Source organism: Burkholderia sp. YHN3-13, from assembly GCF_055810675.1.
Window position 1 is genome coordinate 1 of the sequence record NZ_JBVVNQ010000027.1, and the last position, 57,038, is coordinate 57,038.

At 65.8% G+C, this 57,038-nt stretch carries 52 protein-coding genes, 1 tRNA gene, 1 rRNA gene and 1 pseudogene (1 of these 55 running past the window's edge); 32 read left to right on the top strand and 23 right to left on the bottom strand.

Going from position 1 to position 57,038, the window contains the following annotated elements; translation table 11 throughout:
- The 4 genes from rrf to AC0KUR_RS34520 form a co-directional block, all read left to right on the top strand.
- Positions 1-87 (top strand): 5S ribosomal RNA (gene rrf, locus AC0KUR_RS34505); the annotation flags it as partial.
- A gap of 248 nt (positions 88-335) precedes the next feature.
- A complete protein-coding gene (cueR, locus tag AC0KUR_RS34510) occupies positions 336-740 on the top strand; it encodes a Cu(I)-responsive transcriptional regulator (RefSeq protein WP_034191148.1) in 405 nt (134 codons plus the stop codon).
- Between the two features lie 215 nt (positions 741-955).
- Positions 956-1,102: a DUF3563 family protein gene (locus AC0KUR_RS34515; protein ID WP_006478295.1), complete on the top strand. Its 147-nt coding sequence runs from the start codon at positions 956-958 to the stop codon at positions 1,100-1,102.
- Between the two features lie 114 nt (positions 1,103-1,216).
- Entirely contained in the window at positions 1,217-1,585 is a 369-nt protein-coding gene (locus AC0KUR_RS34520; RefSeq protein ID WP_049032286.1) for a hypothetical protein, read from the top strand.
- 15 nt (positions 1,586-1,600) lie between these two features.
- Here the strand turns inward: AC0KUR_RS34520 and AC0KUR_RS34525 are convergent, their stop codons facing one another.
- Positions 1,601-2,446 carry a 23S rRNA (adenine(2030)-N(6))-methyltransferase RlmJ gene (locus tag AC0KUR_RS34525; protein WP_034191150.1) on the bottom strand — a complete coding sequence of 282 codons (846 nt, stop codon included), beginning with the start codon at positions 2,444-2,446 and terminating at the stop codon, positions 1,601-1,603.
- A 111-nt stretch (positions 2,447-2,557) separates the two neighbouring features.
- A complete protein-coding gene (locus tag AC0KUR_RS34530; protein WP_049033328.1) occupies positions 2,558-3,529 on the bottom strand; it encodes an aldo/keto reductase in 972 nt (323 codons plus the stop codon).
- 164 nt (positions 3,530-3,693) lie between these two features.
- Between AC0KUR_RS34530 and AC0KUR_RS34535 the strand changes: the two genes are divergently transcribed.
- Entirely contained in the window at positions 3,694-4,482 is a 789-nt protein-coding gene (locus tag AC0KUR_RS34535) for a 3-hydroxybutyrate dehydrogenase (protein WP_069245676.1), read from the top strand.
- A gap of 118 nt (positions 4,483-4,600) precedes the next feature.
- Here AC0KUR_RS34535 and AC0KUR_RS34540 read toward each other — a convergent pair whose 3' ends face one another.
- Positions 4,601-5,800: an amino acid aminotransferase gene (locus tag AC0KUR_RS34540; protein WP_034190348.1), complete on the bottom strand. Its 1,200-nt coding sequence runs from the start codon at positions 5,798-5,800 to the stop codon at positions 4,601-4,603.
- Between the two features lie 260 nt (positions 5,801-6,060).
- Here AC0KUR_RS34540 and uvrB point away from each other — a divergent pair, with 260 nt between their 5' ends.
- The 5 genes from uvrB to AC0KUR_RS34565 all read left to right on the top strand — a co-directional run bounded on the left by uvrB (position 6,061) and on the right by AC0KUR_RS34565 (position 11,613).
- Positions 6,061-8,151: an excinuclease ABC subunit UvrB gene (gene uvrB / locus AC0KUR_RS34545; RefSeq protein WP_034190349.1), complete on the top strand. Its 2,091-nt coding sequence runs from the start codon at positions 6,061-6,063 to the stop codon at positions 8,149-8,151.
- A gap of 227 nt (positions 8,152-8,378) precedes the next feature.
- Positions 8,379-8,930 (top strand): iron transporter, encoded by a 552-nt coding sequence (locus AC0KUR_RS34550; RefSeq protein WP_034190350.1) that lies wholly within the window; start codon positions 8,379-8,381, stop codon positions 8,928-8,930.
- Between the two features lie 55 nt (positions 8,931-8,985).
- On the top strand, positions 8,986-9,318 hold the full coding sequence (locus tag AC0KUR_RS34555; protein WP_034190351.1) for a cupredoxin domain-containing protein: 333 nt from the start codon (positions 8,986-8,988) through the stop codon (positions 9,316-9,318).
- A 58-nt stretch (positions 9,319-9,376) separates the two neighbouring features.
- Positions 9,377-10,219: an FTR1 family iron permease gene (locus tag AC0KUR_RS34560; protein WP_034190352.1), complete on the top strand. Its 843-nt coding sequence runs from the start codon at positions 9,377-9,379 to the stop codon at positions 10,217-10,219.
- Positions 10,216-11,613: a 4Fe-4S binding protein gene (locus tag AC0KUR_RS34565; RefSeq protein WP_034190353.1), complete on the top strand. Its 1,398-nt coding sequence runs from the start codon at positions 10,216-10,218 to the stop codon at positions 11,611-11,613. Before AC0KUR_RS34560 ends, AC0KUR_RS34565 begins: the two co-directional genes overlap by 4 nt.
- Before the next feature lie 271 nt (positions 11,614-11,884).
- On the opposite strand, the gene hemP is transcribed toward AC0KUR_RS34565, so the two are convergent.
- From hemP to AC0KUR_RS34580, 3 genes are all read right to left on the bottom strand, one after another.
- Positions 11,885-12,130, bottom strand: a complete 246-nt coding sequence (hemP, locus tag AC0KUR_RS34570) for a hemin uptake protein HemP (RefSeq protein WP_034190354.1) — start codon at positions 12,128-12,130, stop codon at positions 11,885-11,887.
- Positions 12,131-12,268: 138 nt separating this feature from the next.
- Positions 12,269-12,751 carry an SRPBCC family protein gene (locus AC0KUR_RS34575; protein ID WP_034190392.1) on the bottom strand — a complete coding sequence of 161 codons (483 nt, stop codon included), beginning with the start codon at positions 12,749-12,751 and terminating at the stop codon, positions 12,269-12,271.
- A 100-nt stretch (positions 12,752-12,851) separates the two neighbouring features.
- The gene (locus AC0KUR_RS34580; protein WP_034190355.1) at positions 12,852-13,724 is read right to left on the bottom strand and encodes a pirin family protein; all 873 of its coding nucleotides are present in this window, start codon (positions 13,722-13,724) and stop codon (positions 12,852-12,854) included.
- Positions 13,725-13,846: 122 nt separating this feature from the next.
- On the opposite strand from AC0KUR_RS34580, the gene AC0KUR_RS34585 reads away from it, so the two are divergent.
- Positions 13,847-14,821, top strand: coding sequence for a LysR family transcriptional regulator (locus AC0KUR_RS34585; RefSeq protein ID WP_473377138.1), 975 nt, complete (start codon positions 13,847-13,849; stop codon positions 14,819-14,821).
- Positions 14,822-15,222: 401 nt separating this feature from the next.
- Here the strand turns inward: AC0KUR_RS34585 and AC0KUR_RS34590 are convergent, their stop codons facing one another.
- From AC0KUR_RS34590 to AC0KUR_RS34630, 9 genes are all read right to left on the bottom strand, one after another.
- Positions 15,223-15,651, bottom strand: a complete 429-nt coding sequence (locus AC0KUR_RS34590; RefSeq protein WP_006478310.1) for an ExbD/TolR family protein — start codon at positions 15,649-15,651, stop codon at positions 15,223-15,225.
- 13 nt (positions 15,652-15,664) lie between these two features.
- Positions 15,665-16,396, bottom strand: a complete 732-nt coding sequence (locus AC0KUR_RS34595; RefSeq protein ID WP_034190357.1) for a MotA/TolQ/ExbB proton channel family protein — start codon at positions 16,394-16,396, stop codon at positions 15,665-15,667.
- A gap of 36 nt (positions 16,397-16,432) precedes the next feature.
- Positions 16,433-17,164, bottom strand: a complete 732-nt coding sequence (locus AC0KUR_RS34600; RefSeq protein WP_034190358.1) for an energy transducer TonB — start codon at positions 17,162-17,164, stop codon at positions 16,433-16,435.
- A 218-nt stretch (positions 17,165-17,382) separates the two neighbouring features.
- The gene (locus tag AC0KUR_RS34605) at positions 17,383-17,619 is read right to left on the bottom strand and encodes a (2Fe-2S)-binding protein (RefSeq protein WP_034190359.1); all 237 of its coding nucleotides are present in this window, start codon (positions 17,617-17,619) and stop codon (positions 17,383-17,385) included.
- 150 nt (positions 17,620-17,769) lie between these two features.
- Positions 17,770-18,633, bottom strand: coding sequence for a glutamate racemase (murI, locus tag AC0KUR_RS34610; protein WP_376698818.1), 864 nt, complete (start codon positions 18,631-18,633; stop codon positions 17,770-17,772).
- A 28-nt stretch (positions 18,634-18,661) separates the two neighbouring features.
- Positions 18,662-19,138: a bacterioferritin gene (bfr, locus tag AC0KUR_RS34615; protein ID WP_006478315.1), complete on the bottom strand. Its 477-nt coding sequence runs from the start codon at positions 19,136-19,138 to the stop codon at positions 18,662-18,664.
- A 193-nt stretch (positions 19,139-19,331) separates the two neighbouring features.
- A complete protein-coding gene (locus AC0KUR_RS34620) occupies positions 19,332-20,855 on the bottom strand; it encodes a fumarate hydratase (protein ID WP_006478316.1) in 1,524 nt (507 codons plus the stop codon).
- A 34-nt stretch (positions 20,856-20,889) separates the two neighbouring features.
- Positions 20,890-21,507 (bottom strand): TIGR00645 family protein, encoded by a 618-nt coding sequence (locus tag AC0KUR_RS34625; RefSeq protein ID WP_034190360.1) that lies wholly within the window; start codon positions 21,505-21,507, stop codon positions 20,890-20,892.
- 113 nt (positions 21,508-21,620) lie between these two features.
- Complete coding sequence (locus AC0KUR_RS34630; RefSeq protein ID WP_034190361.1) at positions 21,621-22,529, bottom strand: DMT family transporter; 909 nt, start codon at positions 22,527-22,529, stop codon at positions 21,621-21,623.
- A gap of 316 nt (positions 22,530-22,845) precedes the next feature.
- Between AC0KUR_RS34630 and acs the strand changes: the two genes are divergently transcribed.
- The 3 genes from acs (at position 22,846) to AC0KUR_RS34645 (ending at position 27,278) form a co-directional block, all read left to right on the top strand.
- The gene (acs, locus tag AC0KUR_RS34635) at positions 22,846-24,828 is read left to right on the top strand and encodes an acetate--CoA ligase (protein ID WP_059560137.1); all 1,983 of its coding nucleotides are present in this window, start codon (positions 22,846-22,848) and stop codon (positions 24,826-24,828) included.
- Positions 24,829-24,911: 83 nt separating this feature from the next.
- A complete protein-coding gene (locus AC0KUR_RS34640) occupies positions 24,912-25,259 on the top strand; it encodes a DUF4212 domain-containing protein (RefSeq protein ID WP_059560139.1) in 348 nt (115 codons plus the stop codon).
- A gap of 3 nt (positions 25,260-25,262) precedes the next feature.
- Positions 25,263-27,278: a sodium:solute symporter family protein gene (locus AC0KUR_RS34645; RefSeq protein ID WP_034190364.1), complete on the top strand. Its 2,016-nt coding sequence runs from the start codon at positions 25,263-25,265 to the stop codon at positions 27,276-27,278.
- A 193-nt stretch (positions 27,279-27,471) separates the two neighbouring features.
- Here AC0KUR_RS34645 and AC0KUR_RS34650 read toward each other — a convergent pair.
- Positions 27,472-27,562, bottom strand: a tRNA-Ser gene (locus tag AC0KUR_RS34650).
- 350 nt (positions 27,563-27,912) lie between these two features.
- Between AC0KUR_RS34650 and AC0KUR_RS34655 the strand changes: the two genes are divergently transcribed.
- The 11 genes and pseudogenes from AC0KUR_RS34655 to AC0KUR_RS34705 all read left to right on the top strand — a co-directional run bounded on the left by AC0KUR_RS34655 (position 27,913) and on the right by AC0KUR_RS34705 (position 41,863).
- On the top strand, positions 27,913-30,690 hold the full coding sequence (locus AC0KUR_RS34655) for a type VI secretion system Vgr family protein (RefSeq protein WP_034190365.1): 2,778 nt from the start codon (positions 27,913-27,915) through the stop codon (positions 30,688-30,690).
- Positions 30,691-30,713: 23 nt separating this feature from the next.
- A complete protein-coding gene (locus tag AC0KUR_RS34660; RefSeq protein WP_473377139.1) occupies positions 30,714-32,975 on the top strand; it encodes a T6SS effector phospholipase Tle3 domain-containing protein in 2,262 nt (753 codons plus the stop codon).
- Positions 32,972-34,453 (top strand): virulence factor, encoded by a 1,482-nt coding sequence (locus AC0KUR_RS34665; protein WP_473377140.1) that lies wholly within the window; start codon positions 32,972-32,974, stop codon positions 34,451-34,453. Before AC0KUR_RS34660 ends, AC0KUR_RS34665 begins: the two co-directional genes overlap by 4 nt.
- A 9-nt stretch (positions 34,454-34,462) precedes the next feature.
- Positions 34,463-34,726: a PAAR domain-containing protein gene (locus AC0KUR_RS34670; RefSeq protein ID WP_027784933.1), complete on the top strand. Its 264-nt coding sequence runs from the start codon at positions 34,463-34,465 to the stop codon at positions 34,724-34,726.
- Between the two features lie 47 nt (positions 34,727-34,773).
- Positions 34,774-36,099, top strand: a pseudogene (locus AC0KUR_RS34675) (virulence factor).
- A gap of 422 nt (positions 36,100-36,521) precedes the next feature.
- Positions 36,522-37,607, top strand: a complete 1,086-nt coding sequence (locus AC0KUR_RS34680; RefSeq protein WP_059560147.1) for a toxic anion resistance protein — start codon at positions 36,522-36,524, stop codon at positions 37,605-37,607.
- A gap of 20 nt (positions 37,608-37,627) precedes the next feature.
- A complete protein-coding gene (locus tag AC0KUR_RS34685; protein WP_059560150.1) occupies positions 37,628-38,368 on the top strand; it encodes a VWA domain-containing protein in 741 nt (246 codons plus the stop codon).
- Between the two features lie 44 nt (positions 38,369-38,412).
- Positions 38,413-39,429, top strand: a complete 1,017-nt coding sequence (locus tag AC0KUR_RS34690; protein ID WP_034190369.1) for a DUF475 domain-containing protein — start codon at positions 38,413-38,415, stop codon at positions 39,427-39,429.
- 100 nt (positions 39,430-39,529) lie between these two features.
- Positions 39,530-40,186, top strand: a complete 657-nt coding sequence (locus AC0KUR_RS34695; protein ID WP_034190370.1) for a TerD family protein — start codon at positions 39,530-39,532, stop codon at positions 40,184-40,186.
- Positions 40,187-40,237: 51 nt separating this feature from the next.
- Positions 40,238-41,104 carry a hypothetical protein gene (locus AC0KUR_RS34700; RefSeq protein WP_473377141.1) on the top strand — a complete coding sequence of 289 codons (867 nt, stop codon included), beginning with the start codon at positions 40,238-40,240 and terminating at the stop codon, positions 41,102-41,104.
- A 138-nt stretch (positions 41,105-41,242) separates the two neighbouring features.
- Complete coding sequence (locus AC0KUR_RS34705) at positions 41,243-41,863, top strand: HAD family hydrolase (protein WP_124610079.1); 621 nt, start codon at positions 41,243-41,245, stop codon at positions 41,861-41,863.
- 18 nt (positions 41,864-41,881) lie between these two features.
- On the opposite strand, the gene AC0KUR_RS34710 is transcribed toward AC0KUR_RS34705, so the two are convergent.
- Entirely contained in the window at positions 41,882-42,991 is a 1,110-nt protein-coding gene (locus AC0KUR_RS34710) for a fatty acid desaturase (RefSeq protein ID WP_473377142.1), read from the bottom strand.
- Between the two features lie 200 nt (positions 42,992-43,191).
- Here AC0KUR_RS34710 and AC0KUR_RS34715 point away from each other — a divergent pair, with 200 nt between their 5' ends.
- Complete coding sequence (locus tag AC0KUR_RS34715) at positions 43,192-44,229, top strand: AraC family transcriptional regulator (RefSeq protein ID WP_034190374.1); 1,038 nt, start codon at positions 43,192-43,194, stop codon at positions 44,227-44,229.
- Positions 44,230-44,250: 21 nt separating this feature from the next.
- On the opposite strand, the gene AC0KUR_RS34720 is transcribed toward AC0KUR_RS34715, so the two are convergent.
- A complete protein-coding gene (locus AC0KUR_RS34720) occupies positions 44,251-45,297 on the bottom strand; it encodes a lactonase family protein (protein WP_473377143.1) in 1,047 nt (348 codons plus the stop codon).
- On the bottom strand, positions 45,284-46,651 hold the full coding sequence (locus AC0KUR_RS34725; protein ID WP_473377144.1) for an MFS transporter: 1,368 nt from the start codon (positions 46,649-46,651) through the stop codon (positions 45,284-45,286). Before AC0KUR_RS34725 ends, AC0KUR_RS34720 begins: the two co-directional genes overlap by 14 nt.
- Positions 46,652-47,015: 364 nt before the next feature.
- Here AC0KUR_RS34725 and AC0KUR_RS34730 point away from each other — a divergent pair, with 364 nt between their 5' ends.
- From AC0KUR_RS34730 to AC0KUR_RS34740, 3 genes are all read left to right on the top strand, one after another.
- A complete protein-coding gene (locus AC0KUR_RS34730; protein WP_226103845.1) occupies positions 47,016-47,138 on the top strand; it encodes an SDR family oxidoreductase in 123 nt (40 codons plus the stop codon).
- A 17-nt stretch (positions 47,139-47,155) separates the two neighbouring features.
- Entirely contained in the window at positions 47,156-48,136 is a 981-nt protein-coding gene (locus AC0KUR_RS34735; RefSeq protein WP_473377145.1) for a DHH family phosphoesterase, read from the top strand.
- A 299-nt stretch (positions 48,137-48,435) separates the two neighbouring features.
- Positions 48,436-49,914, top strand: a complete 1,479-nt coding sequence (locus AC0KUR_RS34740) for a cryptochrome/photolyase family protein (protein ID WP_049034131.1) — start codon at positions 48,436-48,438, stop codon at positions 49,912-49,914.
- Positions 49,915-49,944: 30 nt separating this feature from the next.
- Here AC0KUR_RS34740 and AC0KUR_RS34745 read toward each other — a convergent pair whose 3' ends face one another.
- The 3 genes from AC0KUR_RS34745 to AC0KUR_RS34755 form a co-directional block, all read right to left on the bottom strand.
- Positions 49,945-50,067, bottom strand: coding sequence for a hypothetical protein (locus AC0KUR_RS34745; protein ID WP_034190377.1), 123 nt, complete (start codon positions 50,065-50,067; stop codon positions 49,945-49,947).
- Positions 50,058-51,290 (bottom strand): MFS transporter, encoded by a 1,233-nt coding sequence (locus AC0KUR_RS34750; protein ID WP_034190378.1) that lies wholly within the window; start codon positions 51,288-51,290, stop codon positions 50,058-50,060. Before AC0KUR_RS34750 ends, AC0KUR_RS34745 begins: the two co-directional genes overlap by 10 nt.
- 156 nt (positions 51,291-51,446) lie before the next feature.
- Positions 51,447-52,391: a LysR substrate-binding domain-containing protein gene (locus AC0KUR_RS34755; protein WP_226228274.1), complete on the bottom strand. Its 945-nt coding sequence runs from the start codon at positions 52,389-52,391 to the stop codon at positions 51,447-51,449.
- 349 nt (positions 52,392-52,740) lie between these two features.
- Between AC0KUR_RS34755 and AC0KUR_RS34760 the strand changes: the two genes are divergently transcribed.
- Positions 52,741-53,781, top strand: coding sequence for an alpha/beta hydrolase family protein (locus AC0KUR_RS34760; protein WP_473377146.1), 1,041 nt, complete (start codon positions 52,741-52,743; stop codon positions 53,779-53,781).
- 122 nt (positions 53,782-53,903) lie between these two features.
- A complete protein-coding gene (locus AC0KUR_RS34765; protein ID WP_034190381.1) occupies positions 53,904-54,659 on the top strand; it encodes a 4'-phosphopantetheinyl transferase family protein in 756 nt (251 codons plus the stop codon).
- Positions 54,660-54,680: 21 nt separating this feature from the next.
- Here AC0KUR_RS34765 and AC0KUR_RS34770 read toward each other — a convergent pair whose 3' ends face one another.
- Entirely contained in the window at positions 54,681-55,601 is a 921-nt protein-coding gene (locus tag AC0KUR_RS34770) for a glutamate/aspartate ABC transporter substrate-binding protein (RefSeq protein ID WP_069706948.1), read from the bottom strand.
- A 214-nt stretch (positions 55,602-55,815) separates the two neighbouring features.
- Between AC0KUR_RS34770 and hutH the strand changes: the two genes are divergently transcribed.
- A protein-coding gene (gene hutH / locus AC0KUR_RS34775) for a histidine ammonia-lyase (protein WP_034190383.1) crosses the window boundary here: on the top strand, positions 55,816-57,038 show its 5' portion. The gene runs 301 nt beyond the window's last position; the window shows 1,223 of its 1,524 coding nt (coding positions 1-1,223); its start codon is at positions 55,816-55,818; the stop codon falls past the right edge of the window.

A 57,038-nucleotide genomic window follows, 5' to 3' on the forward strand; every position in this document is an offset into this window, starting at 1 on the left:
ACCCCTTCCCATCCCGAACAGGACCGTGAAACGACTCTACGCCGATGATAGTGCGGATTCCCGTGTGAAAGTAGGTAATCGTCAGGCTCCCTAAGCCAGAAACCCCCGCCCGAAAGGCGGGGGTTTTTGCATTTCGGCGGCGAAAATGCGCGTCGGCGCAGAAAACTCATCGCGTCCCGTCACTGCTCGCCAGATCCACCGCTATCCAGCTGCCAGCCCCCGATCGCGGAACGAAACCGCGTGATTTGATACGATCGACATGTCGTCAACGATTGCAACGATTGCATTCGTCGACGTTCACGGTCGAAACCGGGGCTTGATGGAGAGGGCGGGGAATGAATATCGGCGATGCGTCACGCGAATCCGGAGTCAGCGCAAAGATGATCCGGTACTACGAACAGGTTGGCCTCCTTGCACCGAGCAAGCGTACCGACGCCGGCTACCGGATTTACGGTGCGGACGAAATCCATATCCTGCGATTCATCCGTCAGGCCCGGCGGCTTGGCTTTCTCGTCGAGGACATCCGCAAACTGCTGATGCTCTGGCAGGATCGCTCCCGTGCGAGTGCCGAAGTGAAGTCGATCGCCCTTGAGCACGTGGCCGAGCTCGACAAACGTATCGCGGAGCTGAGCGACATGCGCAACACGCTGGCCGATCTCGCCGCGCACTGCCATGGTGACGGTCGGCCGGAATGCCCGATTTTGGCGCGCCTTGCCGACCCGGTCGGTGAACCAAATTAGTGCGCGCGCTCGAGTCGCAAAACGCGCCCGAATTCAATATCTATAAAAATCAACGAGTTAGGTTTGTTTTGCGATCAGCCATTCCGATTTGGAATGGTCTCCATGCAAGTATTTCACTGGCATCTTGGTGCGGCATCGCTATAATTCGGGATAACCCTATACGGGAAATCCCTGAATCTCGATTCACCAGGGGTCCCTCTTCCTTGGAGAATGTCATGATCGCCTACATCGTCGAAAAGCTAAGCAACTGGTTCGAATCCGCAGAACGTGAACGCCGTGAGGCTTACCTCGCCACGTCGTCGGACATCGTCCAGCTCGAGAGCCGTATCCGCTCGCTCGAAACCAACGGCTACTCGCTGTAATCGGAGTTACCGTCAGGTGCCGTGTGGCACCGAACGATTAGCAAGCCCCGTATTGACGGGGCTTTGTTTTTTTGTGCACCGGATCTGGCGAAATCGTCAGTGCAGCGCTATGGTATGGGCCTGCTTTTCATCCTGAAGGACACGATCATGCGTTTGCGTCTCGATGTGCGTCGCAGTGCTCGCGCGCGTCTCGTTCTGGGCGCGGCGGTGCTTGTCCATGGCCTTGCGGCCAGTGCCGCAACGTCGTCCAAACCGCTGGTTCTCGATACGCAACGCGGTATCCAGGACGGCAAGGGCGGATTGGTCTTGCAGACAGCACCGCTGTCTGCGGAGCCGATCGTCGAGCCGGCGGGCATGCGCGCCCCGGCCGGGCAGGCGCCGAACACGTCGGTTCCGCTGTTCGTCGCGCCTTATATCAACGTTCCCACGTGGGGCGGGCAGCCAGTCAATCAGCCGCGGCTCGCGCCGAGGCCGCAGCCGTAACGGCCGGTCGCCGGATCAGTTGCCGCGGTGCTCGATCTGACAGCGGGCGCCGCTATCCTGTCCCAGCTTCTCGACCAGATAGGGCAGGGTTTCTTTCATGCTCTGCGCGAGCGTGTACGGCGGATTCAGGATGAACATCCCGCTGCCGTAGAGGCCCAGGCCGTCCGTCGGCGGATTCGATACCGTCAGCGTCAGGTGCAACCAGTTGTTCGGCTGCAGGCGCTTCAACTGCTCGGGAAAGCGCTGCGACTCCAGCCGCGTGACCTGCGGGTACCAGATCGCATAGCAGCCCGTCGCGAATCGCTTCAGGCATTCCGTCACGCAACTCACCGTGCGCGCGTAGTCCTTCTTGTCCTCGTAGGACGGGTCGATTAGCACGAGTGCGCGTCGCGGCGGCGGCGGCAGCAGCGCCTTGATCCCTTCGAAGCCGTCGCCGGCGAAGATCATCGCGCGTCGCCCCGCGTCGCGGAAATTGTGGCGCAGCACGTCGATTTCGGTCGTGTGCATTTCGAACAGGCGCATGCGGTCCTGTTCGCGCATCGATCGCCAGGCGATGTACGGCGAACCGGGATAGAAGCGCAGTTCGCCATCGTCGTTCAGCGCGCGGACTTCGTCGACATACTCGCCCAGCGCTTCCGGCAGGTTCTTTTCGTCCCACAGCCGGCCGATGCCGGTGTCGAATTCCGACGTTTTTGCCGCATAGCCGTCGCGCAACGAGTACACGCCGGCACCCGCATGTGTGTCGATGTACCAGTACGACTTGTCCTTCTTGTTCAGGTAGCGCAGCAGCTGGACGACGACGGCGTGCTTGAGCACGTCCGCGTGGTTGCCTGCGTGAAAACCGTGACGATAACTGAGCATGGCGGGCTGCCTGAAACGAAAGGTGAATCGATGAAAGCGGTCGATCGCGCGCGGCCGTCGGGCCGGGCGCCGATGCGGCCGCGTATTGTACGCGAGTGGCCGTGCATCGCCTTATTCATATGCGTCGCCGACCACCTCCTCGATGCGTTGCTTCACGTCCGGCGTCAGCTTCGCCGCCACGTCGAGCGCGCGCATGTTGTCGCCGATCTGCTCGATCCGCGACGCGCCCGTGATGACCGAACTGACGTGCGGATTCGCGAGTGCCCACGCGATCGCGAGCTGGCCCGTGCTGCAGCCGAGCTCGGCCGCGATTCCGCCGAGCCGCTCGACGATATCGTTGGCCGCCTGATCGGTCAGGCGGTCACGCATCCAGTCGTAACCCTGCAACTGCGCGCGGCTGCCGGGCGGCACGCCGTTGCGATACTTGCCGGTGAGCAGGCCCGACGCCAGCGGGCTCCAGGTCGTGAGGCCGAGACCGTAATCCTCGTAGAGCCGCGCATATTCGTGCTCGACCCGCGTGCGGTGGAACAGGTTGTACTGCGGCTGTTCGACGACGGGCTTGCGCAGGTGATGCCGTTCGGCGATCTCGCATGCGGCACGGATTTCGTCGGCGCTCCATTCCGACGTGCCCCAGTACAGCGCCTTGCCGCGCGCGATCATGTCGCTCATTGCCCAGACGGTTTCCTCGATCGGCGTGTTCGGATCGGGGCGATGGCAATAGACGAGATCGACATAGTCGAGCTGGAGCCGGCGCAGCGAGCCGTCGATGGCGTTCAACAGGTATTTCCGGTTCAGCGTGTGATACTGGTTCGGCGCCTCGGCGAGCCCCCAGAAGAACTTCGTCGACACGATGTAGCTGACGCGCGGCCAGTCGAGCGACTTGAGCGCGTGGCCCATGATCTCCTCGGATTTGCCGCCGGCGTAGACCTCGGCGTTGTCGAAGAAATTGATGCCCGCGTCGCGTGCCGCGGCGAGGCATTCGCGCGCGACCCGCTGGTCGACCTGGTTGCCGTACGTGACCCAGGAGCCGAGCGAAAGCGCGCTGATCTGCAGGCCGGAGCGGCCTAGCCGTCGATAGTGCATGTGAATCTCCCGCGTGACGGAACCGACCTTAAGCTTAGACGTTTTGCGCGCGAACGGCGGGGCCGATCGTGCACAATGACGGCTGGCCCGCCGCGTCGCACCGGCGACGAATGCCGAAGGGGCGGGCGCGTACTTTTTCGATCCGATAACGGGAGGAGACGGACATGGCAGCAGATCTGAATGGCAAGACCGCAGTCGTCACGGGCGCCGCGAGCGGCATCGGCAAGGAAATCGCCCTCGAGCTCGCCAAGGCGGGCGCGGCCGTCGCGATCGCCGACCTGAACCAGGACGGCGCGAACGCGGTCGCCGACGAGATCAACAAGGCGGGCGGCAAGGCGATCGGCGTCGCGATGGACGTGACGAACGAGGATGCCGTGAACAGCGGCATCGACAAGGTTGCCGAGGCATTCGGCTCGGTCGACATCCTCGTGTCGAACGCCGGCATCCAGATCGTCAACCCGATCGAGAACTATTCGTTCTCCGACTGGAAGAAGATGCAGGCGATCCACGTCGACGGCGCATTCCTGACGACGAAGGCCGCGCTCAAGCACATGTACAAGGACGATCGCGGCGGCGTCGTGATCTACATGGGTTCGGTGCACTCGCACGAAGCGTCGCCGCTGAAGTCGGCGTACGTGACGGCCAAGCATGGCCTGCTGGGCCTCGCCCGCGTGCTGGCGAAGGAAGGCGCGAAGCACAACGTGCGCTCGCACGTCGTGTGTCCGGGCTTCGTGCGCACGCCGCTGGTCGACAAGCAGATTCCGGAGCAGGCCAAGGAGCTCGGCATCAGCGAAGAGGAAGTGGTGAAGAAGGTGATGCTCGGCAACACGGTCGACGGCGTGTTCACGACGGTGCAGGACGTCGCGCAGACGGTGCTGTTCCTGTCGGCGTTCCCGAGCGCCGCGCTCACGGGCCAGTCGCTCGTCGTCAGCCACGGCTGGTTCATGCAGTAACGCGGGGGCGGGCGGCATGGCCGCCTGCCGGGTAGGACGGCACAAAAAAACGCGCTCCGTGGAGCGCGTTTTTCATGTCGGAGGGCGGAGCCGTTGACGGCTGTCACCCGGTGCCGCGTTACTTCAGGACGGCCGCAATCGCGTTGGCGACCGCGTCGAGGTTGCGCGTGTTCAGCGCGGCAACGCAGATCCGGCCCGTGCCGACCGCATAGATGCCGAACTCGTCGCGCAGGCGATCGACTTGCGCCGAGGTCAGGCCCGAATACGAGAACATCCCGCGCTGTGCGTTGATGAAGCTGAAATCGCGATCGACGCCGCTCGCCTTCAGGCGCTCGACGAGACCGTTACGCATCGCGCGGATCCGATCGCGCATCTCGCCGAGTTCCTGCACCCACGAGGCGTGCAGTTCCGGCGACGCGAGCACGGCTGCGACGACGGCGCCGCCATGGGTCGGCGGGTTCGAGTAGTTCGTGCGGATCACGCGCTTCAGTTGCGACAGCACGCGCGTCGCTTCTTCCTTGCTCGACGTGATGATCGACAGCGCGCCGACGCGCTCGCCGTACAGCGAGAACGACTTCGAGAACGACGACGACACGAATGCGTTCAGGTCGGCCGCGGCAAACAGACGCACGGCGGCGGCATCGGCCTCGATGTTCTCGCCGAAGCCCTGGTACGCCATGTCGAGGAACGGCACGAGATTGCGCGCCTTCACGACGTCGACGACCTGTTGCCATTGCGCTTCGGTCAGGTCCACGCCGGTCGGGTTGTGGCAGCACGCGTGCAGCACGACGACCGTGCCGGCTTCGTAGCCGTTCAGCGCCGACAGCATGCCTTCGAAGTTCACGCCGTTGGTGGCCGCGTCGTAGTACGGGTACGCGACGACTTCGAAGCCGGCGGCTTCGAACAGCGCGCGGTGGTTTTCCCAGCTCGGATCGCTGATCGCGACCTTCACGTTCGGGTTCACGGTGCGCAGGAAGTCTGCACCGATCTTCAACGCGCCCGTGCCGCCCAGTGCCTGGGCCGTGACCACGCGGCCCGCCGCGATCAGCGGCGAGTCGTTGCCGAGCAGCAGCTTCTGCACGGCCGCATCGTAGGCGGCGATCCCGTCGATCGGCAGGTAGCCGCGCGGCAGGCCGGCCTCGACACGCGCCTGCTCGGCTTCCCGAACCGCGCGCAGCAGCGGAATCTTGCCGTCTTCGTTCGTGTACACGCCGACGCCGAGGTTGACCTTGGTCGGACGCGCATCGGCGTTGAAGGCTTCGTTCAGGCCCAGGATCGGGTCGCGGGGAGCAAGCTGGACAGCGGAGAAGAGCGACATGATGATTCGGCAGTAGTGAAAAGAGGGTCAGGCTTTCAGCCGGCAGGGCGGGCGCAGCGGACCGCGCGCCAACGGCACGGCGCCGGAAAGCGCAGCAGCCTGATATTGTAGCGAATTCGCGCCGGCGGGGGCGGCGAATCCGTCGCGATTCGCCGCCGAATCGCGATTTCGGGCGGCCGTGGCGCGTCAGGAGCCGACAGCAGTTCGCGCGGCCGCGAAGCGCTAGAATGCTTTCTTTGCCCTTGCTCCGGCCGCACTCCATGTCCGAACATCATGCCGAAGTCGGCGACGCGCTCGACGAATCCAAATTCGTCACCTTCGAAGGGTCGCCGTTCCAGCTGTACCAGCCGTATCTGCCCGCCGGCGACCAGCCGACCGCGATCGAGACGCTTGTCGAAGGCGTCGGCGACGGCCTTGCCTTCCAGACGCTGCTCGGCGTGACGGGGTCGGGCAAGACCTTCACGATGGCCAACACGATCGCGCGGCTCGGCCGCCCGGCGATCGTGTTCGCGCCGAACAAGACGCTCGCGGCCCAGCTCTATGCGGAGTTCCGCGAGTTCTTCCCGCGCAACGCGGTCGAGTACTTCGTCTCGTACTACGACTACTACCAGCCTGAGGCGTATGTGCCGCAGCGCGACCTGTTCATCGAGAAGGATTCGTCGATCAACGAGCACATCGAGCAGATGCGGCTGTCGGCGACCAAGAGCCTGATGGAGCGCCGCGACGTGGTGATCGTCGCGACGGTGTCGGCGATCTACGGTATCGGCAACCCGTCCGAATACCACCAGATGATCCTGACGCTGCGCACCGGCGACAAGCTCGGCCAGCGCGACGTGATCGCGCGGCTGATCGCGATGCAGTACACGCGCAACGAGCAGGATTTCCAGCGCGGCACGTTCCGCGTGCGCGGCGACACGATCGACATCTTCCCGGCCGAACACGCGGAAATGGCCGTACGCGTCGAGCTGTTCGACGACGAGGTCGAGACGCTGCACTTGTTCGACCCGCTGACGGGGCGCGTGCGGCAGAAGATTCCGCGCTTCACCGTGTATCCGTCGTCGCACTACGTGACGCCGCGCGACACCGTGATGCGGGCCGTCGAGACGATCAAGGAAGAATTGCGCGAACGCCTCGAGTTCTTCCATCGCGAGGGCAAGCTCGTCGAGGCGCAGCGTCTCGAGCAGCGCACGCGCTTCGATCTCGAGATGCTGCAGGAGCTCGGCTTCTGCAAGGGCATCGAGAACTACTCGCGGCATTTCTCGGGAGCGGCGCCCGGCGACCCGCCGCCGACGCTCGTCGACTACCTGCCGCCCGATGCGCTGATGCTGCTCGACGAATCGCACGTGCTGATCGGCCAGTTGAACGGGATGTACAACGGCGACCGCGCGCGCAAGGAAAACCTCGTCAATTACGGGTTCCGCCTGCCGTCGGCGCTCGACAACCGGCCGCTGAAGTTCCCCGAGTTCGAGCGCAAGATGCGCCAGGTCGTGTTCGTGTCGGCCACGCCGGCCGACTACGAGAAGCGCGTGACGGGGCAGATCGCCGAGCAGGTCGTGCGGCCGACGGGCCTCGTCGATCCGGAAATCGAGGTGCGGCCCGCGAGCACGCAGGTCGACGACGTGCTGACCGAGATCAACGCGCGCGTGAAGGCCGGCGAGCGTGTGCTGATCACCGTGCTGACGAAGCGCATGGCCGAGCAGCTCACGGAATTCCTGGCCGACCACGGCGTCAAGGTGCGCTACCTGCACAGCGACATCGACACGGTCGAGCGCGTCGAGATCATCCGGGACCTGCGGCTCGGCACGTTCGACGTGCTGGTCGGGATCAACCTGCTGCGCGAGGGCCTCGACATTCCGGAAGTGTCGCTCGTCGCGATCCTCGACGCGGACAAGGAAGGCTTCCTGCGCGCCGAGCGCTCGTTGATCCAGACGATCGGCCGTGCCGCGCGGAACGTGAACGGCAAGGCGATCCTCTACGCGGACAACATGACCGATTCGATGACGCGCGCGATCGGCGAGACCGAGCGGCGCCGCGCGAAGCAGATGGCCTACAACGAAAAGATGGGCATCACGCCGCGCGGCGTCGTGAAGCGCATCAAGGACATCATCGACGGCGTCTACAACGCCGACGACGCGCGTGCGGAGCTGAAAGAAGCGCAGCAGCGCGCGAAATTCGAGGACATGTCGGAAAAGCAACTCGCGAAGGAAATCAAGCGTCTCGAGAAGCAGATGGCCGATTACGCGAAGAACCTCGAATTCGAGAAGGCCGCCGCGACGCGCGACCAGCTTGCCGTGCTGCGCGAGCGCGTGTTCGGTGCGAACGTCGGCGACCACATCAGCGGCGGCCGGTAACTCTTTCCAAGCGTCACCGAAACCTTGCGGTAAAGCGCCTGTAAGCCTTGTCGGATCAGGGGTTTACGTGGCTCTTCGTTTGTTCCGAATCGGGTTCGGTGCTAAACTTCGCCATGATTGAGAATTGTTCGCATTAACGTTCTTCGTCGCGTTAGTGTTTCCAGCGGGCGGCCCCGGCGGCGGCCCGGGTGTCGTCAAGATAGTCAGACAAATAACAAGGAGTGTCCATGTTGGGTTCTTCGTTCATCCGCACGACGGTTGCGGTAGCGGCGGCGCTTGCCGCGATGTCGGCCTCGGCTGCCGAATATCCGATCGGCAAGCAGCAGATCCAGGGCGGCATGGAAATCGGCGCGGTGTACCTGCAGCCGATCACGATGGACCCGGAAGGGATGATGCGCAAGGCGTCGGATTCCGACATCCACCTCGAGGCCGACATCCATGCGGTCAAGAACAACCCGACGGGTTTCGCGGAGGGCGACTGGATGCCGTACCTGCAGGTCACGTACAAGCTGACGAAGCAGGGCGACACGAAGTGGAAGGCTGAAGGCGACCTGATGGGCATGGTCGCGAGCGACGGCCCGCACTATGGCGACAACGTGAAGCTGAACGGCCCCGGCAAGTATCACCTGACGATGGTCGTCAAGCCGCCGATGCAGTCGGGCCACATGGCATTCGGCCGCCACGTCGACAAGGAAACGGGCGTGGGTGCATGGTTCAAGCCCATCACGCTCGAGTACGACTTCCCGTTCGCCGGTATCGGCAAGAAGGGCGGTTACTGATCGGCAGCATCACGAACGGCGCGCTTCGGCGCGCCGTCGGCGTAGAGAACCCAGAATGAAAATTCCCCAGAAAATCGTTGCCGCGGCCGCTGCGCTGTGGCTTGCCGGCGCCGCACACGCGGCCGATCTGCCGACGTTCAAGCTCGAGATGACGGACGGCAAGCTGAATCCCGCCCGCATCGAGGTGCCGGCCGGCCAGCGTTTCAAGATCGAGATCAAGAACACCGGCAAGGGCGCCGCCGAATTCGAGAGCGTGCAGTTGCGCAAGGAGAAGGTGCTTGCACCGGGCGCCGATTCGTTCGTGGTCGTCGCTCCGCTGTCGCCGGGCGAATACAAGTTTTTCGACGATTTCCACCAGCAGGCACAGGGCGTGATCGTCGCGAAGTAACGCGTTTTATCTGCGTGCGGGCGTACGAGTCCCTTGCCCCGCGCGTCAGGAGGTATCGATGGGTCAGATCTTGTTCATCGTCTGGCGGGAGAGCGTCGAAGCGCTGCTCGTCGTCGGCATTCTCTATGCATGGCTGAAAAACGGCGACGACGACGCGCGCCGCGGCCTGCCTTTCCTGTGGGCTGGCGTCGGCGTCGGCTTGCTGATGGCCGTCGGCCTCGGCGCCGCGCTCGTCGGTTTCACCGAAGTGCTGTCCGGCGACGCGCAGGACTACTTCCAGACCGCGATGGTGCTGATCGCGTGCGTGCTGATCGTGCAGATGGTGCTGTGGATGCGCCGGCACGGCCGCACGCTGAAGCGCGACATGGAGCAATCGCTGCAGCAGAGCACGCGCGATTCGAACTGGTGGGGCGTCGCCGTGCTGGTCGCACTCGCGATCGCGCGTGAAGGCAGCGAGACCGTGATCTTCCTGTACGGTCTCGGTTTCGGCCAGTCGGGTCACGTCGACGGCAACCAGATGCTCGCGGTCCTGATCGGTCTCGGCCTGGCGTTCTTCACGTTCTACCTGCTGCAGCTCGGCGGCAAGTACTTCTCGTGGCGGCATTTCTTCCGTGTCACCGAAGTGATGCTGCTGTTCCTCGGCGCGGGCCTGTTCCAGACGGGTGTCGACAAGCTGATCGACAAGGAAATCCTGCCGCTTGGCATCTCGCAGGTGTGGGATACGTCCGCGATCCTCGATGACTCGGGCACGTTCGGCTCGCTCGTCGCGACGCTGACCGGCTATCGTGCGCATCCGGCACTGACCAACCTGGTCGCCTATGCGGTGTACTGGGCCGTCGTCTGGCTGCTGATGAAGCGCGCGAGCCGCCGTCCGGCCGTCGCCGCGGGCCGCGCGGCATGAGCGTGGTCGCCGCAGTCAAGCCGGGCTGGCTCGCACAGGCCGGCCAGTGGATGCAGCGCCACGGCGCGCTGATCCGCGGCATCCAGTGGATCGTCGTCGCGGTCTACGCGTTCCTGATCATCGTCCCGGCGGTGTTGCCGCTGCCGGACGATTCCGCGCATCTGTGGAGCAACCTCACGCTGATCGCGCAGTTCGCGTTCTGGGGCATCTGGTGGCCGTTCGTGCTGCTGTCGATGGTGATGCTCGGCCGCGTGTGGTGCGGCGTGCTGTGCCCGGAAGGCGCGCTCACCGAATACGCGAGCAAGTTCGGTCGCGGCGGCCCGATTCCGCGCTGGATCCGGTGGGGTGGCTGGCCGTTCGTCGCGTTCGGGATCACGACGATCTACGGGCAGATGGTGAGCGTGTACCAGTACCCGCTCGCGGTGCTGTTCGTGCTCGGCGGCTCGACCGTCGGCGCGATCGTGATCGGCTTGCTGTATGGCCGCGAGAAGCGCGTGTGGTGCAAGTACCTGTGCCCGGTGAACGGCGTCTTCGGGCTGCTCGCGCGGCTCGCGCCGATGCGCTACAAGGTCGACGAGGATGCATGGCGCCGATCGTACAAGAACGGCGAGCACGGCCATCGCGTGATTCCGATCAACTGCGCGCCGCTCGTGCCGTTGCGCAGCATGAAGGGGGCGGCGGCGTGCCATATGTGCGGCCGCTGCAGCGGGCATCGCGACGCGATCTCGCTGTCGTTGCGCTCGCCGTCCGACGAGGTCGTGAACCTCGGTGCGCAGCAGGCGAGCGCGTGGGACACCGCACTGATCCTGTACGGCCTGCTCGGTGTCGCGATCGGCGCGTTCCACTGGACCGTCAGCCCGTGGTTCGTGCAGATCAAGCAATGGCTCGCGGGCTGGCTGATCGACCGTGACATCACGTGGCCGCTCGAAACGAATGCGCCGTGGTTCCTGCTCACGCACTATCCGGATCGCAACGACGTGTTCTCCTGGCTCGACGGCGGGCTGATCGTCAGCTACATCGTCGGCACGGGGCTCGTGTACGGCACGGCGCTGCTGATATTGCTGGGCGGCGCCACGCTGATGCTCGGCCGCTTCGATCGCGTGCGGCTGCATCATCTCGCGCAGGCACTGATCCCGATCGCGGGAGCGGGCGTGTTCCTCGGCCTGTCGGCCACGACGCTGTCGCTGTTGCGCGCCGAGCATGTGCCGCTCGGGTGGGCGACCGACGTGCGCATCGCGATCCTGGTCGGCGCCAATGCATGGAGCGCGTGGCTCGCATGGAAAGTGACGGGGCGCTATGCGGCGTGGCCGCGCCGGCTCGCGGCATTCGCGTGGTTCGCCGTCGGGTTGGCGGTCGTCGACAGTGCGTGGTGGCTGATGTTCTGGGGTTTCTGACGGGTTTTGCATGCGGCTTCGGCGGCATGCATCAGCGTATCGACGCAGGTGGACAGCATGCCTTCTGCATCGACCGCGCTAACAAAAAAGCGGCACGTCCTTCGACGTGCCGCTTTTTTTCACCCTTGTGCGAGAACCAAAAAAGTGGCTTGGCTTGCTGCAACGGCTGCTTGAGTGTGTTTGCACGAAGGGGTCTAGATCTCGCGTGCAAGCCGTTACGCTGGCTACTGCCCAACACCTCTCAGGGAGGTGGTCCCCACAATACTCTGTCTTACTTCGTCAGGATCAGTTTGCCGAGCCGCGTGGCACGCAACTGATACGTCTCTCCGTTGTGCGCGATGCTGATGTGGCTGTGGCCCTGCAACAGCGCGTCGCTATTTACGACCCGCGTGCCTGTGTCGCGGTTGCCGGCCGGTTTCGCCGGCGTGGTGACCGCTGCCGTCTTCTGGCGGCTGCTGGCTGCGGTGCCGGTCGTGCGGCGCAGGGTCAGCGTGGTCGGGCGCATGGTGTCGGTCATTCGGTTTGATCGGTGACTGTCGATACGATGGAATGAATTCTAAATGATAACTATTCCCATTTACAAAAACTCTTTATCGATCGAAACATCAGACTTGATAGCTTGAATCAAAAGGCGGCCCGCAGGCCGCCGCCGCGGTCAGTGCAGCGGATCGGGGTCCTTGCGGCCCTGCGCGTATTCGCGGATCAGGCGCACCGTGTCGATGTCCGACGTGCGGTAGGCCTCCTTGACGATCCCGTGCGTCTGCCGCGCATCTTCGCTGTCGTCGGTGACGGTCAGCGTGGTGCGGTACTCGAAACGCAGGAACAGCGCGTGGTCGTCGCGTTCCTCGATCGTCATCGTCAGCGAGCCGCCGATCTCGCCATCGGCCGCGCGGATGTCGTAGCGAACCTGCTGGTTCGGCGTGAACGTGACGTGATCGCGCACGGTCGCATGGCCGTAGTGCAACTCACGTTCGAGCGTCGTGTCCGTCCGTTCGAGGACGACGCAGCTGTCGAGGCCGAGTACGAACAGTTGCGGCTGTTCGGCGCGCAGCACGAGGCCCTCCCAGAGCTGGTCGCGGGTGAGGGTCGGCACGGCCGGATCGTCGGAATTGATCTGGATCAGGTGTTCGAAGTTCAAGGGGACGGGTTCCTTCTGGGTGGCGGGCAGCCACATGGTTCAAGAAGTTATTGTGACGCAAAACCACCGGTTTCGCGGCACCTGCCGCCCCGATCGGGCGTCATGCGTCGATGCGGCCCATGCGGCCCGTCTGGTAGTCGACGACGGCTTGCCGGATCTCTTCCTCCGTATTCATCACGAACGGGCCGTAGCGGACGATCGGCTCGTTGAGCGGCACGCCGCCGATCAGCAGCAGGTCGAGCGGCGTGTCGCCGGCGGCGAACGCGACCGTGTCGCCGTCGTCGCCGTAGACGATCATGTGCCGGGCGTCGACAGCCTGCCTGTCGGGCCCGTAGAGCCCCGTTCCGTCGATCGGATAGGCGAACACGCGATAACCGGCCGGCACGGGCTGCGTGACCGTTGCGCCGGGCTCCAGCGTGAAATGCTGGTAGAGGATCGGCGTGCGCGTCTCGATCGCCGCCTGGACGCCGAACGCTTCGCCGGCGATCACGCGTACGTGCACGCGGCCGTCCGGCGATGTCGCGGTCGGGATGCGGTCGGCCGGGATCTCCTGGTAGCGCGGCGCGATCATCTTGTCGCGGCGCGGCAGGTTGACCCACAGCTGGAAGCCGTGCGAGCGGCCGCCCGCCTGTGCGAACGCGGGATCGGGCATCTCGCTGTGCACGACGCCGGCGCCGGCCGTCATCCACTGGACGTCGCCGGGGCCGAGCGTGCCGGCGTGGCCGGACGAGTCGCGATGGCGGAAGCGGCCGTCGAGCGCATACGTCACGGTTTCGAAGCCGCGATGCGGATGGTCGGGCGCGCCCACGGCTTCGCCGGGGCCGTAGTCGACGGGGCCCATTTCATCGAGCAGCAGGAACGGATCGAAGTCCATCAGCAATCGGGTCGGGAACGGACGGTGAACCACGAACCCGCCGCCTTCGGTGGTGCGAAGCGCGGGGTAGGTACGGTCAAGCGAGCGAGCGGTCGTCATGAGGAAGCCCTCGAGATCATCGGAATAGCGTCATTTCTGAAACATAGCGCTATTATATTGGGCGCTTTACCGTTCGATTTGCGGTGGTTCGCAATGGATTGTTCTGAAATTGGAACGATGAGATGAATATCGATGCACATAACCTGAACGACCTGATGTACTTTTCCCAGGTCGTCGAACATGGCGGTTTCTCGGCCGCGGAGCGCGTGCTGGGCATCTCGAAATCGCGCTTGTCGCGGCGCCTGACCGAACTCGAGGCGGCGCTCGGCGTGCGCCTGCTGCAGCGCTCGACGCGCAAGCTCGCGCTGACCGAGGCGGGCGAGCTGTTCTACCAGCATTGCCAGGCGATGCTGGCCGAAGCGCAGGCCGCGATGAACGCGGTGCAGCAATTGCGCGCGTCGCCGCGCGGTTCGGTGCGGGTCAGCGTGCCCGTCACGCTGTCGCAGACGATGCTGTCGCGCATCCTGCCCGAATTCCTGCGCCGCTATCCCGAGGTGAAGGTGCACGTCCGCGTGACGAATCGCGTGATCGACCTGTTCGAGGATTCGATCGACGTCGCGCTGCGCGTACGCTCGGAACCGCCGCAGAACGCCAACATCGTCGTGCGGCCGCTGTGGCGCACGGAACAGATGCTGGTCGGCGCGCCGAGCCTGCTGAGCCAGAATGCGCCGCCGCTGGTGCCGGACGACCTGACCGGTTTCGAGACGCTCGATACGCCGAGCGTCGACGGGCGGCACGTGTTCAACCTGATCGCGCCGGACGGCATGCGTCACGTGCACGAGCATGACCCGCGGCTCGTGACGGCCGACCTGATGACGATCCGCGAGGCCGTGCTCGACGGCCTCGGCATCGCGGCGCTGCCGGAGATGATGTACGGCAACGCGCTGCGTGCGGGGCAGCTGTCACCCGTGATGCCGGGCTGGACGCTGCCGGTGCCGCAACTGTATGCGGTGTTCGTGTCGCGGCAGGGGATGCCGCCCGCGGTGCGCGCGTTCGTCGACTACCTGGTCGAGAAGCTCGATCATGGCGCGTACAAGGAGCCCGGCTGCCCCGAGCGCGCGAAGAAGGAAGCGGCGGCCGATGTTTCGGCGACCTGAACACAGCGTGCACGACGACGCAAATTTGTTTTGTCATTGAAGCGTCGCCTGCAATCGCAAGTTTCAATCGCTGGAACCTTGAATGCGTGCGCGTGCGGGCCTATATTGAAATCCCATTTCGTGAAGGAAGTTCTGAGCGAAATCAGGTGGCCGCATATATTGTGAGCCAGATAGGGCAGAACGCGCAGTCCGTGCAGACCACGGCAGAGTCGCATTTGCGTTGCTCGAGGCGTAACCGATACCGCCGAAGAGCCCGCCGCCCGAAGGCGCCCGCGTGCGCATGAAAAAAGGCCTTCATCTGGCGATGAAGGCCTTTTACTTTGTGGGCGGCCGGCGAGGTGTGGCCGGCTAGGTGCGGCCGGCGAGGTGCCTGCGATGCGTTATCGCGAGACGGGCGCGTGTTACTTCGCTTTCGCGCCCGGCTCCGTGACGAAGCCGAGCTTCGTCAGGCCGCCGGCCTGCGCATCCGACATCACTTCCGCGACGTGCTCGTATGCCACCTTGCGATCCGCACGCAGGTGCAACTCGGGCTGCGGCGTGCGTTTCGCGGCTTCCGCGATGCGAGCCTGCAACTGTTCGCGCGTGACCGTGTGGTCGTCCCACAGGATCGTGCCGTCGCCCTGGATCGCGACGTCGACCGTCTGCGGTTTTTCGTCGACGGGCTGGCTGCTGGCGTGCGGCAGGTCGATCTTCACCGCATGCTGCATCGCCGGGATCGTCACGAGGAAAATAATCAGGAGTACGAGCATGACGTCGACGAGCGGCGTCATGTTGATCTCGCTCATCACTGCATCGTCGTCATCGTCGCTGAAACCGGTGTTCATGGCCATGGTTCACCTCGTCTCAGCTGGCGCGCGTCGCGAGACGCAGGCCGTCGCGCGTCGACGACGATGCGAGCTTCGCGCCCGTCACGAAGTACGCGTGCAGGCCGTGCGCGAAGCGGCGCAGCTTGCTGACGACACCCTTGTTCGCGCGCGTCAGCGCGTTGTAGCCGAGCACGGCCGGGATCGCGACGAACAGGCCGAAGGCCGTCATGATCAGCGATTCGCCGACCGGGCCGGCGACCTGGTCGATCGACGTCTGGCCGGTTGCGCCGATGGCGAGCAGCGCGTGGTAGATCCCCCAGACCGTGCCGAACAGGCCGACGAACGGTGCCGTGCTGCCGACCGACGCGAGGATCGCGAGGCCGCTCTGCATGCGCGAGATGCCTTCGTCCATCGTGTCCTTCAGGCAGCGCGTGACCCAGTCCGACACGTCCATGCGATCGTGCAGGTGCGGTTGCGTCTGGTGGTGGTGGTCGGCGGCTTCCTTGCCCGACAGCGCGAGCGCGAGGAACGGGTTGTCGTTCGGCGTCGATGCGGCGAGACCGAGCTTCTTGATGCCGTCGTCGAAATTGTCCGAATGCCAGAATGCCTGTTCGGCATTCTTCGTGAGACGGTTCAGGCGGATCACGTTCCAGCCCTTGATGACGATCACGATCCACGACAGGACCGACATCACGAGCAGCGTGATCGCGATGGCGCGCGTGACGAAATCACCTTGCGCCCAGACGTGCGCGATACCGTAGCTTTGCATTTTCTTGTTTCCTTTGAATCTTCCGGATGAGGCAGGTTAGTCGGTGAGCCCGAAGCTGTAGGGCTGTGTGCGGGCGGCGCGGATCGCCTGGCCGTTCTCGATGTACGGACGGCAGGTGGTCGAGCGCATCGCGTCGAGTGCGGCGTCGTCGAGGCGCGGGTAGCCGCTGCTCTTCTGCAGGTCGATGCTTTCGATCTTGCCGGTCACGCCGACGACGAAGTGAACGTAGGCCGTACCCGATTCGCCGCGTCGGCGCGACATCGACGGGTAGTCGGGCTTCACGAAGTTGCATTGGAGCGTCGGCACGTTCTTCGGCGCGCTGACCTGCATCGTTTCGCGCGCCGGGCCGGGGGCGGCGGCCGGGGCCGCGGGGGCGGGCGCGGCCGGCGCGGGCGTCGGATCGGCGGCCGGCGCCGGGGTGGGCGACGGGGCCGGCGATTGCGCAACCGGTTGAGGTGTCGGCTTCGCCGCTTTCTGCACCGGCTTCGGCTCGACCTTCGGCTTCACGCGCGGCACGGGCTTCGGCGGCGCGGGCTGCGGGATCGATTCGGCCGCAACCTGCTGCGCGATCGGGGCAGGCGTGATGAGCTGCGCGGTGATCGTCTGGACCTCGACCGATTTCGGCGGCGGCGCGTTGCGATGGAGCCAGGCGGCCGTCAGCATGATCGCGTGTGCGGCAAGCACACCGACCGCGACGACGATCACTCGGGAATTCATACGTGGTGCAGCCGGCATGGCGCCGGCAGGAGCGAGATGCGAAGCCTGCATGTTAGCTTGAAAGAACGATGTCGCACCCGGGGCGCGGCGGGTGAATCGGCATCACTTGCGGAAGATCAGCAGCGAGATGCAAACGGTGGTCACAAATCCGATCAGCAATTCCATGACAGGCTCCTTGGCAGGTAAGCCGCTGGCTCGCGCAGACGGTGGCTTGCTGACGGTCAAAACAAAAAATGCGGCCTGGGCCGCATGTGCACGCTCGGCGCCGCTCAGGCTGCCTTGCGTTCGTAGAACGTGACCGGGATCGGGTGAGCGTGATGCTCGACACCGCACCGGCTTGCGCAGACGCCTTGCTCGGCCATGAGGTCGCGTACGGACTCCTCGCACTTGCCGCAGCACGTGGCCACGCCGAGTTCGAACTGGAGTTCATCGAAAGAGTGGACGCCCTCGGCGAGGGACGCGCGAATCTTGCGATCGGAAACAGACTTGCACACGCAGACGATCATGATGAGTTGCGATAGCTAACGTTAATGCGAATTATTATCATTAATTTTGCAGACGTTGACAAGCCTGGGTCCGGCTTTTTTTAAGGTCATCGGACCCTTGAAACGGCTGGGGCGGCGGAACTGCGGCGGGAGCGGGCCTGCGGGCCCGCGTCAGGCGGTCGCGCAGGCGCGCGCGTTCGGCGAGGAAATGGTGACGGATTCGACCGGCGCATCGAGGCCGAGCAGCGTCGACGCGAGGGCGCGCAGTTGCACGCCGTCGCTCGTCGAGCAGAAGCGGGGCGGCGCGGCCTGGGTGCCGGCCGGCGCGCGCAGGCCGCGTTCGTCGAGCACCCGGGCGAGCTGGCGCGCGATGGCGTCGCTCGTGTCGACGATCGTCAGGCGATCGCCAACAAGGTCACGAATCGTTTCCGTGAAGAACGGGTAGTGCGTGCAGCCGAGCACCAGCGTATCGGCGCCGTCGTCGAGCATCGGCTGCAGGTAACGCTCGAGCAACGCACGTAGGGCGGGTGAGTTCGTGTCGCCGCGTTCGATCGCCTCGACGAGCCCGTGGCCGGGCTGGCAGATGAAGCGGCGGCCGGCGCCGTAGCGATCCAGCAGCGCCCGGAAGCGCGGGCTGTTCAGTGTCGATTGCGTGGCGAGGACACCGGCGACGCCGGTCGCGGACAGCGCGGCGGCCGGCTTGATGCCCGGCTCGACGCCGACGAGCGGAATCGCCAGGCGTTCGCGGATGGCCGCGATCGCACGTGCGGTTGCCGTGTTGCACGCGATGACGAGCGCCTTCGCGCCTTCGCGCGCGAGCCATTCGCCGATCGCCAGCGTGCGCTCGGTAATGAACGCTTCGTCGCGCGGGCCATACGGCGCGTGATGCGAATCGGCGACGTAGACGAACGATTCCCCGGGCAGGTGCGCACGCACGGCGCGCAGCACCGACAGGCCGCCGAGCCCCGAGTCGAAGATGCCGACAGGGGCGGCGGGGCGGACCCCGGAGGCGACTGGCTGGTGCGTCATCGTCATGCGGACGGCAAGGTGGCGATGCGGCCGGTTACTCGGCCGAGCCCATCATCGTTTGCTGGTAGTTCTGCAGGCCGACCTTGCCGATCAGGTCGATCTGCGTTTCCAGCCAGTCGATGTGTTCTTCGGTGTCGTCGAGGATCTTTTCGAAGATCTCGCGCGACACGTAGTCGCGAACCGATTCGCAGTAGGCGATCGCTTCCTTGCAGGTGGACTGCGAGATCTGCTCGAGCTTCAGGTCGCACTTCAGGATCTCTTCGGTTTCCTCGCCGACGAGCAGCTTGTGCAGGTCCTGCAGGTTCGGCAGGCCGTCGAGCATGAACACGCGCTCGATCAGCCAGTCGGCGTGCTTCATCTCGCCGATCGACTCGTCGTACTCGTGCTTGCCGAGCTTGTCGAGACCCCAGTGCTTGTACATGCGGGCATGCAGGAAGTACTGGTTGATCGCCGTGAGTTCGTTCTTCAGTTGGGCGTTCAGGTATTCGATGACTTTCTTGTCGCCTTGCATGGCTGTTCCTTGTTCAGTGGGGCTTCAGAAACCGAACGATAATCGCTCGAACGAGAAAAGCCAAGCCTCGAAGCCTTATCTGGCCTGCCTTTTGCGTGTAATGAGAATCAGCCTCGAACAACCGGCCGTACACAATAATGAGAACGAGAAGCAAAAAGGCCGGACGTCCGTCCGGCCTTTCGTTCGATCGCCCTTAAGCGGTAGCGACCGGGATCTTGCCGATCTTCGCCTGCCACTCCTTCGGACCGGTCTGGTGCACCGACGTGCCCGACGAATCGACGGCGACCGTCACCGGCATGTCCTGCACGTCGAACTCGTAGATCGCTTCCATGCCGAGGTCTTCGAACGCGAGCACCTTCGCGCCGCGGATCGCCTTCGACACGAGGTAGGCCGCCCCGCCGACCGCCATCAGGTACGCAGCCTTGTGCTTCTTGATCGCATCGATCGCGACCGGGCCGCGCTCGGCCTTGCCGACCATCGAGATCAGGCCCGTCTGCGCGAGCATCGTCTCGGTGAACTTGTCCATGCGCGTGGCCGTCGTCGGGCCGGCCGGGCCGACCACTTCGTCACGCACCGGATCGACCGGGCCGACGTAGTAGATCACGCGGTTCGTGAAGTCGACCGGCAGCTTCTCGCCCTTCGCGAGCATGTCGGCGATGCGCTTGTGCGCGGCGTCGCGGCCGGTGAGCATCTTGCCCGACAGCAGCAGCGTCTGGCCCGGCGTCCAGCTCGCGACTTCTTCCGGCGTCAGCGTGTTCAGGTCGACGCGCTTGCTCGTTTCCGTGTTCGGCTCCCACTGCACCTTCGGCCAGGCGTCGAGCGACGGCGCTTCGAGCTTGGCCGGGCCCGACCCGTCGAGCACGAAGTGCGCGTGGCGCGTGGCCGCGCAGTTCGGGATCAGCGCGACCGGCTTCGAGGCCGCGTGCGTCGGTGCCGCCATGATCTTCACGTCCAGCACGGTCGCGAGACCGCCGAGGCCCTGCGCGCCGATACCGAGCGCGTTGACCTTCTCGTGCAGTTCGACGCGCAGTTCCTCGACCCAGTCCTTCGGGCCGCGCGCGATGATTTCCTGGATGTCGATCGGCTCCATCAGCGATTCCTTCGCCATCAGCATCGCCTTCTCGGCCGTGCCGCCGATGCCGATCCCGAGCATGCCCGGCGGGCACCAGCCCGCGCCCATCGTCGGGACCGTCTTCAGCACCCAGTCGACGATCGAATCGGACGGATTGAGCATCACGAACTTCGACTTGTTCTCCGAGCCGCCGCCCTTCGCCGCGACCTGCACGTCGACCTTGTCGCCCGGCACGATCTCGTAGTGGATCACGGCCGGCGTGTTGTCCTTCGTGTTCTTGCGGGCGCCTTCCGGCGGATTGACGATCGACGCGCGCAGCACGTTGTCCGGGTGCGTGTAACCGCGGCGCACGCCTTCGTTGATCATGTCGGTGAGGCCCATCGTCGCGCCGTCCCAGCGCACGTCCATGCCGACCTTCACGAAGATCGTTACGATGCCGGTGTCCTGGCAGATCGGGCGCTTGCCTTCCGCGCACATGCGGCTGTTCGTGAGGATCTGCGCGATCGCATCCTTCGCGGCCGGGCTCTCTTCCAGCTCGTACGCGCGGCCGAGGGCCTGGATGTAGTCGAGCGGGTGGTAGTAGCTGATGTACTGCAGCGAATCCGCGATGCTCTGGATCAGGTCTTCCTGTTTGATGACGGTCATGGCTGAGACTCTGTGGGGACAGTGGGGAATGCGTTTATGCGTTGGCGGCTGCTTCGGCCGGCTTGCGGGACGCGGGCACGGCGCTCGCGTGCGGCGCGTGCGTCTCGTGGAAATGGGCCGGGTGCGTGTGCGTCGTCAGGCGGTCGACCCACGCCATCACGAGCGCCGACACGAGGAACGACACGTGGATGATCACCTGCCACATGATCGCGTGCGTCGTGTGCTGGTCGGGGTTGATGAAGGTCTTCAGCAGGTGGATCGACGAAATGCTGATCAGCGCCATCGACAGCTTGACCTTCAGCACGCCCGCGTTCACGTGGTCGAGCCATTCGGGTTCGTCGGGGTGGCCCTCGATGCCGAGGCGCGACACGAACGTTTCGTATCCGCCGACGATCACCATGATCAGCAGGTTCGAGATCATCACCACGTCGATCAGGCCGAGCACCGCGAGCATCACGCTGATCTCGTCGAGACCGGCCGCATGCGACAGCAGGTGCCAGACTTCCTTCAGGAACAGGAACACGTAGACGGCCTGCGCGACGATCAGGCCGAGGTAAAGCGGAACCTGGAGCCAGCGGCTCATGAAAATCAGCGCGGGAAGCGGGCGAAGCGGGCGGCGGGCCGGGTGGCCGGGCGAATGCGGGGCGGACATGATGGAGGTACGGGCGCGGTGCGCAGGTATCGGGGGTAATCTTGAAAAGGCGCGCTATTGTAACGCGTCGGCCGGCGCGACTGCAGCGACGCGCCGGGTCTGCCGGGGACGGATCAGGACGCGGCGGCCGGCACGCGTTTCACGCGCAGGCTCGCGAGCACGATGCCGGTGACCACGCAGGCGAGCGCGACGCCGTGTGCGAGCGTCGGGCGCTCGCCGAGGAACGCGATGCCGTATGCGGCCGCGGCGATCGGCAGCACCGCGCTGAACACGCCGGCGAGGCTGCCCGGCACGTGCCGGATGCCTTTCATCCACAGCCAGAACGAGAAGATGCTGGCCGACAGGCCATACCAGACGACGAGCGCCCAGGTGCCGGCCGGCACGCTCGCGTAATCGAAATGCCACAGCGCGGTCGCGCCGAGCGGCAGCATCAGGAACAGGCCGAACAGGTGCGTGTACGCGCAGATGTCGATCGGCGCGAGCGTCTGCGTGAGCCGGCGCGACAGGATCACGTAGATCGATTCGCAGCACACGGCGCCGAGGATCAGCAGGTTGCCGGTCAGCGAGCCGGACGCGTCGCCGTGGCCGTCATGCCCGGCCGCGCCGCCGTTGGCGAGGTTGATCGTGACGACGCCGGCGATCGCGAGCGCGATCGACAAGAGCGCACGGCCGTTCGGTTTTTCACGCAGGATCAGCCATGCGAACAGCGCGACGATCGCCGGGATCGTGCTCGTGATCACGCCGGCCGCGACCGCGCTCGTGCGCTGCACGCCGTTGAGCATCAGCAGCGTAAACATGAAGGTGCCGAAGAACGCCTGCAGGAACAGGTTCAGCCATTCGCCGCGCTTGACCGCGCGCATCTTCACGGGGCTGAACAGCGGCCACAGGACGGCGATCGCGATCACGAAGCGCAGCGTGGCGAGGATCGCGACGGGAACGAATGCGACGATAGATTTACCGATACCGACGTTGCTGCCGACGAACAGCATCGACAGGATGAGGAAGAGGGCGTAGCGATTCAAGCTGGAATCCGGAAGGCGAGTTCAGTTAGGATTGTAGGGTCGCGGTTGTAACAGCGTAAAGCCGACCGTCATGCGGTGCCGCCCGGTGTGCGAAACGGCCATGCCGCGTAAGTGACGGGTAAGTTCGGGCGCTTATCGTGGAAACCGTCGGGCCGCCCGTTCACGTTCGCGTGATGTGGTGCGGTGCAGCATCGTGCGCAGCCTTCGTGGCCGCGTGCGGGTGGGTAGGAGACAGCGGCGCGCATGCGCCGGCCAAGACACGTGCGGCGCGCACGATCGCGCCGCCAGAGGATTCATGTTCACCAAGGGGTAGTCGATGTCTGCGATTGAATCGGTTCTTCACGAAACCCGTCAGTTCCCGCCGCCCGCGGCGCTCGAGAAGGCGGCGACCATTTCCGGCATGCCGGCCTATCGCGCGCTCGCCGCCGAGGCCGAGCAGGATTACGAAGGCTTCTGGGCGCGTCTCGCGCGCGAGGGCCTCACGTGGCACAAGCCGTTCTCGAAGGTGCTCGACGAGAGCAATGCGCCGTTCTACAAGTGGTTCGACGACGGCGAGCTGAACGCGTCGTACAACTGTCTCGACCGTCACGTCGAAGCCGGCAACGGCGAGCGCGTCGCGGTGATCTTCGAGGCCGACGACGGCACCGTCACGCGCGTCACCTATGCGGATCTGCTGGCGCGCGTGTCGCGCTTCGCGAATGCGCTGAAGAAACGCGGGATCGGCAAGGGCGACCGCGTCGTCATCTATATTCCGATGTCGATCGAAGGCATCGTCGCGATGCAGGCGTGCGCGCGCATCGGCGCGACGCACTCGGTCGTGTTCGGCGGCTTCTCCGCGAAATCGCTGAACGAGCGGCTCGTCGACGTCGGCGCGGTCGCGCTGATCACGGCCGACGAGCAGGCGCGCGGCGGCAAGACGCTGCCGCTCAAGAGCATTGCCGACGAGGCGCTCGCGCTGGGCGGCTGCGAAGCGGTGAAGAGCGTGATCGTCTATCGCCGCACCGGCGGCAAGATCGACTGGCATGCCGGCCGCGACCTGTGGATGCACGAACTGACCGACGGCGAGTCCGACACCTGCGAGCCGGAATGGGTCGGCGCCGAGCACCCGCTGTTCATCCTGTATACGTCGGGCTCGACCGGCAAGCCGAAGGGCGTGCAGCACAGCACGGGCGGCTACCTGCTGTGGGCCGCGCAGACGATGAAGTGGACCTTCGACTGGAAACCGACCGACGTGTTCTGGTGCACGGCCGACATCGGCTGGGTCACGGGCCACACGTACATCACGTACGGCCCGCTCGCATGCGGCGGCACGCAGGTCGTGTTCGAAGGCGTGCCGACCTACCCGGACGCCGGCCGCTTCTGGAAGATGATCGGCGATCACAAGGTCACCGTGTTCTACACCGCGCCGACCGCGATCCGTTCGCTGATCAAGGCGGCCGAAGCCGACGACAAGGTGCATCCGAAGAGCTACGACCTGTCGAGCCTGCGCATCATCGGCACGGTCGGCGAGCCGATCAATCCGGAAGCGTGGATGTGGTATCACAAGCACGTCGGCCAGGAGCGCTGCCCGATCGTCGATACGTGGTGGCAAACCGAAACCGGCGGCCACATGATCACGCCGCTGCCGGGCGCGACGCCGACCGTGCCCGGTTCGTGCACGCTGCCGCTGCCGGGCATCATGGCCGCGGTGGTCGACGAGACGGGCCAGGACGTGCCGAACGGGCAGGGCGGCATCCTCGTCGTCAAGCGCCCGTGGCCCGCGATGATCCGCACGATCTGGGGCGACCCGGAACGCTTCAAGAAGAGCTACTACCCGGAAGAACTCGGCGGCACGTTGTACCTTGCCGGCGACGGCACCGTGCGCGACAAGGACACCGGCTACTTCACGATCATGGGCCGGATCGACGACGTGCTGAACGTGTCGGGTCACCGGCTCGGCACGATGGAGATCGAATCGGCGCTGGTCTCGCACGAGCTCGTGGCCGAGGCCGCCGTGGTCGGCCGCCCGGACGACACGACGGGCGAGGCGGTCGTCGCGTTCGTCGTGCTCAAGCGTGCGCGTCCGGAAGGCGACGAAGCCGCGGCGCTCGCGAAGACGCTGCGCGACTGGGTCGGCAAGCAGATCGGGCCGATCGCGAAGCCGAAGGACATCCGCTTCGGCGACAACCTGCCGAAGACGCGTTCGGGCAAGATCATGCGGCGCCTGCTGCGCTCGCTCGCGAAGGGCGAGGCGATCACGCAGGATACGTCCACGCTCGAGAATCCGGCCATCCTCGAGCAGCTCGCCGAAGTGCGCTGATCGTACCGGCTGCGCGTCTCGCGCACGAGCCCCTGCGCGGCAATCCCGATTGCCCGCGCAGGGGCTTTTTGCTACATAACGGCATGACTGTTCCGACCCGTTCGGCGCCTGCGGCGCCACCGCCCGTTCCCGAGCCGCTCGCGCGTGCCCACGCGCGCTACTGGCGCTTCAACGTCGCGCTGATCGCGGTGCTGATGGCGATCGGTTTCGCGGTGTCGTTCATCGTGCCGTTCTTCGGGCCCGCGCTCGCCGCGGTCCGTTTCGCCGGCTTCAGCCTGCCGTTCTATGTCGGCGCGCAGGGCGCGATTCTCGTGTACCTCGTGCTGATCGTCGTCTACATCGGGCTGATGCAGCGCGCGGACCGCACGCTGCGCCGCGCGTACGACGATCATGCGGCGCGCTCCGGCATCGCGAACGGCGGCGGGCGCTGACCCATGCTGACGCATCGACTGATCCGCGCATACGCGCTCTATACGCTGGGGTTTCTCGGGTTCGTGCTGCTGATGTGGCGGATCGAGCGCGCGACCGGTTCGGGCGTCTGGATCGGCTATGTGTTCCTGTTCGTGCCGATCGCCGTGTATGCGGTGATCGGGCTGCTGTCGCGCACGTCCGATCTCGTCGAGTACTACGTGGCCGGGCGGCGCGTGCCGTCCGCGTTCAACGGGATGGCGACGGCGGCCGACTGGCTGTCGGCCGCGTCGTTCATCGGCCTGGCCGGCTCGCTCTACGCGACCGGCTACGACGCGCTCGCGTACATGATGGGCTGGACGGGCGGCTTCTGCCTCGTCGCGTTCCTGCTCGCGCCGTATGTGCGCAAGCTCGCGCGCTACACGATTCCCGATTTTCTCGGCACGCGCTTCTCGAGCACGGCCGTGCGCGCGCTCGCGGCCGGCGCGGCGATCCTGTGTTCGTTCGTGTATCTGGTCGCGCAGATCCAGGGGATCGGCCTGATCGCGACGCGCTTCATCGGCGTCGATTTCGCGATCGGGATCTTCTGCGGGCTCGCCGGCATTCTCGTGTGCTCGTTTCTCGGCGGGATGCGTGCGGTCACGTGGACGCAGGTCGCGCAGTACATCATCCTGATCAGCGCGATCCTGATCCCGGTGTCGCTGATCGCGATGAAGAACGGGCTCGGACCCGTGCCGCAATTCAATTACGGCAAGCTGATGGAGCGCGTCGCGGCGCGCGAGGCGCAGGTGCGCGAGGCGTCCGACGAGCAGCGGGTACGCGACGCGTACCGCCGGCAGGCCGCGGAGATCCAGACGCGGCTCGACCGGCTGCCGTCGTCGTATGCGGACGCGCGCCGGCATCTGGTCGACCAACTGGCCGACCTGCGACGCCATAACGGGCCGCTGCGCGAGATCAGCCTGCGCGAGCGCGAACTGGCGGACTTCCCGCGCGACCCGGCAGCGGCGCGCGTCGCGTGGACGCAGGCGCGCGACGACCTGCTGGCGCGCGCCGAGCCGCCCGTGCCGATGCACGAGCCGTTTCCGGCTGCAAGCGACGACGAACGCAAGCCGCGCGAGCGCAATTTTCTCGCGCTGCTGCTGTGCCTGTCGCTCGGCACCGCGAGCCTGCCGCACATCCTGACGCGCTACAACACGACGACCTCCGTCGCATCGGCACGACGCTCGGTCGGCTGGACGCTGTTCTTCATCGCGCTGTTCTACCTGAGCGTGCCGGTGCTCGCGGTGCTGATCAAGTACGAGATCCTTGCGAACCTCGTCGGACGGCCGTTCGCGGAATTGCCGGCGTGGGTCACGCAATGGCATCACTTCGAACCGGACCTGATCAGCGTCGTCGAGGTGATTCGCGACGGGATCGTGCACTGGTCGGAAATCCAGATGCAGCCGGACATGGTCGTGCTGGCCGCGCCGGAGATCGCGGGGTTACCGTACGTCGTGTCGGGGCTGATCGCGGCCGGTGCGCTGGCCGCGGCGCTGTCGACCGCGGACGGGCTGCTGCTGACGATCGCGAACGCGCTGTCGCACGACGTGTATTACTGCATGGTCGCACCCGATGCATCGAGCCAGCGGCGCGTGACGATCTCGAAGGTGCTGCTGCTCGGCGTCGCGCTGTTTGCGTCGTATGTCGCGTCGCTCAATACGGGGAAGATCCTGTTTCTGGTCGGCGCCGCGTTTTCGCTGGCGGCGTCGAGCTTTTTTCCGGTGCTGGTGCTCGGGGTGTTCTGGAAGCGCACGACGACGCGCGGGGCGATCGCGGGGATGGTGACGGGGTTGGCGGTGTGCGTGTACTACATCGTGTCGACGTATCCGTATTTCACGCAGTTGACCGGGTTCGCGGGGCGCACATGGTTCGGGATCGAGCCGATCAGTTCGGGCGTGTTCGGCGTGCCGGCGGGGTTTGCGGTGGCGATCGCGGTGAGTCTGTGCGACAAGCGGCCGGATGAGTATACGCGGGCGTTGGTGGATTACATTCGGCATCCGTGAGGCGGGAAGGGGGGCGATGCATGGCGTGCCGGCGCGCCAAGTTGAAAAGCCTCTGATTCCTGGGGCAATCAGGGGGCTTCGCGTATTTCTGTCGGAGAGAGGCGGATTCGCCCAGACAGCGCGGGCAAGCCGAACGATCGGCTTGCTTTTCTCCCCGGAAACGAAAATGCCCGCTGGCGCGGGCATCGAATTCTGGCGGAGAGAGGGGGATTCGAACCCCCGATAGGCGATTAACCTATACACGCTTTCCAGGCGTGCGACTTAAACCACTCATCCATCTCTCCGGAAGACCGAGAGTATAGCAAACTCTGGCGGCAGCCCGCCACTCTCTTCCGCACCCGTCAGAAATTCGTCGATCCATACCGAGCGCGCGTCGCCCGACGTCAGATCGTGACGAGCCGTACGACCTGTCGGCTACTTCGGACATGGACCGTCCCGGTTTGAAAGAATGTGAACTGTTGAGTCCGTTCGGACGCTTCGCAGAAAGGATTCTAAATCCTGTCAAAAAGCCGTCACCAATCCGACAAATTTGCTATGCTCGCCGAAAACCAGACGGGCGGCACTCCCAGGACGGACCAGCGGGCGTGATGGCTCGCCGAACAACGAAGTCAAACAAAATCCTGAGAGTCACGCTGTGAATACAGCCGAATTGCTACGCACGTTTGCGTCCGGGGTGGTCGATCAGAACAATCGGCCGGTTCGCATGAATTGGGGGCCTGCTCAGAAGACGCTCGAGCAGGTGCTTGCGCTCCAGTATGCCGATATCCGCGAAGGGTTGATGACGGGCATCGAGGGGCATCTGACCTGCGTGTCGGCACGGGCCGATCTTCCGATTCGCAGCTTCATCGGGCTGCCGGTCTCCGTCGAGATGACGACCGATCGCGGGCGTCTCCATACCATCAACGGCATTGTCACCGACGTTCGCACCGGCCAATCGGACGGTTCACTGACCTGCTACCAGCTGACGATTCGCGACGTGCTTTCCGTGATGGAGCGGCGGACCAATTCGCGGTTGTTTCGGTCGAAGAGCCTGCCCGACATCCTGGGTGTGCTGCTTCAGGAATGGCGCCAGCGCAGTTCGGCGCTCGCGGGCGCATTCGAGTTCGACTTGTCCGGCCTGCAAGCCGAGCGTTACCCCGCGCGTGAACTTACGCGGCAGGTCAACGAGTCGGACTCGCATTTCATCCGGCGGCTGTTGCGACGGGAGGGGGCGACCGTATTCGTCAAGGCGGGCAAGGCCGGCGAGCGGGCGAGCGGCAATGCGCACGACACGCCGGTTCATACACTCGTCTTTGCCGACGACTCGATGAAGTTGCCGGCGACGGCCGCCGGCACCATCCGCTACCACCGCGACGCCGCCACCGAAGCGCGCGACTCGATCACGCTGTGGGCGACGAGCCGCCGGTTGATCCCGGGCAAGATCGTCCGACCGACGTGGGACTACAAGAGCGGCCGGATGTCCCAGACCGAGCAGGCGACGATCGTCGATCAGGGCGACGGCGGCAACGACCTCGGGCATTTGCTGGCCGATGTCGTCATCGATATCCCGCACGCCGGGGATTCGTCGTCCGATCTCGACCGGATCGGCAAGGACCGGATGCTGGCGCATGAACTGCGTGCCGAATCCGTCGACGGCGTGAGCAATGTCCGTGATCTGGCCGTCGGTCACTGGTTTGCGCTCGCGGAGCATCCGCAACTCGATACGTTGCCGGCCGAACAGCGGCAGTTTGTCGTCACGTCGCTTCATCATTGCGTGCGGAACAACTTGCCGAAGGAACTGAACGAGCGCGCGCAATCGCTGTTCGCGGCAAGCCGCGTGCTGTTCGACGCGGTGCCGACCGACGTGAGTGGCAAGCCGGGCGACGAAAGCGATCGGCGCTACGAAAACACATTCTCGTGCGTGCGGCGCGGCGTGCCGCTGACGCCGGCCTACGATCCGCACGTCGACTTGCCGCCCGTGCATCCGATGACGGCCGTCGTCGTCGGCCCGGAGGGCGAGGAGGTGTTCTGCGATGAAATGGGCCGCATCCGCGTGCGGATCCAGGGACTGAGCGCGGACGATCATGCGCACGCGCAGGGCGCCGGTACGAGCGGCACGCCGTCCGACAGCGCGCCGGTGCGCGTCGCCTGCGCGCTCGCCGGGCCGAGTTTCGGCGCGAATACGTTGCCGCGCGTCGGCATGGAAGTGCTGATCGGCCATATCGGCGGCGATCCGGACCGGCTCGTCGTGATGGGCGTGCTGGCCAACGGGCCGAACATGCCGGCGACCTTCAGCCACACCGGCGCGCTGCCGGGAAACCGCTATCTTTCCGGCACGAAGACGAAGGAAATCAAAGGGCAGCGGTACAACCAGATCCGTTTCGACGATACGCCCGGACAGATCAGCAGCCAACTGGCGAGCGAGCATGCGTACAGTCAGCTGAACCTCGGCTATCTGACGCAGCCGCGCGACAACGGGCAAGGAGCGGCACGCGGCGAAGGCGCCGAATTGCGCAGCGATGCGCACGTGGCGATTCGAAGCGGCAAGGCGATGCTGATTTCGGCTTGGGAGCGGCTGCGCGCGAGTGACGGCCACCTCGCGCGGGACGAGTATCTGCAACTGATGCAGGAATGCGTCGAGCTGTTCAAGAGTCTCGGCGACTATGCGGGCCAGCATCAGGGCGTGGCGCCGGATACGCAGCCGCACGATGCACTCATGACCACGGTGAAAGGCTGGCCGAATGGCGAGGCGTCCGGCGGTGGTGAGTCGTCAGGCGCGTCGATGGCCGCGATCGGTATTACCGCGCCGGCCGGCATCAGCATGGCGACGCCGAAGACCGTGACGACCCATGCGGGCGGCAATATCGATGTCGTCGCGCAGAACCACCTGCAGTACACGAGCGGGCAGCGGATCAACCTGCAGGCCGGGCATGGCGTGGCAATGTTTGCGCACAGTGAGGGCGTGTCGGCGATCGCCAACCAGGGGAAAGTGGCGCTGCAGAGCCAGAACGACGACACGCAAATCGATTCGGCGAAGAACATCCAGATGTCGGCGGGCGGCGGCAAGCTCGCGGGCATGGCCAGCGAGCAGGTCGTGTTCGTGACGTCGGGCGGCGCGTATCTGAAGCTGCATGGCGGCGATATCGAGCTCGGATGTCCGGGGAGTTTCACCGTCAAGTCCGCGTCGCATACGTGGGCCGGGCCGGCGAGCATGAGCGCCGATTTTCCGAAGTTCGACCAGGGCTCGCTGGGGCGGGTGCCGAAGCTGGTCCGGGCCACGGACGGGCAGCCGGTCGAGGGCATGGAAGCCGAGGTGCGAAAGGCGTCGGGCGAATTGATCAAGGGGAAGACCGACGCGCAAGGCAAGCTCGCGCCGGTCAGCAGCGACCAGTTCGAACAATTGGCGGTTCGCTTCTTCAAGTCGAGAACCTGAGTTGAGTCTTCCAGAAAAACAACATGTTCAACTACAACTTTGCGCAAAGCCCGGGCGGGCAACCGTCGACGGACGAACCGTCGCAGACTTCGGTGGGCGGTGGACTGGGGACGACGCTATTCAACCGCAACGACCTCGAGTGCGTGATGCAGATGCCGCTGCCGGGCGTCGTCATTTTCGTGCACGGGGTCAATTCGGAAGGGGAATGGTTCAAGGAGGCCGAGAAGGGGCTGTGTGCCGGATTGAACCGGCGCATGGGGCGTTATGACGATCAGCTGTTCCATTGGGGGCCGGTGGCCGGGCAGATGACACCGGTCAGCTATATCGAAAGCCTGACGCCAGACGGTTTCCTGAATCCGGACATGTCGTCGAAGACGTACATCAAGCCCGATCCGTCCTTTTCGCCCGTCATCCACTTTCGGTGGGGCTATGCCGCGAATGCGGAGGAGCTGAAGGAGTATGGCGACAAGATCATGCTCAACGAAAGGAATTACTGGGGCGGTGGCCCGTTCGCGGGCGGGTGTTCGAGTCTGCCGGATCTGTGGAACGACGGATTGAACGATCGGCTTTTTCTGTGGCTGACCGTCCAGCACATGAATGGCATCGGCAATCGAAAGATCTACTCCACGCCACCGCGCACTTACGGTGTGCTTGGCGCACTGCGGCTTGCACGTCTGGTCGAGTCGATCCGCAAGCGACAGGCCGACGCGCCGGTCACGATCGTTTGCCACAGCCAAGGAAACATGATCGGCCTTGCCGCAGCGTTTCTCGGTGACCGGTTGCCAGAGGTGACGGATCAGTGGGGCAAGAAAGGGCGCTGCGTCGCCGACACCTATGTTCTCGCCAATCCCCCGTACAGTCTCGTCGAGGCCAACATGACCGACTCATGGGCCCAGCGCGGGGTGCGCGACAAGAACGGGCACGTGGGGCGCGAGACCTATGTCGCGCGCAAGGAAACGCTGAGGGAGTACTTCGATATCCTGCGTGCCCGGGCCGATCTCGAGATGCCCGCGGAGGATCTCGATCGCGCAATGGAAAACGCAAGGCCGTCGAAGAACGGGGGCAAGCCGTATAGCGCAGCCAAGGACCGGGAGGCACATGGGCTGTATCAGAAAAACACCTACGGGAGAGTGACGCTGTACTGTTGTCCGCACGATCAGGTCATTTCTGCCCTGACCGTTCAGGGAATCGGCTGGCGCGGGATGAGTGTCGACGACATCAGTGCGACGAACGCGTGGGGTGTTTTTTCGCAACGCGTGTTTGCATCGAATTTCGAGGTCGGTGGAGAGAACAAGCTCTATCGGTATTGGCAGGATGACTGGCGCAAGGACAAGAACCAGAAGGAGGGTTTCTGGTATCCGCCATCACCACCTGCGCGGTATGGTCTTGGGCGAGGCACGCATTCCAATGAAGGGTGGATCGCGAAGTTTTTCACGATTGCAACGAGCCCGGCCCTCTACCTGTTCAATTTGACGAACATGGCGGTCAATGCCGATCCACCGAAAAATTGGGAAATCCCGATTACCGCACCGATGCTCGATAAGGAAACGCGCTTCCTCCCGCAGGCGTTCCGCTATGGCAAACCATCGGGCGCTCGCGATGCGCAAGGGAAACCGATTGAGGAAGGGTGCTTCAACGAGGGTTACGATCCGCCGTCGGCTGGGCGTGACGCCACCAAGGAGAACAAGCGGGATGACGATCCATACGACACCTTCGACGCCAAGTCGGAAAAGTTCGCGACCGAGGGTGACGCGCTGAAAGCGCAGGGCGATGCCGCATCCGAAGCTGCGCAGCGATACGAGGATCATTCCATTCTCCGGATGGAAGCGAGAAGGTTGAACAAGCGCGACTGGGTTGATGAAAATGGAGTTGTTGTTGGGGAGGACCGCCCTGCGGATGCAAGCGAAGGTTACAAGAAATGGAGAAACAAAGAGATATTCGACATACTGAATGGCGGGGATAAGAATAATCCTACCAATCATTCAACTATCATGACGAATGGTGAGCATGCGGAAAAGGCTTTGGCTTACGATATTGCTATTGGGCTTTGCTATCTGACGGAGGGCGACTTTGCAGATATCAGAAAGCAGGCGGATTGGCGATTTTTGAATGGATTGGTGAGGGATGGTCAAAATGAATTATTTGCGGAATATATAAAAAAGGGAAAATATAAGGACATGTTCTTGCATAAGTGGGTTAAAAATGATCCGGTTGCAAGCATGCCCGAAAAAATCTACGACGAGCGTGATGGAGGATTTTTCCTGCGGTTGGGGAGTGTGCTATGAAGGTGATTGTTGCCACCTGGCAGCGGCGATTTGGATTGGCGATTTTCGTCATGCTGTTGGCTGCGATCGTGTTGTATGCAACGATGACGCTGCCAAGTAGTGCATCTGCCGAAAACTCAAGTGCAGGAGATCTGATGAAGAGAATGGTGCTGGTTCCTGGATTGGTGGCTGTGTTGGTATTTGTGTTTTCGACCATGTTTGCGACGTCGAGTGCCGCAGCTGCGACGCCACGCGCCGTGGGCGACGCTGAACCAAAAAGTGATTCGGTGAAGCCCTTTGTGGCACAGGTCGTTGGCCTTGAATGGCTCAACCCTCTGCAACGCCGGGATTATCCGACGGAATGGCAGTTGTTATGGACGTTGGGCCTCGTTTCTGCGAACAAGAATGATGATATGGTGCGCGCCAACCCTAAAAAGTACTCTGCCGTTCAAGCGATCTCAATCATCGCGGATGGCAGCTCTGGACGTGAATCATTTGGTGGATTTTACGAGAAATATATCGACGAGTTGCTCGTTTTGTTCCGGACCAGATATTTTGCAAATTCCAATTATTTCTACACCGTAAAGCCTGGTGATAGAAGTGGATGGCGTGAGTTGGCTGGTGTGCATGTTGAATTAGCAATTCCTGGTGGCCGTCTTGATCCCATCAAGGCAAAGACGTATTTGCGTGATCAAATAATCAGCACGTTCGAGATCGGAAATTCATCGGCAAAAGACCTGTGGAGCCACGACACACCGCCGGATGTGCACGTGACATCGGGCCAGGGAAATGCCGGTTTCACGTCGCTGAACGCGGCGCTGGACTATCTGGCCGCCCACCCCGACAAAAGCGCGTGGGTGATGAACTGGGATGCGCCCAGCTTTCCGCCGAACGACGAACAGATCAACGAGAACATGGTGGTGCTGTTCCTTGCCGGCCCCGACCTGAAGACCGAGCGTGAACCGCTAGCCTGGATCGGCAAGGCTGCACGAAGCAACGTCAAGGATTTCGAGGCGAAGCAAGGCGCGAGCCGCGCGGTGCAGGCATGGAAGTCGACGATCGATACGGCGGCGAGTAATGCAGGCGTGCCGGTGTCGTCGCTGAATTACGTCGTGCATGACGCGGGCAAGGGCAGCGATGCTGCATCGACACGTATTGCCTCACTGTCGCAGACGCTGACGGAAGTCCTGCCGGAATACGATTTCCGCACGCAGACCTTCAATACATCGGCGTTGCTCGGTGACATGGGCGCCGGCGCGGCGCTGACCGATGTGGCGCTGGCGATCGGCCGAGCGAATCACCTCGGTGGAAATGTGCTCGTAGCCGGAACGACCGACACCGAGCATCCGACGGCAGTCGTCGTCGTCGCGCCTTCGAAGCTGACGCCCATCGACGCCGGCAAGGACTGGTTCCGCGCACGCGGCGAGAACAACGCGTACTTGCCGTGGTGGGGGCGCCGTCATGACGCGCGTCCAGCATCGCAAGGCTATTCGGAATAAGGAGCGCGCATGCGCGGAATCATTCGAGTCGGCGACGCAACGAGCCACGGCGGTCAGGTCGTGACCGGCAGCGCGGTCAGCGAAGTGATGGGGCGGCCGGTCGCCCGGCTCGGTGATACGTGTGTCTGTCCGATCGCGGGCCATCAGGCCTGCTTTATCGCCGAAGGCGATCCGCAGGTCATCGTCGACGGGAAACCGGCCGCATTCGATGGTCACAAAACGTCGTGTGGCGCGACGCTGATTTCGAGTCTGGCGTCGTCCGGACGGGAATGAATTGCCAACCCGGCGCTCTGGATTGGCCGGTTCGATCGGGAGTATTCATGCGCTGCCTCACTCTTGCAAGATGCACCGGGTGCATCTCGATCGTCATGGCGACACTCTTGTCCGGCTCGCCGTTGCAGGCCGAGATTAGTACCGCACCGGCACAATCTGCCGGAGGTGCGTCCACTGCGCCGTTTGTTCCCCAGGTTGTCGGACTTAAATGGCTCAATCCGCTCCAACGCCGTGACTATCCGACAGAGTGGCAATTGCTCTGGACACTCGGGTTGGTGAAGCCGAACATCAACGACGATATGGTCCGGACGCGCCCGGAAGCGGTATCTATCGTCGCGGACGGCAACCGGGGAAGTGAGACGTTTTCCGGGTTCTATGAAAAGTACGTCGACAAACTTCTGTTCCTCTTTCGAGTGCGATATTTCACGATTGAGGACTACTTCTATACCGTCAGTGCGAGAGCGCGGCGGAAATAGAGGGAACTGGCTGGCATGCGAGTCGAGTTGGCTATTCCCAGTAGGCTGGCCCCTGAACTGGCAGCGTCATACCTGCAGGATCATGTGGTCAACATCTTCGAAATCGGCAACCCCTCCGCAAAAAATCTATGGAGCCGCGACACGCCGCCCGATGTACACGTGACGTCGGGTCAGGGCAATGCCGGCTTTACGTCGCTGAACGCCGCACTGGACTATCTGGCGGCACATCCAGACAAAAGTGCCTGGGTGATGAACTGGGACGCGCCGAACTTCCCACCGCAGGACGAACAGCTCAACGAGAATATGGTAGTGCTGTTCCTCGCCGGCCCGGATCTGAAGACCGAGCGTGAGCCGCTGGCATGGATCGGTAAAGCCGCGCGAAGCAACATCGGGGATTTCGAGGCGAAACAAGGCGCGAGCGGCGTGAGCCACACGGCACAGGCATGGAAGTCGACGATCGATGCGGCGGCGAACAATGCGGGTGTGACGATGTCGTCAGTGAATTTCATCGTGCACGACGCAGGCAAGGGCAGTGACGCTGCATCGACACGGATTGCGTCACTGTCGCAGGCATTGGCGGAAGTGCGGCCGGAATACGATTTCCGTACGCAGTCCTTCAATACGTCGGCGTTGCTCGGCGACATGGGGGCCGGCGCGGCGTTGACCGACGTGGCGCTGGCCATCGGTCGTGCGAATCATCTCGGCGGAAATGTACTCGTGGCCGGAACGACCGATACCGAGCACCCGACGGCAGTGGTCGTTGTGGCGCCTTCAAAACTTACGCCGATCGACGCGGGCAAGGACTGGTTCCGCGCGCGCGGCGGAAACAACGCGTATTTGCCTTGGTGGGGGCGTCGCCATGATGCGCGTCCGGCGTCCCAAGGCTTTTCGGGGTAAGGCCGACGCAGGACGACCGCCACAGTACGGCCGCATGTCGCCATATCGTCCGGTACACCGATTGATGAGTCCCGGCAGCGATCGCGATGATGTAAAGCATTCTGTAACAATCAGCGGAATGGTGGTGCGCAATTCTTTCAAAATACTTTCCATATTTCTGGTTATCTGCGCATCTAGAGAAATCCCGGCTGCCGTCCCATCAAGGCATCTGTCTTCACTTCACCAGAAACGTCATCGGGAATTCCATCACGTACATTACAAAATGTATTGTGATTGAAAGGATTTCGTCTCTTGACGCGCCGCACTGTCGCCATTTATTGTCCGTCTGCCGCCCGTGAGAGAGCACGACGGCAACCGCGCATGTGCACGTTGCGCGCACGACAACACGCAGCAAAAAGCAGAAAAGGAAACGTGGTAGCCACATGAAGCCGCTATTCGACGACAACCCATCCGATGCGGTCAGCGATCGTCCTTCCACTCCGTCTTCGTCACCTGCCGCCGTGCCAGCCGCAGCCATACCGGCCGCCCGCCCGGCGGAGAACGCCCGCCTGATCACCGTCGACGAGATCGACCAGCTCGGCGCGACGCAGGGCACGCGGATCGCCGCCTTCTCCCAGCAGATTCTGGCGAGCGTCCGCGCATCGGATGCCGACCGGTTCGGCGACAAACTCAACGAACTGATCGTGACCGCGAAGGGGCTCGACCCGCGCGGCGCCGACAAGGGCGGGCTGCTCACGCAGGTGACGCGGCTGTTCCGCTCGACGAAGGAAAAGCTGCTGTCGCAATACGAGTCGGTGAGCAAGCGGATGGACACGCTCGTCGTCGAGCTCGAAAACCATGCGCAGCGGCAGAAGGCCGGCATCGACGAGCTCGAGCGGATGTACAACGACAACTACGCGCTGCACCAGGAACTCGCGCAGTCGAAGGCGCACGGCGAAACGGCGCTCGCGACGCTGCGCGCGCATCTCGCGGCTGGCCAGCAGCCGGCGGACGATGCGTTCGCCGCGCAACGCCTGCTCGACGTGAAGCGCAAGGTCGATGCACTCGAAAGCAAGCTCGACGACCTCGACCGCGCGATGCTGATGTCGAAGCAGCTCGCGCCGCAGATCCGGATGGAGCAGGACCAGAAACGTACGCTGACGTCGAAGTTCATGACGATCAAGACCGTGCTGATCCCCGCGTGGACCAACGCGTTCGCGCTCTACCTCGAACAGCTCGGCACGAAGCGCGCGGCGGCGCTCGCGAACGCGACGTACGACGCGGCCGACGAGGCGATCCGCGCGCAGGCCGACCTGAACCGCCAGAACGCGCAGGAAGTCGCGAAGCTCGGCCAGCGTCCGGTGATCTCGACCGACACGTTCGAATACGCGCAGCAGCAGCTGTTCGGCGCGTTCGACGACATCACGCAGATCATCGCCGACGGCAAGCGTCAGCGCGAACAGGACGCGCCGCGCCTGCGTCAGATCGAACAGGACCTGATCACCCGATTCGCTCCGAAGCACAACTAAGAGAACTGAGAGAACACCGCATGATTACGCTTGAGAAGCGCGCGGCGAAGGTCGCGATCGTCCTTGAAAAACGCCAGATCCTGAAGCCGCCCGTCGTGCGTGTCGGCGCGGCGCTCGACATCTCGGGCTCCGCGAAGCCGCTGTACCAGTCGGGCGTGATCCAGGAGACGCACGACCGGATCCTCGGCATCGCACTGAAGTTCGACGACAACGGCGAAGTCGACACGTGGACCTTCACCGAAGGCTACGACCGCCTGCCGACCGCCACGCCGGAGAACTACGGCTCGTACATCTCCGATCACGTGCTCGACGCGCGGATCGAGAAGTGGGGCGGCACGCAGTACGCGCCGGTCATGAACGACATCGTCGATTTCTTCTTCCGTGCGCCGGAGCCGAAGCGCGAAGCAAGGCGCGGCTTCCTGAGCCGGCTGTTCGGCAGTGCAGACGAGACGTCCGCGCCGGCCGCCTCCGCCCCGGCGAACGGCCATCTGCCCGCGTGGGTGCTGTTCGTCACCGACGGCCAGAACCCGAAGAACGACCGCAAGCGCGTGCGCCAGCTGCTGGTCGAGTCGCAGCACTTCCCGCTGTACTGGTCGCTCGTCGGCGTCGGCGATCCGCGCGAATTCGACTTCCTCGCGGAAGTCGCGAACGAAATGCCGAACGTCGGCTTCCTGCATCTCGAATCGCTCGACCTCAGCGACGAACAGATCTACGAACAGCTGATCACGCAGGAATTCTGCGACTGGGTGCGCGCGAAGTAAGCGCGGCCCGCCTGCCCATTTTTTCAGAACTCGATTACCCCATCATGTTGAAAGACTTCAAGATCCCGTTGTCGCTCACGGCGCTCGCGCTGATCGCGGCCTACTTCCTCGGCGGCGTGAAGGACATGCTGATCGTCGCGGTCCTGTGCGTGCTCGAAATTTCGCTGTCGCTCGACAACGCGGTCGTCAACGCATCGGTGCTCAAGAACTGGTCGGAGAAGTGGCGCAACCGCTTCATGGTGTTCGGCCTGCCGGTCGCGGTGTTCGGCATGCGGCTCGTGTTCCCGCTGCTGATCGTCGCGGTGATCGGCCACATCGGGATGTGGGATGCGCTGACGCTCGCGATCGAGTCGCCCGAGCAGTACGCGGCGATCCTGACTTCCGCGCATCACCAGGTGTCGGCATTCGGCGGCGCGTTCCTGCTGATGGTGTTCTTCAAGTTCATGCTCGACACCGAGAAGGACGAGCACTGGATCGGCTTCCTCGAAGGCCCGATGCGCCATCTCGGCCGCATCACCGCGCTGGAAGTGGCGCTGACGCTCGCGATCGTGATCGTCGCGTCGTTCTACGTGCCGGCGGCCGAGCAGGTCAGCTTCCTGCTCGCGGGCGCGCTGGGCGTGATCAGCTTCGTGATCGCGCACGGCATCGGCGACCTGATCGGCGGCGAGGATACGGGCACGCGCGTGGTACGCGAAGGCGTCGCGGGCTTCATGTACCTGGAAGTGCTCGATTCGTCGTTCAGCTTCGACGGCGTGATCGGCGCGTTCGCGCTGTCGAACAACATCTTCCTGATCGCGCTCGGCCTGGGTGTCGGTGCAGCCTACATCCGGGAGATGACGCTGGTGCTGCTGAAGAAGGGCACGCTCGCGCAGTACCGCTATCTCGAACACGGCGCGTTCTGGGCGATCGGTGCGCTCGCCGCGATCATGTTCCTCGGCGTGAAGCTCGAGGTGCCCGAGGTCGTCACCGGCTTGATCGGTGCAGCGACGATCGCCGCCGCCGTGTGGTCGTCGATCGTCGTGCAGCGCAGGGAAGGCCGCACCGCGGTGGCGGGCAAATAAGCGCGCGTCACGCGCGACACGAACACCATCAACGAAGGGCCGCACCATGCGGCCCGACATCGCCGCCGGCGCAACGGCGGTTCCAGCAGAAGAGGTTCAGATGATCAATTTGTCGAAAGGCGGTCGCGTCAACCTGTCGAAGGAAGCGCCCGGCACGCAGAAATTCCGCATCGGTCTCGGTTGGGACGCGAACGCGACGGACACGGGCACGGATTTCGATCTCGACGTGTCGGTGTTCCTGTGCAAGTACGACGCGCAGAGCAATCCGAAGCTGATCTCGGATCGGCACTTCGTGTTTTACAACAGCGAAGTGCGCACGATGGAGCGCAAGGAAACCTTCATCCAGCCGGGCGACGATTTTCCGAAACGCGGGATGCCCGCGTCGACGTGTCTGGGCGTCGTGCATAGCGGCGACAACCGCACGGGCAGCGGCGACGGCGACGACGAGGTGATCTTCATCGACATGACGAAGCTCGCGGCCGACGTCGAGGAAATCTCGGTGGTCGTGACGATCGACCAGGCCGAAGCGCGCCGACAGAATTTCGGGCAGGTGCACAACAGCTACATCCAGATCGCCGACGAGGTGACGGGCGCGGTGATCGCGAAGTATGCGCTCGAGGAAGACTTCTCGATGGAGACGTCGGTGCAGGTCGGCAGCTTCTATCGCCGCGACGGGCACTTCATGTTCAAGGCCGTCGGCGCCGGCTACAACCGCGGCCTCGGCGATTTCGTCCGCGCGTACGGTGGCGCGGTCTGACTGGCGGCAGCCCGGCGTGCGGAACACCGCGGCGCCGGGCAGGAAGCAGCGATGACGAATCCGTCCGACGAGCCGAAGCGGCTCGAGTTCGATACGACGCCCGAGCGCACGCCCGGGCGTCTTGCGTTCGACGCGCCGCCCGGTGCGCCGGCCGCGCGCGTGCCCGAGCGGCCCGCGCCGCAGGCGCTTGACTTCGGGCCGGCAGCCGCGGCCGACAAAGGCGCGCGCGTGCCGCCCGCCGATGCGGTCGGCCGCGCGCTGTTCGGCGAAGCGAACCACCCGCAGCTCGACGCGTGCTTCCGCGCCGCGCAGGCCAGCTTCCCGAATCTCTATCCCGACTACGCGCCGCGCATCGAGCGGCACATCCGGCAACTGGTGCCGCTGAAGCTCGCGACGGTCGCGACGATCGGCGACGGCGCGCTGGAGACGGCCGGCAATCTCGTCGAAGCCGTCGCGGCGGCGACGCGCGAATTCAACGAACTCGGCGCGGCCGACATGATGGCCGGGATGCTCGCGCAGGCAACGCGCAAGGCCGGCGTGTTCGAGCGCTGGTTCGGAGCGGCATCGGGGCATGTCGATTGCCGGGCGGCGATCGGCGCGCTCAAGCAGTCGCTCGGCTTCTTCCCGCGCCGCACCGAGGCGCTCGCCGCGCAGGTCCGTCAGGCGGAGGAAAACCTCGTCGTCGTGCTCGCGGCGCTGAGCGCGGTGTCGGACGTCGTGCGCGCGCCCGACGATGCGGGCGTCGAGCGCACGCTGTTCGACCGCCGCAACATCGTCGGGCAGGCCGTCCAGCAGATCCGGATGCAGCCGGCGCAACTGCGCGGACTCGACGAGCGTGTGACCGATCTGCTGTCGCGCGCCGATCACCTGATGAACGTCGTGCTGCCGGCGGCGCTTGCCGCGCGGCCGCAGCGCTGAGCAAACGGCGCCGTGTGGCCATGTGCGTTGCGGCGCATGCGGCCGCTGCCGGGGTCGTGCTGCGTCTCGCGGTTTCGCGCACGGCGGCGCGAGTCTGCTATCTTCCCGGGCATTCGATCGCTTTCCCGCCGACTCTCCATGACTGACCGCATCGTCGCCGCATTCGATTTCGACGGCACCATCACGACTACCGACAGCTTTCGTCATTTCGTCCGCTACGCGGTCGGCACGCCGCGCTTCGCATGGGCCGGGCTGCGCGCGTTGCCGTGGATCGTCGCGATGAAGGCCGGGCTGCTGTCGCGCGGCGACGCAAAGGCGAAGTTCGCGTCGTTCGCATTCGGGCCGATCCGCGAGGGCGTGCTCGATGCGCAGGCGCGCACGTTCGTCGATACCTATCTGCCGGGCCTTGTGCGCGCGGAAATGCTCGAGCGCATCCGTGAGCATCGGGCGCGCGGACACGAAGTCGTGCTGGTCAGCGCGTCGCCGTCGCTGTATCTGGAGAAGTGGGCGAGGACGGCCGGCTTCGATGCGGTGCTCGCGACGCGGCTCGCGTTCGAGCACGGCACGTTCGCCGGGCGGCTCGACGGCGAGAACTGCTGGGGGCCGCAGAAGGTCGTGCGGCTGCGCGGGTGGTGGGGCAACCGGCCGCCGAAGCAGCTGTTCGCGTATGGCGACAGCCGCGGCGACAAGGAAATGGCCGAACTCGCGAACTGGTCGTGGATCCGCGGGCAGGGGCCGATGCCGCCGATCGGCGATTGAGGGCGCGCGCCGGCGGCGTTATGCGTCTGCCGGTGCCGGACGCGTGCCGCGCGACGGACGATAGGCGCCCCAGCGATTCGCACGCGCGAACGTACCGACGTCGTTGAAGCGCACGCCGACTTCGCGCAGCGCCGCATGCGCGGTGCGCGCGGTCAGTTGCCGGATGTAGAACGGATCGCGCACCACGAAGTGATGGATCGCGTGCGTGCTGCCGAAATTGAAGCAAAACAGCTGGAACGGCAGCATCCACCACGGATTCAGCACCTGCGTCTGCTGGATCACGTTGCGCGAATCGATGTCGCCGAAGTAGTGCATGTTCGAGCTGACGAAGTTGATGCAGAAGCTGCGCAGGAAGTTCGGTCCGAGCCACACCACCGCGAGGAAATCGACGACATTCATCACGCGCTCGACGGCGGCCGGTACCGTTGCCGTATAGCCGAACGCGTGCAGCGCGAACAGGCCGACGTGATAGACGATGAACGCGTGCCACAGCAGGTAGTACACGTGACCGACCGGCATGTACGACGACACCTGCTCGACGCGCAGCTGCAACCGTTCCGACGGATCCTGCACCGGCTGCGCGGCCACATACTGCTTCACCTTGCGGCGCATCGCGGCCGGCCGCAGCACGACGGCGAGCATGCCGTCGGCGATCATCAGCAGACGCTTCACGCCCCAGCGTTCGCCGTTCGTGATGCCGAATTCCTCGAGATCCGATTCGCCGCCCGACACCTTGTGGTGATGCAGGTGCATGCGCCGCCGCGTCCACGGGTTGATCGTGCCGGGCCGCGTGAGCCAGCACAGCGCCATCATCAGGTGATAGGCCCACGGCGTCTTCTTGAAGTACATCAGGTGGATCAGGTCGTGCTCGAGTTCGTGGATCAGCGACGTGACGAATGCGGCAAGCGGCAGCGCGACGTACCAGGCGATCGCGCCGCGCGCATACAGCCAAGCGATCGCGAGCATCGCGCTCACCGACACGACCATCACGGACGCGCCGACGAGGTTCTGGTTGTCGAGCAGCGGAAAGCGCGCGCGGATCGCGTCGCTCGCGGCGTTGACCTCGCGGCGGACGTACGCGACCTTGTCTGCATCGTGGCGAAAGACGGTTCGTGCGGGTTGGCTCATCGACCGGAATCCGTGCGGAAAGAGTGGGGCGCAATGCCGATGTGACAAGCATAGGCGCGCGCCGGAGCGCACGCGAGGGCCGCCGGTGCCAATGACGGTGTCATTTCGGGCCACCTTGGCGACCGGGCTAGAGTGCCGCCGCGGTGTCATTGCGGGCCAGCGACGCTACAATCCGCCGAAACCGCTCCGGAGTCCGCCGCATGGTCCCGTCCGTCCCGGATGCCGCGCGCCAGCTGAACAAGGCGACGGTGTCGTCCGCGTATGCGCTGTTCATGCTGATGCTGGCCGAGGAGCGCGGCATCGACGGCGGCCGCATCCTCGCCGGCTCGGGCGTCGAGCGCGAGCGGCTCGCGCAGCCCGATGCGCGCATCACGCCGCTGCAGCAGGCGGCGATCGTGTTCAACCTGCTCGATGCGACCGACGACCCGTCGATCGCGATCGAGATCGGCCTGCGCAGCAGCCTGACGAAAGCGGGGCTGATCGGCTTCGGGCTGATGAGCTGCGCGACGCTCGGCGAGGCGATCGCGCTCGGCATCCGCTACCTGCCGACGCGCGTGCCGTTTTTCTCGGTGCGGCTCGCGCAGCTCGACGGGATCGTCGACATCGACGTGCTCGAAGCGTTTCCGCTCGGCCGGCTGCGCCAGTTCGCGGTCGAGAACTTCCTGGTCGAAACGGCGATCCTGTTCAATTCGCTGCTGTATCCGACGCCGGGCCGCACGCTGCAGTCGCGTGCCGAACTCCATTTCGAATGGCCCGAGCCGCCGTGGTTCGAGCGTTATCGCGCACGGCTGCCGCGCTGCCATTTCGACGCGAGCGCGAACCGTATCCGCTGCGACGCCGCGCTGCTCGACGAGCCGATCGGCACCGCGAACGCGCAGACCGCGCAGATGATCGTCCAGCAGTGCGAGGCCGAACTCGCGCGGCTCGGTTATGCGGAGAGCATCGTCGAGCGCGTGCGCAACCTGCTGATCTGCGGCGACGACGGTTATCCGTCGGTCGACGACGTCGCGCGCGAACTCCATGTGTCGGCGCGCACGCTCAAGCGCAAGCTCGCCGAATACGGTGCGACCTATTCGGCGCTGCTCGACGAGATCCGGCTGCGCGACGCGCTGCGGCTGCTCGAAGGCACGCGGCTGCCGGTCGACGAGATCGCGGCGCGCGTCGGTTATACGGACCGCGCCAATTTCACGCGCGCGTTCAAGCGCTGGACCGGCGTCGCGCCGAGCGAGCGGCGCTGAACGCCGGCACGTGCCGCGGCTTCAGACGAGCGCGATCCAGTTCGCGCCGCGTCCGCCCGGCACGCGCGTGTGCAGCGTCAGCGCGCCGTCGTCCGGCGCGATCGCATACACGGCCACGTGTTCCGACTGTTCGCCGCAGGCGACGAGCCAGCGTCCCGACGGATCGATCGCGAAGCCGCGCGGCTGCGTCTCGGTCGCCGTCGCGTGCGCGGGTTCGAACGACCCGTCCTCGTTGCGGCGATAGCAGAGCAGGCGGCTCGACGTGCGTTCGCTGACGTACGCGAAACGTTCGTCGGGCGTCAGGTGCAGGTCGGCGGCCCACACGGACGGCTCGGCGGGCGCGGGCGGGCGCGCATGGCCGGGCGCGAGTCCGGCGACGGCCGGGTGGCGTGCGCTCACGTGTGCCTCGCCGAGCCTGCCGGTGTCGGGGTCGCGTGCGAAGGACGCGAGCGTGGCCTGGAATTCGCTGACGACGACGAGCGTGCGACCGTCATCCGCGAACCGCAGGTGACGCGGGCCGAAACCGGCCGGCACGCGCGTGTCGCCGTGTTCGACCGCACGCAGGCCGGCCGCATCCTCGACGAGCGCGAAGGCGAACACGCGGTCCGAGCCGAGCGAGCCGACGTACGCGAAACGGTTGTCCGGCGACACGATCACCGAGTGCGCGTTCGCGATGCCGGGCGCGACCTGCAGCGGCGTGCCGTCGCCGTCGCGCACGCGGGCGGCGTCGTAGAGGCTCAGCGAATTCTCGCCGTACGACGCGCCGAGCAGCCAGCGGCCGCTGCGGTCGAGCGACAGGTACGCGTGGCTCGCGTCGATCGCCGTCGTGCCGATGCGCGCAAGCGCGCCCGTGGCGGCGATGCGGAACGCGACGATCGTCGGTTGTTCGCCGCGCGTCGCGACGTAGAGCCGTGCGCGGTCGGCCTGTACTGCGATCGGCATCGCGACGTCGGCGGCCGGGTAGCGCGCGAGCGGTGCGAGCGTGCCGTCGCCGGCGAGGGAGAACGTGGCGAGGTCGCCGTCGGCGGCATTCGAGACGACGACGGTCAGGCGGTCAGTGTTCGGCATGGCGGAGCATCGAGGCGTTCGTGAAGGATTCGTCGGCCGGCAGGCCGCGCGGCGGATCGCTGCGCCGCTGCGTGCGTGCGAACAGCGCGGCGAACGCGGCGACGAGCGAAGCGATCGCGAGCGCATACAGGCCGCCCGTGATCGAACCCGTATGTTGCTTCAGATAGCCGAACGCCGTCGGCGCGACGAAGCCGCCGAGGTTGCCGACCGAGTTGATCAGCGCGATCACGGCCGCGGCCACGCGCGTGTCGAGGTATCCCTGCGGGATCGGCCAGAACAGCGACGCCGCGGCCTTGAAGCCGAGCGCGGCGAAGCAGATCGACGCGAACGACCACACCGGGTCGTGCGACGTCGACGCGAACAGCCCGCACGCGGCGAGCACGAGCGCACTGGCGAGCCAGCGCTGCGGATGCTTCCACTTCGACGACAGCACCGCGAAGCCGTACATCGCGCCGATCGCGATCATCCACGGAATCGTGTTGTACAGGCCGACCTGGAAATCGGTGAGGCCGCCCATCTTGCGGATGATCGTCGGCAGCCAGAACGTGGCCGCGTAGATCGTCAGCTGGATCGAGAAGTACAGGAAGCAGAACAGCACGATCTGCGGGTCGCGCAACAGTGCGGTCGCGCGCACCGGCACGTTCGAACGGACGTCGCGCGTCGCCCGTTCCTCGTCGAGCGCGTTCTGGAGCGCCGTGCGCTCTTCGGCGGTGAGCCACGTTGCATCGCGGATATGCGATTTCAGCAGCAGCCAGCTCGCGCCGCACAGTGCGACCGAGAACAGCCCTTCGATCAGGAACATCCATTGCCAGCCTTCGAGGCCGAAGCCGCGGATCGACAGCAGCGCGCCGGTCACGGGCCCCGAGAGCACCGACGCGAACGCGGAGCCGCCGAGGAAGATCGCCATCGCCTTGCCGCGCTCCTGCGGCGGCAGCCATTGCGACAGGTACAGCACGACGCCGGGGAAGAAGCCGGCCTCGGCCGCGCCGAGCAGGAAGCGCAGCGTATAGAACGACGTGTCGTTCCACACGAACGCCATCGCGGCCGCGACGATGCCCCACGTCGCCATGATCCGCGCGAGCCACACGCGTGCGCCGTAGCGCTGCATCAGCAGGTTCGACGGCACCTCGAACAGCGCATAGCCGACGAAGAACAGCCCGGCGCCGAGCCCGTACGCGGCCGCGCCGATGCCGATCGACGCTTCGAGGTGGCGATCGACGAAGCCGACGTTCACGCGGTCGATGTAGTTCGCGATGAACATGATCAGCACGAGCGGCAGCACGTGCCACTTCACTTTCGAGACGGCGGACGCGAGCGGGTCGCGGCTAGGCAGGGCGGGCGAGGGCGGGTTCAACGGTGTCTCCGGTCGGACGGCTGCGGACGGGGCGGCGACCCGCGTACGCGTCTGGTTGGCGGTCTATGTAGTATGTCGTCGTATGACATGGTACGCCGGAGCGTGACCGAAGACGTCGCGGGTTTACCCGGAATTAGTTCAAATATTGGGGAATCTCACGAGATTGGCGTGACGGTACTTAATGTCTGATGACGTATGACATTGGCGGAGACGCCGGCCCTACCTGACGCGCGAGGTCGGCGTGCGCGGCATCCGCGCGAACAGCATCCACATGGGCTGGAGGTGGGGCGTGCCGCCCCCGAGGAGTTTCCGGCAGGCGGCGGGATGACGGAAGAGCAGATCCTCGCGCCGATCGCGTCTAATATTGCGCTCGCGAAGCTGCCGACCGACGACGATTGCGCGCGCGGCGCTGTTTCTCGCGTCCGACCAAGCGAACGCGGTGACGGGCGCGACGCTCGACGCGGACGGCGGCGATTTCATGCCTTGACGATGGAGCAACGGATCATGCAGGACAACCCACACGCGCGGCATTTTTTCGCGTTCAACGGCGACGCGGACGGCCTGTGCGCGCTGCAGCAGCTGCGGCTCGCGGAGCGCGTGCGCGGCACGCTCGTGACCGGCGTGAAGCGCGACATCAGGCTGCTCGAGCGGATCGACGCACGCGCGAGCGACATCGTCACCGTGCTCGACGTGTCGCACGACCAGAACCGCGACGCCTGCGCGCGGCTGCTGCGCGGCGGCGCGACGATCCGCTATTTCGACCATCACTTCGCGGGCGAGTTGCCCGACGATCCGCGTTTCGACGCGCATATCGACACGGCGGCCGACGTCTGCACGAGTGTGATCGTGAACCGCCATCTCGGCGGCCGGCACGTGCGCTGGGCGATCGTCGCGGCATTCGGCGACGAACTGCCGGCGCTCGGCGACGCGCTCGCACGCGAGCACGGGATCGGCGAGGCCGAGCGCGGCACGCTCGCCGAACTCGGCCTCTACCTGAACTACAACGCGTACGGCGAGTGCGTCGGCGATCTGCACTTCGATCCGGCGGTGCTCGCCGACGCGATGTTGCCCTGCGCCGAGCCGCTCGACTTCGTGCGCGGGACCGGCGTGTTCGCCGCGTTACGCGACGGCTACCGCGACGACATGGCGCGTGCCTGCGCGCTCGCGCCGCTGCGCGAGGTGCCGGGCGCGACGCTGGTCCGGATGCCGGACCACCCGTGGGCGCGGCGCGCGACGGGGATGCTCGCGAACGAACGAATGCGCAAGGCGCCGCATGCGGCGCTCGCGGTGCTGTCGCCGCGTGCGGACGGCGGGCTGGTCGTCAGCGTGCGCGTGCCCGACGGCCGGCCGCTCGACGCCGACGAGTTCTGTCGCGGTTTCGCGACCGGCGGCGGGCGCAAGCGCGCGGGCGGCATCAACCATCTGCCGGAAGCGGAGTTCGACGCGTTCGCCGAGCGTTTCGAGGCCGCGTTCCGGCTCGATTGACGCAGCCGCCGGCCGCTCCCGGTCACGCGGCGCGCGGCATGCCGCGCTTCGGCGCGCCGCTTTCCGTCGCGTGCGCACTGATCGAAACCCTGTTTGCAGGTAGAGCCGCCCAGCGCGGCGGACCCGACATCGAGCGTGGGCCGGTGTGCGCGGCGAAGCATCGTCGGAATGGAGCAACGCGTTTCACCGGGCAACGCGTTGCGCTGGCAGCGACCGCCATCGGCGGCGGCGAGCGTCGACACCGCGCGGCACAGCCGCGACAATACGCACCTCCTTCCGCTTTCGTCATCGAGGTGCCCGTGCCCGCCCAGTCCTCCGTTGCTCCCGCGATCGTCTGGTTCCGCGACGATCTGCGCGTGACCGACCAGCCCGCGCTGACGCGCGCGGTCGAGTCGGGCCGGCCGCTCGTGTGCGTGTTCGTCGACGACACCGGCGCTGGCGCCGGGCGTCCGCTCGGCGGCGCGGCACGCTGGTGGCTGCACGGGTCGCTCGCCGGGCTCGATGCCGCGCTCGCGCGTCATGGCGGACGCCTGCTGCTGCTGCGCGGCGACGCGCCGCGCGAGATCGAACGTGTCGTGCACGATACGGGCGCGGCAGCCGTGTACTGGAACCGTCGTTATGCGCAGCCGCAGCGCGACGCCGACGCGGCGCTGAAGACGTCGCTCAAGGCGCGCGGCGTCACGGTCGAGAGCAGCAACGGCAGCTTGCTGAACGAGCCGTGGGAGGTGCTGACGGGCAGCGGCGGCCCGTACCAGGTGTTCACGGCGTACTGGCGGGCGGCGCGCCGCGATCGCACGGTCGCCGCGCCGCTGCCGGAGCCCGGGCGGATCGCGTTTCATCCGTGGCCCGAAGCCGTGCGCGACCGCGCGCTGTCGCTCGACGCGCTCGCGCTGCTGCCGGATGCGCCGGACTGGGCCGGCGGCTTGCGCGATGCATGGCCGGCACCCGACGAGGCCGGCGCGCACGCGCGGCTCGACGCATTCGTGACGACCTCGCTCGCCGGCTACGCGGACGCGCGCGACCGTCCCGATCGCCCCGCGACGAGCCGGCTGTCGCCGTTCCTGCGCTTCGGCAACGTGTCGCCGCGACAGGTATGGCATGCGGTGCAGGGCGCCGCGCATGCCGGCGGCGCGGCCTATGCCGCGGACGCCGATAAATTCCTGAGCGAACTCGGCTGGCGCGAATTCAGCTACACGCTGCTGTATCACTTCCCGGCGCTCGCGACCGACAACTTCCGCGCGCAGTTCGATGCGATGCCGTGGCGCGACGATCCCGCCGCGCTGCACGCGTGGCAGCGCGGGCTGACCGGTTATCCGCTCGTCGATGCGGGCCTGCGCGAACTGTGGGCGACCGGCTGGATGCACAACCGTGTGCGGATGGTCGTCGCCTCGTTCCTGATCAAGCATCTGCTGCTCGACTGGCGCGCGGGCGAAGCGTGGTTCTGGGACACGCTGGTCGACGCGGACCCGGCGAACAACGCGGCGAGCTGGCAGTGGGTGGCCGGCTGCGGCGCCGATGCGGCACCGTATTTCCGCATCTTCAATCCGGTCGCGCAGGGGCAGAAGTTCGATCCGGACGGCGCCTACGTGCGGCGCTGGGTGCCCGAACTCGCGGGTCTCGACAACGCGTCGATCCATGCGCCGTGGGATGCGTCGCCGCTGGAGCGCGAGGCGGCCGGCGTGCGGCTCGGCGTCGACTATCCGGAACCGCTCGTCGAGCATGCGGCCGCACGCGCCCGTGCGCTCGATGCGCTGGCCGCATTGCCGAAGCGGCGTTGACCGCGCGTTCGCGCGGCGCGGTTCGACACGTCAGTTGCAGAACGCGACGTGTTCGAGCAGCGCATACGCGACGTCCGGACCGAAGTAGGCCGCGCCGCACCACGTGACGAACGCGAGCGTGCCGGCGGCCAGCGCCGCACGGATCAGGCCCATGCCGCGTTGCCCGACGCGGGCCGCGCGACGCGCGCGTCGTTGATCGGCAGGTGCAGCAGCGCCGCGAGCACGCCGAGCGCGATCGAGCCGATCCACAGCGGCATGTACGAGTGCGTCGCGTCGTATACGACGGCCCCGAGCCAGACGCCGAAGAAGCTGCCGAGCTGGTGCCCGAAGAACACGAAGCCGAACAGCGTCGCGATGTAGCGCACACCGAACACCTGAGAGATCACGCCGTTCGTCAGCGGCACCGTGCCGAGCCACGTGAACCCCATCACCGCCGCGAAGACGTAGACGCTCGCGGGCGACAGCGGCGCGGCGACGAACACCGCCATCGCGAGCGCGCGCACGAGGTACAGCACCGACAGCACGTATTTGCGCCGCAGCAGCCCGCCGAGATGGCCGCACGCGTAGGTGCCTGCCACGTTGGTCAGTGCGATCAGCGCAAGCGCGACGCTTGCATGGCGCGCGGGCAGCCCGTGGTCGAGCAGGTACGCGGGCAGGTGCGTCGCGATGAACGCGAGCTGGAAACCGCACGCGAAGAACCCCGCGTTCAGCAGCCAGAAGCCGCGATGCGCGAATGCCTCGCGCACGGCCTCGCCGATCGACTGGCCGGGGCCGGCGGCGGCATCGGCCGTCTGCACGGGGCGGTCGCGCAGCAGCACGGCGAGCGGCGCGAGCAGCGCCGCGACGAGCGCCAGCGCGATGAACGCGTGCCGCCAGCCGATGCCGCCGATCAGCGCCTGCGCGACGGGCACCATGCAGAACTGGCCGAGCCCGCCGATCGCGCCCGCGACACCGAGCGCCCAGCCGCGCCGCTCGGGCGGAAACAGGCGGCTCAGCGCACCGTAGATCGACGCGAAGGCCGAGCCCGACAGTGCGATGCCGATCACGAGCCCGGCGCCGACCGTAAACAGGCCGGTCGTGGCCGCATGCGCCATCGTGACGAGCCCGGCCGCGTACAGGAGCATGCCGGCGACGATCACGCGCACCGAGCCGAAGCGGTCGGCGATCATTCCCGTGAACGGCTGCGCGACGCCCCAGACCAGGTTCTGCAGCGCCAGCGCGAGGCCGAACGCTTCGCGCGACCAGCCGTGGTCGAGCGAGACGGGCGCGAGGAACAGGCCTTGCACGTGGCGGATGCCGAGCGCGGCGCCCATGATCAGGCCGCCGGCGAGCACGGGCAGCCAGCGGCGTCGGACTTCCTGCTCGATCGGGGTCATGCGTGTCTCCGGATGAAGGTGCGCGGTCGAAACGGCCGCGCTCGATCCGATTAGACGATCGGGCCCGCGATCGCTCAAGCGATCATTCGGTCAGGTTGGCATGCGCATCGGGAATGCGAGGGTGCGGCGGCGCTGCCTGCAGTCGCGGGCGGCGGCTTACGCCGGTGACGCTGTGTCGTACGCGCGCATCGCCGCATCGCATTCGGCGGCCTCGGCGAGCATCCAGTCGCGCACCTCGACGACTTCGCGGCGCGGGGCCGGATCGTGCTGGAACAGCCAGTAGCCGTACGTATCCGTCAGCGCCTGCGTGTGCGGGCCGAGCACCGCGAGCCGCCCGTCCGCGAGCATCGGCGCGACGAGCGCGAGCCGGCCGAGCGCGACGCCCTGGCCCGCGATCGCGGCCTGGATCACCTGGTCGTACTGGTTGAAGCGCAGCACGCCTTTCGGGCGCGCGTCGCCCAGCCCGGCCGCATGCAGGTGCGCGTGCCACTGCAACTGCGGTTGCGGCGGTCCGTCGAATTCGAGCAGCACGTGGTCGGCGATCGCGGCCGCGCGCGTGACCGGCCGCGCGGCGAGCGCGGGATGCGCGACCGGGACGACGATCTCGTCGAACAGGCGCAGCGCGCCGGCCGGCGCGCGGTCGCGCGAACAATAGCGGATGCCGAGGTCGATGCCTTCGGTGCGCAAATCGAGTACCTTGTCGTTCGCGGCGACGCGCAGGTCGACCGCGGGCAGGCGCGCCTGCAGCCGCCCGAGCCGCGGCAACAGCCACAGCGCGGTGACGCCGATGCTGGCGGTGATCGTGACGGGCTGGCGTTCGCGCGCGGCGGCGAGCGACGCGACGGTGTCCTGCAGGCCGTGCAGCGCCGCATCCGCGACGCGGAACAGTCGCTCGCCTTCCGGCGTGAACGCGATCTTCCGGTAGCCGCGCTGCAGCAACGCGACGCCGAGATGCGCCTCGAGCGCGTGGATCTGGCGGCTGACCGCCGACTGCGTGACGCACAGGTCCTGCGCGGCGAGCGTGATGCTCATGCGGCGGCCGACCGCGACGAAACCGCGGACGAGATCGAGCGACGGAAGACGGACGAGCGGCGTTGACATGCGCGTGACTCATGCGAACGGAGCAGCAAGATTGGTTGAGAACGCGCCACGCGTCAAGTTCAATGGAGGCTTGACGAGGGGCGCGGGGCGGCCGCGAGGCAGGGGGATGGGTAGGCGCTGAAGCGCTGACTCGGGCCGACCGCGAGGCATGGGGTTCGAGTCAGCGCTAAAGCGCCAACTTGGCGCCGACCGCAGAGCATGGGGTTCGAGTCAGCGCTAAAGCGCCAACTTGGCGCCGACCGCAGAGCATGGGGTTCGAGTCAGCGCTAAAGCGCCAACTTGGCGCCGACCGCAGAGCATGGGGCCCAAGTAAGCGCTAAAGCGCTAACTTGGGCCGACAGGAGACAGGATGACGATTTCGAACGAAGGAAGCGGGGCGGCGCAGCGCAGTCGCGCGGCGGGCGCATGGCCGCCGGAGCCCGTGACGCTGCGCGCGGCCGACGGTTACGAATTGCGTGGCCATGTGTGGCGCCATCGCGGCGGCGGCGCCGTGCGGCCCGTCACGGTCGTCAATTGCGCGACGTCGGTACGCTGCGACTACTACTTCCGTTTCGCGGCCTGGCTGTTCGCGCAGGGGCGCGACGTGCTCGTCTACGACTATCGCGGGATCGGCGCTTCACGCCCCGCGCAGCTCGCGAAGCTGCACGCGACCTGGCTCGACTGGGGGCGGCTCGATTGCGAAGCCGTGCTGCAGTATGCGCGCGACGCGTTTCCCGGCCAGCCGCTCGATGTCGTCGCGCACAGCATCGGCGGCTGCCTGCTCGGGCTCGCGGCATCGAACGTACACGTGCGGCATGCGGTGACCGTCGGTGCGCAGTATGCGTACTGGCGCGACTACCTGCCGGCCGAGCGGCGCCGCATGTGGTGGAAGTGGCATGTCGCGATGCCCGCGCTCGCGGCCGTGTTCGGCTATGTGCCCGCGAAGCGGCTCGGCTGGATGGAGGACACGCCGCGCGGGGTCGCGCTGTCGTGGGCGCGCGCGCAGCCGCGTTTCGAGGATGGCTACATCGGCGGCGTGCTCGATACCGGGACCGTCGGCCGCGCCGCGGTGCCCGCGCGCTTCGCGGGGCTGTCGGCGCCGATGCTCGCGATCGGCATCGACGACGACGCGTTCGGCACGGTCGAGGCGATCGAGCGGCTGGTCGGCTACTACACGGGCAGCAACGTCACGCATCTGAGGATCGCGCCGGCCGACATCGGCGTCGACGCGATCGGTCATTTCGCGTTTTTCCACAGCCGCTTCACCGACTCGCTGTGGCCCGTCGCGCTGTACTGGCTGCAACACGGCGTGCTGCCGGCCGATGCGCCGGGCGCCGTGCATGCGCTTCACCCGGCGTCGCGCGGGCCGATAGCGGCCGGCGGCGTGCCGGGTGTGGCCGCGAACGGTTGACGTGGCGCCCGCCGCGCATCGCCCCGTCGCGATCCGCTTCCCGGTCCTGCCGCGCCGGTTGCCGGCCGGCGCGATCGATTAACATCGGACGTTTCCATTCACAGCACAGGCTGCGCGTGCCGATGTCCACTCCGTCCGAATCCGCTTCCCCGCTCGACACGCCCCGCGCGTGGCGCGTGCACGCGCTCGACCTGCCGGAGGCCGCGTCCCGTGCCGGCGTGCGGGTCGCGCGTATCGATTTCGATTGGCGCGTGCCGCTGTCGTCGCCCGCGTATGCGGCGCTCGGCGACGCCGAGCGGGCGCGCGCCGCGCGCTACATGCGCCACGAGGATGCGGTGCGCAGCGCCGCGACGCGCGCCGCGTTGCGCGACGTGCTCGGCGCGGCGCTCGAGGTCGCGCCGCATGCGGTCTCGATCGTCGTCGATGCATCGGGGCGGCCGTCGCTGGATCGCGCGCATCGCGCGTCGCTCGACTTCAACGTGTCGCACGCAGGCGATCACGCGTTGATCGCATGGGCGCCCGCGGGCCGCGTCGGCGTCGATATCGAGGGCTGTGACCGCGTCGCCGACTGGCGTGCGCTGACGCGTGAAGTCTGCGCACCCGCCGAGGTCGCGCATCTCGACAGCATGCCGCCCGCGGTGCGCGCGAGCGAATTCATGCGCGTGTGGTCCGCGAAGGAAGCGCTGCTCAAGGCGCTCGGCACGGGCATCGTCGGCGGGCTGCGCGCGTTCGCGGTGGTGCCGCCGCGCGACGCGGCGACGCCCGCGACGACGATCGTCGAGCCGGCCGCGCCTGCGGCCGGCGTCGCGGCGTTCGACGCGGCGTGGCTCGACGCGGCGCCCGGCTATGCGGCGTGCGTCGCGTGGACGCGCGTGTAAGCGGGCGTTGGCGCCCGGCGCTCATTCGAGCGGCGCATCGTTGGGCGCCGCATAGCGCGCCTTGATCACGTCGCTCATCGGGAAGTCGAACGACAGCCCCTTCGGCGGCACCGGCTTCATGAACCATTTGTCGTACGGCGCGTTGATCTCGCCGCTTTTCATCAGCTGCGCGAGCACGCCGTCGACGAGCGCCTTGAACTGCGGATCGTCCTTGCGCAGCATGAACCCGTAGGCTTCCGACGACTGCGGCGTGCCGACGATCTGCCAGTCGGCCGGCTTCGCGGCGAGCTGGCGCACGCCCGCGAGCAGCACGTCGTCCATCATGTACGCGGCCGCGCGGCCCGATTCGAGCGTGAGGCGTCCCTCGCCGTAGTCCTTCGCGCTGATGATCTGCATGTTCATCTTCTTGTCCTCGTTCATCTTGCGCAGCAGGCGTTCGGACGTCGTGCCCTGGTTCGTCACGACCGTCTTGCCGGCGAGGTCGGGGAAGTCGCGGATGCCCGACGTCGTGCGCGTGAGCAGCCGCGTCGTCGCGACGAAGAAGGTGGTCGAGAACGCGACCTGCGCATGGCGCGCGGCGAGGTTGGTCGTCACGCCGCATTCGAGGTCGACGGTGCCGTTCTGCACGAGCGGAATGCGGTTCTGCGACGTGACGGGGATGAAGCGCACCTGCAGGTCGGGCTTGCCGGTGCGCGCCTTCACGGCCGCGATCACGCGGTCGCACAGGTCCTGCGAGAAGCCGATCACCTTGCCGCCCGTATCGACGTAGGAGAACGGCACCGACGTCTCGCGATGGCCGATCGAGATCAGGTTGTTCTGCCGGATTTTCTCGAGCGTGCCGGACAGCGGTTCCGCGGCGAGCGCGGCGCCGCATGCCAGCAGGCACGCCGCGGCGAGCAGCGGGCGGCCGAACCGGGCGGCGAATCGTGACGGGAAGGACATGGCGGGTCTCCGTGGCGAATGGTGATTCGTATGTTGCCAAAAACAAAATAATTGCAACATATGTTAATAACCGGATCCCGCCGGCCGGTCCGGCGGGCCGCGCCGGACATCAGGGAAACTCCCGAGTCGAAATCGATGAAAAACGGGTTGTCTAGACAAGTTGTCGTGGCTACACTTCAATCCATTCCGAACTTGTCTAGACAGGATTGCTCACATGATTACGTTGACCCCCGGCCATCTGACCCTCCCGCAACTGCGCCAGATCGCGCGCGAATCCGTGCAGCTCGCGCTCGACCCGGCCAGCTTCGCGAAGATCGACGCCGGCGCGAAGGCCGTCGCCGACATCGCCGCGAAGGGCGAGCCGGCCTACGGCATCAACACGGGTTTCGGCCGCCTGGCCAGCACGCACATCCCGCACGACCAGCTCGAGTTGCTGCAGAAGAACCTGGTGCTGTCGCATGCGGTCGGTGTCGGCGAGCCGATGGCCCGTTCGTCGGTGCGCCTCCTGATGGCGCTGAAGCTGTCGAGCCTCGGCCGCGGCCACTCGGGCATCCGCCGCGAAGTGATGGACGCGCTGATCACGCTGTTCAACGCCGACGTGCTGCCGCTGATCCCGGTGAAGGGCTCGGTCGGCGCATCGGGCGACCTCGCGCCGCTCGCGCACATGTCGGCGGTGCTGCTCGGCGTCGGTGAAGTGTTCATCCGCGGCGAGCGTGCGAGCGCGCTCGACGGGCTGCGCGTCGCGGGCCTCGCGCCGCTGACGCTGCAGGCGAAGGAAGGCCTCGCGCTGCTGAACGGCACGCAGGCATCGACCGCGCTGGCGCTCGACAACATGTTCGCGATCGAAGACCTGTACCGCACGGCGCTCGTCGCCGGCGCGTTGTCGGTCGACGCGGCAGCCGGTTCGGTGAAACCGTTCGACGCCCGCATCCATGAATTGCGCGGCCACCAGGGCCAGATCGACGCGGCGGCGTCGTATCGCGAGCTGCTCGAAGGCTCGCCGATCAACCAGTCGCACCGCGACTGCGACAAGGTGCAGGATCCGTACAGCCTGCGCTGCCAGCCGCAGGTGATGGGCGCGTGTCTGGACCAGATGCGCCATGCGGCCGACGTGCTGCTGGTCGAAGCGAACGCCGTGTCGGACAACCCGCTGATCTTCCCGGACACCGGCGAAGTGCTGTCGGGCGGCAACTTCCACGCCGAGCCGGTCGCGTTCGCGGCCGACAACCTCGCGCTGGCCGCATCGGAAATCGGCGCGCTGGCCGAACGCCGCATCGCGCTGCTGATCGACGCGACGCTGTCGGGCCTGCCCCCGTTCCTCGTGAGGGACGGCGGCGTGAACTCGGGCTTCATGATCGCGCACGTGACGGCGGCCGCACTCGCATCGGAAAACAAGACGCTCGCCCACCCGGCGTCGGTCGACTCGCTGCCGACTTC

Coding starts and splice junctions, on each gene's coding strand:
- cueR (WP_034191148.1), top strand. CDS start 336: ATGAATATCGGCGATGCGTCACGCGAATCCGGAGTCAGCGCAAAGATG.
- AC0KUR_RS34515 (WP_006478295.1), top strand. CDS start 956: ATGATCGCCTACATCGTCGAAAAGCTAAGCAACTGGTTCGAATCCGCA.
- AC0KUR_RS34520 (WP_049032286.1), top strand. CDS start 1,217: ATGGGCCTGCTTTTCATCCTGAAGGACACGATCATGCGTTTGCGTCTC.
- AC0KUR_RS34525 (WP_034191150.1), bottom strand. CDS start 2,446: ATGCTCAGTTATCGTCACGGTTTTCACGCAGGCAACCACGCGGACGTG.
- AC0KUR_RS34530 (WP_049033328.1), bottom strand. CDS start 3,529: ATGCACTATCGACGGCTAGGCCGCTCCGGCCTGCAGATCAGCGCGCTT.
- AC0KUR_RS34535 (WP_069245676.1), top strand. CDS start 3,694: ATGGCAGCAGATCTGAATGGCAAGACCGCAGTCGTCACGGGCGCCGCG.
- AC0KUR_RS34540 (WP_034190348.1), bottom strand. CDS start 5,800: ATGTCGCTCTTCTCCGCTGTCCAGCTTGCTCCCCGCGACCCGATCCTG.
- uvrB (WP_034190349.1), top strand. CDS start 6,061: ATGTCCGAACATCATGCCGAAGTCGGCGACGCGCTCGACGAATCCAAA.
- AC0KUR_RS34550 (WP_034190350.1), top strand. CDS start 8,379: ATGTTGGGTTCTTCGTTCATCCGCACGACGGTTGCGGTAGCGGCGGCG.
- AC0KUR_RS34555 (WP_034190351.1), top strand. CDS start 8,986: ATGAAAATTCCCCAGAAAATCGTTGCCGCGGCCGCTGCGCTGTGGCTT.
- AC0KUR_RS34560 (WP_034190352.1), top strand. CDS start 9,377: ATGGGTCAGATCTTGTTCATCGTCTGGCGGGAGAGCGTCGAAGCGCTG.
- AC0KUR_RS34565 (WP_034190353.1), top strand. CDS start 10,216: ATGAGCGTGGTCGCCGCAGTCAAGCCGGGCTGGCTCGCACAGGCCGGC.
- hemP (WP_034190354.1), bottom strand. CDS start 12,130: ATGACCGACACCATGCGCCCGACCACGCTGACCCTGCGCCGCACGACC.
- AC0KUR_RS34580 (WP_034190355.1), bottom strand. CDS start 13,724: ATGACGACCGCTCGCTCGCTTGACCGTACCTACCCCGCGCTTCGCACC.
- AC0KUR_RS34585 (WP_473377138.1), top strand. CDS start 13,847: ATGAATATCGATGCACATAACCTGAACGACCTGATGTACTTTTCCCAG.
- AC0KUR_RS34590 (WP_006478310.1), bottom strand. CDS start 15,651: ATGGCCATGAACACCGGTTTCAGCGACGATGACGACGATGCAGTGATG.
- AC0KUR_RS34595 (WP_034190357.1), bottom strand. CDS start 16,396: ATGCAAAGCTACGGTATCGCGCACGTCTGGGCGCAAGGTGATTTCGTC.
- AC0KUR_RS34600 (WP_034190358.1), bottom strand. CDS start 17,164: ATGCAGGCTTCGCATCTCGCTCCTGCCGGCGCCATGCCGGCTGCACCA.
- AC0KUR_RS34605 (WP_034190359.1), bottom strand. CDS start 17,619: ATGATCGTCTGCGTGTGCAAGTCTGTTTCCGATCGCAAGATTCGCGCG.
- murI (WP_376698818.1), bottom strand. CDS start 18,633: ATGACGATGACGCACCAGCCAGTCGCCTCCGGGGTCCGCCCCGCCGCC.
- bfr (WP_006478315.1), bottom strand. CDS start 19,138: ATGCAAGGCGACAAGAAAGTCATCGAATACCTGAACGCCCAACTGAAG.
- AC0KUR_RS34620 (WP_006478316.1), bottom strand. CDS start 20,855: ATGACCGTCATCAAACAGGAAGACCTGATCCAGAGCATCGCGGATTCG.
- AC0KUR_RS34625 (WP_034190360.1), bottom strand. CDS start 21,507: ATGTCCGCCCCGCATTCGCCCGGCCACCCGGCCCGCCGCCCGCTTCGC.
- acs (WP_059560137.1), top strand. CDS start 22,846: ATGTCTGCGATTGAATCGGTTCTTCACGAAACCCGTCAGTTCCCGCCG.
- AC0KUR_RS34640 (WP_059560139.1), top strand. CDS start 24,912: ATGACTGTTCCGACCCGTTCGGCGCCTGCGGCGCCACCGCCCGTTCCC.
- AC0KUR_RS34645 (WP_034190364.1), top strand. CDS start 25,263: ATGCTGACGCATCGACTGATCCGCGCATACGCGCTCTATACGCTGGGG.
- AC0KUR_RS34660 (WP_473377139.1), top strand. CDS start 30,714: ATGTTCAACTACAACTTTGCGCAAAGCCCGGGCGGGCAACCGTCGACG.
- AC0KUR_RS34665 (WP_473377140.1), top strand. CDS start 32,972: ATGAAGGTGATTGTTGCCACCTGGCAGCGGCGATTTGGATTGGCGATT.
- AC0KUR_RS34670 (WP_027784933.1), top strand. CDS start 34,463: ATGCGCGGAATCATTCGAGTCGGCGACGCAACGAGCCACGGCGGTCAG.
- AC0KUR_RS34680 (WP_059560147.1), top strand. CDS start 36,522: ATGAAGCCGCTATTCGACGACAACCCATCCGATGCGGTCAGCGATCGT.
- AC0KUR_RS34685 (WP_059560150.1), top strand. CDS start 37,628: ATGATTACGCTTGAGAAGCGCGCGGCGAAGGTCGCGATCGTCCTTGAA.
- AC0KUR_RS34690 (WP_034190369.1), top strand. CDS start 38,413: ATGTTGAAAGACTTCAAGATCCCGTTGTCGCTCACGGCGCTCGCGCTG.
- AC0KUR_RS34695 (WP_034190370.1), top strand. CDS start 39,530: ATGATCAATTTGTCGAAAGGCGGTCGCGTCAACCTGTCGAAGGAAGCG.
- AC0KUR_RS34700 (WP_473377141.1), top strand. CDS start 40,238: ATGACGAATCCGTCCGACGAGCCGAAGCGGCTCGAGTTCGATACGACG.
- AC0KUR_RS34705 (WP_124610079.1), top strand. CDS start 41,243: ATGACTGACCGCATCGTCGCCGCATTCGATTTCGACGGCACCATCACG.
- AC0KUR_RS34710 (WP_473377142.1), bottom strand. CDS start 42,991: ATGAGCCAACCCGCACGAACCGTCTTTCGCCACGATGCAGACAAGGTC.
- AC0KUR_RS34715 (WP_034190374.1), top strand. CDS start 43,192: ATGGTCCCGTCCGTCCCGGATGCCGCGCGCCAGCTGAACAAGGCGACG.
- AC0KUR_RS34720 (WP_473377143.1), bottom strand. CDS start 45,297: ATGCCGAACACTGACCGCCTGACCGTCGTCGTCTCGAATGCCGCCGAC.
- AC0KUR_RS34735 (WP_473377145.1), top strand. CDS start 47,156: ATGCAGGACAACCCACACGCGCGGCATTTTTTCGCGTTCAACGGCGAC.
- AC0KUR_RS34745 (WP_034190377.1), bottom strand. CDS start 50,067: ATGGGCCTGATCCGTGCGGCGCTGGCCGCCGGCACGCTCGCGTTCGTC.
- AC0KUR_RS34750 (WP_034190378.1), bottom strand. CDS start 51,290: ATGACCCCGATCGAGCAGGAAGTCCGACGCCGCTGGCTGCCCGTGCTC.
- AC0KUR_RS34755 (WP_226228274.1), bottom strand. CDS start 52,391: ATGTCAACGCCGCTCGTCCGTCTTCCGTCGCTCGATCTCGTCCGCGGT.
- AC0KUR_RS34760 (WP_473377146.1), top strand. CDS start 52,741: ATGACGATTTCGAACGAAGGAAGCGGGGCGGCGCAGCGCAGTCGCGCG.
- AC0KUR_RS34765 (WP_034190381.1), top strand. CDS start 53,904: ATGTCCACTCCGTCCGAATCCGCTTCCCCGCTCGACACGCCCCGCGCG.
- AC0KUR_RS34770 (WP_069706948.1), bottom strand. CDS start 55,601: ATGTCCTTCCCGTCACGATTCGCCGCCCGGTTCGGCCGCCCGCTGCTC.